The sequence below is a fragment of the Streptomyces sp. NPDC097129 genome (genome assembly GCF_055668065.1).
Genome location: NZ_JBVOQE010000002.1, coordinates 510,441 through 568,111 on the forward strand (window position 1 = coordinate 510,441; position 57,671 = coordinate 568,111).

General features: G+C 71.1%; 44 protein-coding genes and 1 pseudogene (2 of these 45 cut by a window edge). 13 read left to right on the top strand and 32 right to left on the bottom strand.

The window, feature by feature from the left end; translation table 11 throughout:
• From AC0B9F_RS08205 to AC0B9F_RS08215, 3 genes are all read left to right on the top strand, one after another.
• A protein-coding gene (locus AC0B9F_RS08205) for a SpoIIE family protein phosphatase (protein ID WP_471999847.1) crosses the window boundary here: on the top strand, positions 1-57 show its 3' portion. The gene continues 1,536 nt to the left of window position 1, outside the view; the window shows 57 of its 1,593 coding nt (coding positions 1,537-1,593); its start codon lies off the left edge, out of view; the stop codon is at positions 55-57.
• A gap of 91 nt (positions 58-148) precedes the next feature.
• Positions 149-1,213, top strand: a complete 1,065-nt coding sequence (locus tag AC0B9F_RS08210; RefSeq protein WP_471999849.1) for a lipoate--protein ligase family protein — start codon at positions 149-151, stop codon at positions 1,211-1,213.
• Between the two features lie 173 nt (positions 1,214-1,386).
• Complete coding sequence (locus AC0B9F_RS08215) at positions 1,387-2,058, top strand: hypothetical protein (protein ID WP_471999851.1); 672 nt, start codon at positions 1,387-1,389, stop codon at positions 2,056-2,058.
• A gap of 47 nt (positions 2,059-2,105) precedes the next feature.
• Here AC0B9F_RS08215 and AC0B9F_RS08220 read toward each other — a convergent pair whose 3' ends face one another.
• From AC0B9F_RS08220 to AC0B9F_RS08260, 9 genes are all read right to left on the bottom strand, one after another.
• Positions 2,106-3,635 carry an NCS1 family nucleobase:cation symporter-1 gene (locus AC0B9F_RS08220; RefSeq protein ID WP_471999853.1) on the bottom strand — a complete coding sequence of 510 codons (1,530 nt, stop codon included), beginning with the start codon at positions 3,633-3,635 and terminating at the stop codon, positions 2,106-2,108.
• Positions 3,636-3,734: 99 nt separating this feature from the next.
• Entirely contained in the window at positions 3,735-4,757 is a 1,023-nt protein-coding gene (locus tag AC0B9F_RS08225; RefSeq protein WP_471999855.1) for a TIGR03842 family LLM class F420-dependent oxidoreductase, read from the bottom strand.
• A 21-nt stretch (positions 4,758-4,778) separates the two neighbouring features.
• Positions 4,779-6,182, bottom strand: coding sequence for a dihydropyrimidinase (hydA, locus tag AC0B9F_RS08230; protein WP_471999857.1), 1,404 nt, complete (start codon positions 6,180-6,182; stop codon positions 4,779-4,781).
• A gap of 94 nt (positions 6,183-6,276) precedes the next feature.
• The gene (locus tag AC0B9F_RS08235) at positions 6,277-7,119 is read right to left on the bottom strand and encodes a nitrilase-related carbon-nitrogen hydrolase (RefSeq protein ID WP_471999860.1); all 843 of its coding nucleotides are present in this window, start codon (positions 7,117-7,119) and stop codon (positions 6,277-6,279) included.
• 166 nt (positions 7,120-7,285) lie between these two features.
• A complete protein-coding gene (locus AC0B9F_RS08240) occupies positions 7,286-8,869 on the bottom strand; it encodes a PucR family transcriptional regulator (protein WP_471999862.1) in 1,584 nt (527 codons plus the stop codon).
• A 25-nt stretch (positions 8,870-8,894) separates the two neighbouring features.
• Complete coding sequence (locus AC0B9F_RS08245) at positions 8,895-10,145, bottom strand: aspartate aminotransferase family protein (protein WP_472000881.1); 1,251 nt, start codon at positions 10,143-10,145, stop codon at positions 8,895-8,897.
• 29 nt (positions 10,146-10,174) lie between these two features.
• Complete coding sequence (locus AC0B9F_RS08250; RefSeq protein ID WP_471999864.1) at positions 10,175-11,017, bottom strand: nitrilase-related carbon-nitrogen hydrolase; 843 nt, start codon at positions 11,015-11,017, stop codon at positions 10,175-10,177.
• Between the two features lie 198 nt (positions 11,018-11,215).
• Complete coding sequence (locus AC0B9F_RS08255) at positions 11,216-13,810, bottom strand: hypothetical protein (protein ID WP_471999867.1); 2,595 nt, start codon at positions 13,808-13,810, stop codon at positions 11,216-11,218.
• A gap of 129 nt (positions 13,811-13,939) precedes the next feature.
• Entirely contained in the window at positions 13,940-14,206 is a 267-nt protein-coding gene (locus AC0B9F_RS08260) for a helix-turn-helix domain-containing protein (RefSeq protein ID WP_471999869.1), read from the bottom strand.
• Between the two features lie 33 nt (positions 14,207-14,239).
• On the opposite strand from AC0B9F_RS08260, the gene map reads away from it, so the two are divergent.
• Both map and AC0B9F_RS08270 read left to right on the top strand, forming a co-directional pair.
• Positions 14,240-15,007, top strand: coding sequence for a type I methionyl aminopeptidase (map, locus tag AC0B9F_RS08265; protein ID WP_471999872.1), 768 nt, complete (start codon positions 14,240-14,242; stop codon positions 15,005-15,007).
• 185 nt (positions 15,008-15,192) lie between these two features.
• Positions 15,193-17,727, top strand: a complete 2,535-nt coding sequence (locus AC0B9F_RS08270) for an ATP-dependent Clp protease ATP-binding subunit (protein WP_471999875.1) — start codon at positions 15,193-15,195, stop codon at positions 17,725-17,727.
• 150 nt (positions 17,728-17,877) lie between these two features.
• Here AC0B9F_RS08270 and ggt read toward each other — a convergent pair whose 3' ends face one another.
• Positions 17,878-19,677: a gamma-glutamyltransferase gene (ggt, locus tag AC0B9F_RS08275; protein ID WP_471999877.1), complete on the bottom strand. Its 1,800-nt coding sequence runs from the start codon at positions 19,675-19,677 to the stop codon at positions 17,878-17,880.
• Positions 19,678-19,755: 78 nt separating this feature from the next.
• On the opposite strand from ggt, the gene AC0B9F_RS08280 reads away from it, so the two are divergent.
• Complete coding sequence (locus AC0B9F_RS08280; RefSeq protein ID WP_471999879.1) at positions 19,756-20,511, top strand: hypothetical protein; 756 nt, start codon at positions 19,756-19,758, stop codon at positions 20,509-20,511.
• Between the two features lie 379 nt (positions 20,512-20,890).
• Here the strand turns inward: AC0B9F_RS08280 and AC0B9F_RS08285 are convergent, their stop codons facing one another.
• Together AC0B9F_RS08285 and AC0B9F_RS08290 are read right to left on the bottom strand one after the other, a co-directional pair.
• Positions 20,891-21,634: an amino acid ABC transporter ATP-binding protein gene (locus tag AC0B9F_RS08285; protein ID WP_471999880.1), complete on the bottom strand. Its 744-nt coding sequence runs from the start codon at positions 21,632-21,634 to the stop codon at positions 20,891-20,893.
• A 147-nt stretch (positions 21,635-21,781) separates the two neighbouring features.
• Positions 21,782-22,201 carry a DUF6278 family protein gene (locus AC0B9F_RS08290; RefSeq protein WP_471999884.1) on the bottom strand — a complete coding sequence of 140 codons (420 nt, stop codon included), beginning with the start codon at positions 22,199-22,201 and terminating at the stop codon, positions 21,782-21,784.
• A gap of 427 nt (positions 22,202-22,628) precedes the next feature.
• On the opposite strand from AC0B9F_RS08290, the gene AC0B9F_RS08295 reads away from it, so the two are divergent.
• Positions 22,629-24,359 carry an SGNH/GDSL hydrolase family protein gene (locus AC0B9F_RS08295; protein WP_471999886.1) on the top strand — a complete coding sequence of 577 codons (1,731 nt, stop codon included), beginning with the start codon at positions 22,629-22,631 and terminating at the stop codon, positions 24,357-24,359.
• A 61-nt stretch (positions 24,360-24,420) separates the two neighbouring features.
• Here the strand turns inward: AC0B9F_RS08295 and AC0B9F_RS08300 are convergent, their stop codons facing one another.
• The 6 genes from AC0B9F_RS08300 to AC0B9F_RS08325 form a co-directional block, all read right to left on the bottom strand.
• Positions 24,421-25,200, bottom strand: coding sequence for an exodeoxyribonuclease III (locus tag AC0B9F_RS08300; protein WP_471999889.1), 780 nt, complete (start codon positions 25,198-25,200; stop codon positions 24,421-24,423).
• A 42-nt stretch (positions 25,201-25,242) separates the two neighbouring features.
• On the bottom strand, positions 25,243-25,878 hold the full coding sequence (locus AC0B9F_RS08305; RefSeq protein WP_471999891.1) for an MBL fold metallo-hydrolase: 636 nt from the start codon (positions 25,876-25,878) through the stop codon (positions 25,243-25,245).
• Positions 25,879-25,983: 105 nt separating this feature from the next.
• Positions 25,984-27,285 (bottom strand): bifunctional 3-oxoadipate enol-lactonase/4-carboxymuconolactone decarboxylase PcaDC, encoded by a 1,302-nt coding sequence (gene pcaDC / locus AC0B9F_RS08310; RefSeq protein WP_471999892.1) that lies wholly within the window; start codon positions 27,283-27,285, stop codon positions 25,984-25,986.
• A 44-nt stretch (positions 27,286-27,329) separates the two neighbouring features.
• Positions 27,330-27,458: a hypothetical protein gene (locus AC0B9F_RS08315; protein WP_471999894.1), complete on the bottom strand. Its 129-nt coding sequence runs from the start codon at positions 27,456-27,458 to the stop codon at positions 27,330-27,332.
• Complete coding sequence (locus tag AC0B9F_RS08320; protein ID WP_472000883.1) at positions 27,455-27,670, bottom strand: transposase; 216 nt, start codon at positions 27,668-27,670, stop codon at positions 27,455-27,457. Before AC0B9F_RS08320 ends, AC0B9F_RS08315 begins: the two co-directional genes overlap by 4 nt.
• A 389-nt stretch (positions 27,671-28,059) precedes the next feature.
• Positions 28,060-32,418 carry an RICIN domain-containing protein gene (locus AC0B9F_RS08325; RefSeq protein WP_471999896.1) on the bottom strand — a complete coding sequence of 1,453 codons (4,359 nt, stop codon included), beginning with the start codon at positions 32,416-32,418 and terminating at the stop codon, positions 28,060-28,062.
• Between the two features lie 459 nt (positions 32,419-32,877).
• On the opposite strand from AC0B9F_RS08325, the gene AC0B9F_RS08330 reads away from it, so the two are divergent.
• Complete coding sequence (locus AC0B9F_RS08330) at positions 32,878-41,379, top strand: ricin-type beta-trefoil lectin domain protein (protein WP_471999899.1); 8,502 nt, start codon at positions 32,878-32,880, stop codon at positions 41,377-41,379.
• Between the two features lie 16 nt (positions 41,380-41,395).
• Entirely contained in the window at positions 41,396-41,761 is a 366-nt protein-coding gene (locus AC0B9F_RS08335; protein WP_471999902.1) for a hypothetical protein, read from the top strand.
• Between the two features lie 396 nt (positions 41,762-42,157).
• Here AC0B9F_RS08335 and AC0B9F_RS08340 read toward each other — a convergent pair.
• The 6 genes and pseudogenes from AC0B9F_RS08340 to AC0B9F_RS08365 all read right to left on the bottom strand — a co-directional run bounded on the left by AC0B9F_RS08340 (position 42,158) and on the right by AC0B9F_RS08365 (position 47,953).
• Positions 42,158-42,494 (bottom strand): annotated as a pseudogene (locus AC0B9F_RS08340) (transposase).
• The gene (locus tag AC0B9F_RS08345; RefSeq protein ID WP_471999904.1) at positions 42,491-42,856 is read right to left on the bottom strand and encodes an alpha-hydroxy-acid oxidizing protein; all 366 of its coding nucleotides are present in this window, start codon (positions 42,854-42,856) and stop codon (positions 42,491-42,493) included. The pseudogene AC0B9F_RS08340 and the gene AC0B9F_RS08345 overlap by 4 nt, the downstream one beginning before the upstream one ends.
• A gap of 26 nt (positions 42,857-42,882) precedes the next feature.
• Positions 42,883-44,535: an amidohydrolase gene (locus AC0B9F_RS08350; RefSeq protein WP_471999905.1), complete on the bottom strand. Its 1,653-nt coding sequence runs from the start codon at positions 44,533-44,535 to the stop codon at positions 42,883-42,885.
• An 8-nt stretch (positions 44,536-44,543) separates the two neighbouring features.
• Positions 44,544-45,815, bottom strand: coding sequence for an amidohydrolase (locus tag AC0B9F_RS08355; protein ID WP_471999907.1), 1,272 nt, complete (start codon positions 45,813-45,815; stop codon positions 44,544-44,546).
• Positions 45,812-47,044, bottom strand: a complete 1,233-nt coding sequence (locus tag AC0B9F_RS08360; RefSeq protein ID WP_471999908.1) for an MFS transporter — start codon at positions 47,042-47,044, stop codon at positions 45,812-45,814. The genes AC0B9F_RS08355 and AC0B9F_RS08360 overlap by 4 nt, the downstream gene beginning before the upstream one ends.
• 102 nt (positions 47,045-47,146) lie before the next feature.
• Positions 47,147-47,953: a class II aldolase/adducin family protein gene (locus tag AC0B9F_RS08365; RefSeq protein ID WP_471999909.1), complete on the bottom strand. Its 807-nt coding sequence runs from the start codon at positions 47,951-47,953 to the stop codon at positions 47,147-47,149.
• A 166-nt stretch (positions 47,954-48,119) separates the two neighbouring features.
• Here AC0B9F_RS08365 and AC0B9F_RS08370 point away from each other — a divergent pair, with 166 nt between their 5' ends.
• Positions 48,120-48,740: a TetR/AcrR family transcriptional regulator gene (locus AC0B9F_RS08370; RefSeq protein WP_471999912.1), complete on the top strand. Its 621-nt coding sequence runs from the start codon at positions 48,120-48,122 to the stop codon at positions 48,738-48,740.
• A 106-nt stretch (positions 48,741-48,846) separates the two neighbouring features.
• Here AC0B9F_RS08370 and AC0B9F_RS08375 read toward each other — a convergent pair whose 3' ends face one another.
• Positions 48,847-49,137, bottom strand: coding sequence for a TetR family transcriptional regulator C-terminal domain-containing protein (locus AC0B9F_RS08375; protein ID WP_472000885.1), 291 nt, complete (start codon positions 49,135-49,137; stop codon positions 48,847-48,849).
• A gap of 730 nt (positions 49,138-49,867) precedes the next feature.
• Between AC0B9F_RS08375 and AC0B9F_RS08380 the strand changes: the two genes are divergently transcribed.
• Both AC0B9F_RS08380 and AC0B9F_RS08385 read left to right on the top strand, forming a co-directional pair.
• Entirely contained in the window at positions 49,868-50,485 is a 618-nt protein-coding gene (locus AC0B9F_RS08380) for a pyridoxine/pyridoxamine 5'-phosphate oxidase (RefSeq protein ID WP_471999914.1), read from the top strand.
• Positions 50,486-50,677: 192 nt separating this feature from the next.
• Positions 50,678-51,376 (top strand): M24 family metallopeptidase, encoded by a 699-nt coding sequence (locus AC0B9F_RS08385; RefSeq protein WP_471999916.1) that lies wholly within the window; start codon positions 50,678-50,680, stop codon positions 51,374-51,376.
• A gap of 181 nt (positions 51,377-51,557) precedes the next feature.
• Here AC0B9F_RS08385 and AC0B9F_RS08390 read toward each other — a convergent pair whose 3' ends face one another.
• The 3 genes from AC0B9F_RS08390 to AC0B9F_RS08400 all read right to left on the bottom strand — a co-directional run bounded on the left by AC0B9F_RS08390 (position 51,558) and on the right by AC0B9F_RS08400 (position 54,200).
• Positions 51,558-52,673 carry an FAD-dependent oxidoreductase gene (locus AC0B9F_RS08390; RefSeq protein WP_471999917.1) on the bottom strand — a complete coding sequence of 372 codons (1,116 nt, stop codon included), beginning with the start codon at positions 52,671-52,673 and terminating at the stop codon, positions 51,558-51,560.
• Positions 52,674-53,012: 339 nt separating this feature from the next.
• Positions 53,013-53,216, bottom strand: coding sequence for a cold-shock protein (locus tag AC0B9F_RS08395; protein WP_014670069.1), 204 nt, complete (start codon positions 53,214-53,216; stop codon positions 53,013-53,015).
• A gap of 231 nt (positions 53,217-53,447) precedes the next feature.
• Complete coding sequence (locus tag AC0B9F_RS08400; RefSeq protein WP_471999918.1) at positions 53,448-54,200, bottom strand: helix-turn-helix transcriptional regulator; 753 nt, start codon at positions 54,198-54,200, stop codon at positions 53,448-53,450.
• Positions 54,201-54,414: 214 nt separating this feature from the next.
• Here AC0B9F_RS08400 and AC0B9F_RS08405 point away from each other — a divergent pair, with 214 nt between their 5' ends.
• Positions 54,415-54,537: a hypothetical protein gene (locus AC0B9F_RS08405; protein WP_471999921.1), complete on the top strand. Its 123-nt coding sequence runs from the start codon at positions 54,415-54,417 to the stop codon at positions 54,535-54,537.
• A 62-nt stretch (positions 54,538-54,599) separates the two neighbouring features.
• On the opposite strand, the gene AC0B9F_RS08410 is transcribed toward AC0B9F_RS08405, so the two are convergent.
• From AC0B9F_RS08410 to AC0B9F_RS08425, 4 genes are all read right to left on the bottom strand, one after another.
• Positions 54,600-55,184, bottom strand: a complete 585-nt coding sequence (locus AC0B9F_RS08410) for a DUF6529 family protein (RefSeq protein WP_471999923.1) — start codon at positions 55,182-55,184, stop codon at positions 54,600-54,602.
• Positions 55,185-55,213: 29 nt separating this feature from the next.
• On the bottom strand, positions 55,214-55,768 hold the full coding sequence (locus AC0B9F_RS08415) for a COG4315 family predicted lipoprotein (RefSeq protein WP_471999926.1): 555 nt from the start codon (positions 55,766-55,768) through the stop codon (positions 55,214-55,216).
• Positions 55,769-55,969: 201 nt separating this feature from the next.
• Complete coding sequence (locus AC0B9F_RS08420) at positions 55,970-57,304, bottom strand: enolase C-terminal domain-like protein (protein ID WP_471999928.1); 1,335 nt, start codon at positions 57,302-57,304, stop codon at positions 55,970-55,972.
• An 81-nt stretch (positions 57,305-57,385) separates the two neighbouring features.
• Positions 57,386-57,671, bottom strand: the final stretch of a protein-coding gene (locus tag AC0B9F_RS08425) for a gluconate:H+ symporter (RefSeq protein WP_471999929.1). The gene runs 1,052 nt beyond the window's last position; 286 of the gene's 1,338 nt are visible here — the last part of the coding sequence; its start codon lies off the right edge, out of view — the gene reads right to left on this strand; its stop codon occupies positions 57,386-57,388.

Consider the following 57,671-nt stretch of genomic DNA (forward strand, 5'->3'; position numbering starts at 1 on the left):
GACGACCGGGCCCTGCTCGCCGTCCGTTTCCCCTCCTCACCCTCCTCACCGGCCTGACCGGCTCCTCCTCGGCAGGCGCCGGAGAGTTTCGGAACACAGCGGCCACCTGCGACGTTGATCCGGTACAGCAGGATGGGAGGCCCAGGCAGTGCACGGTGAGTACAAGGTGCCCGGCGGCAAGCTCGTCGTCGTGGACGTCGGCGTCCAGGACGGCGTGCTGCGGCACGTGCGCGTGGCGGGCGACTTCTTCCTGGAGCCGGACGAGGCGCTCGACGCGGTGAACGGCGCCCTGGAGGGCGCCCCCGCGGACACCGACGCGGCGGGGCTCGCGGCCCGCGTCGACGCGGCGCTGCCCGAGGGCACGGTGATGTACGGGCTGACGTCGGAAGGCGTCGGGATCGCCGTGCGCCGCGCCCTCGCGCACGCCACGGACTGGACGGACTACGACTGGCAGCTGATCCACGAGGGCCCGCAGTCGCCGGCGCTGCACATGGCGCTGGACGAGGTGCTGACCGCCGAGGTGGCCGCCGGGCGGCGCCCTCCGACGCTGCGGGTGTGGGAGTGGGGCGCGCCCGCGGTGATCATCGGCAGCTTCCAGTCCCTGCGCAACGAGGTCGACGCGGAGGGCGCCGCGCGGCACGGTGTGCAGGTCGTACGCCGGATCTCGGGCGGCGGCGCGATGTTCGTGGAGCCGGGCAACACCATCACCTACTCCCTGTCGGTGCCGGAGGCGCTGGTGCAGGGCCTGTCGTTCCAGGACAGCTACGCGTATCTCGACGACTGGGTGCTCGGCGCGCTCGGCGACATGGGCATCCGGGCCTGGTACCAGCCGCTGAACGACATCGCCACCGACCAGGGCAAGATCGCGGGCGCCGCGCAGAAGCGGCTCGTGGCCCCGCACGGCGGGCCCGGGGCCGTACTGCACCACGTGACCATGTCGTACGACATCGACGCCGACAAGATGGTGCAGGTGCTGCGCATCGGGCGGGAGAAGCTGTCCGACAAGGGGACCAGGAGCGCGAAGAAGCGGGTGGACCCGCTGCGCCGGCAGACGGGGCTGCCCCGCGAGGCCGTCATCGAGCGGATGATCGACTCCTTCGGCACGCGGTACGGCCTGACCGAGGGCAAGGTCACGGACCAGGAGCTGGCCCGCGCCGAGGAGCTGGCCGGCACCAAGTTCTCCTCGCCGGAGTGGACCGCCCGGGTGCCGTGAGCATCCGGTGCGGAGGGGCTTTTCGCCCAAGTCCGGCGCCGGTCGGCACGTCAGCGTCACCGCACCGGCACGGAGCGAGTTCACCCTTCCCGCCCCACAGCCAGTCGTGTGACACTGTCGTCCCGTCCGTACCGCGGACACCCCTCGCAGCCTCCCCCCATGAGAAGTGCGCCGTGCGTTTGCTTCCTCTGCCGCTCGCCCTGACCGCGCGCCTGTCCCCGGTGGCCGTGCTCGCCACGGCCGGCTGGGCGCTGTCGTCCGGCCCGCTCGCCCCGGCCCCCGCCGCCGGGCACGAACCCGCGCAGAACAAGACGGCCACCCAGTCGGCCACCGCCCCGTCGACGACGACGGAGTCGAAGACGTACGCCACCGCCCCCGAGCCCTGCGGCAGCATCGGCGCCAAAACCGTCTCCACGCTGGTGCCCGGCGCCAAGGCGGGCGGCAAGGAGATCCCGTCGACGGACGCCAAGCTGCGCCGCACCTGCTCCTGGAACGCCCTCAAGGGCTACGACTACCGCTGGCTCGACGTGTCGTTCGAGGTCATGGGCTCGGGCGAGCAGGCGCAGAAGTCGTACCAGGAGCGCACGACGGAGAAGAGCGGCGGGGGGCCCGTGCCCGGACTCGGGGACGAGGCCTACTCGGTCGTGAACCTGACCACCGAGGACAAGCAGCAGACCCGGGAGGGCGAGGTGATCGCCCGCGCGGACAACGCGCTGGTGGTGGTCACCTACAACGGCAGCGACTTCGAGACGAAGAAGGCGCCGAGCACCGACGAGATCAACAAGGGCGCGATCAAGGCGGCCAAGGAGGCGATGGCGGCGCTGAAGGGCAGCCAGACCGGCTGACCGCCCCCGCGCACGCCCCGGCGTACCCGCGACGCCCCTGCGCCCAGTTACGGCTCGGCGTGCATGCGACGCCGACGCGGCAGCATCAGCGCCAGGTACAGCACCAGGGAGGTGGCGAGGCCCACGGCCCAGCCGTAGTCGGCAAGACCGGCCAGCGCCGGGACGGGGCGGCCGTCGATCAGCGGATGGAAGTCGGCGCCGCCCACGGCCAGCACCCCACCGGCCACGAAGGCGGCCACGGCCCGCCAGTTCCAGCCGCCCGCGTACCAGTAGCGTCCGCCTGCCCGGTACAGGTCGGTGAGGTCGAGCCGGGCGCGGCGCAGGATCCAGTAGTCGGCGACGAGGATCCCGGCGACCGTGCCGAGCAGCCCGCCGACCAGTCCGAGCCAGGTGAAGATGTAGCCCTGCGGGTCGGCGTACAGCTTCCACGGGCAGATCAGCACGGCGAGCACACAGGTGATGAGCGCGCCGGTGCGGAAACTCACCCTGCGCGGCGCGACGTTGGAGAAGTCGAACGCCGGGGAGACGAGGTTCGCGGCGATGTTCACGGACAGGGTCGCCACCAGGACCGTGACGAGGGCGTACAGCAGGCCGACCGTGCTGTCCGTCTTCGCGGCGAGCTGCACCGGGTCCCAGACGGGCTTGCCGTACACGGCCTGGGAGCCGGAGGTGACCAGCACCGACAGGAACGCGAACAGGGTCATCGTGGTGGGCAGGCCGAGCGCCTGGCCCCAGGTCTGCGCCTTCTGGCTGCGGCCGTAGCGGGTGAAGTCGGGGATGTTGAGCGACAGCGTGGACCAGAAGCCGATCATGCCCATGAGCGAGGGCGCGAAGAGCTTCCAGAAGCCGGCGCCCCAGCCGAGCCGGGACGGCTGGTCGAAGAGCGGGCCGAGGCCGCCGGCCTTGTCGCTCATCCACCACAGCATCACGAACGCGCCGACCAGCACGAAGGGCGCCGCCCAGTTCTCGAAGCGGCGGATCGTCTCCATGCCGCGGTGGATGATCGCGACCTGGACCACCCAGAACAGCGCGAACGACAGCCACATGGTCCAGGCGTAGCCGCCGACGGTGGACGCCTGCGACCAGCCGGAGCCGATCAGCTTCCCGGCCAGGAAGAAGATCGCCTCACCGCCGATCCAGGTCTGGATGCCGAACCAGCCGCAGGCCACCAACGCCCGCACCACAGCGGGCAGGTTGGCGCCGCGCAGGCCGAACGAGGCCCGCGCGAACACCGGGAACGGGATGCCGTACTTCGGTCCGGCGTGCCCGGTGAGCAGCATGGGCACGAGCACGATCACATTGGCCAGGGCGATGGTGAACACCGCCTGCTTCCAGTCCATCCCGACGGCGATCAGCCCGGAGGCCAGCGTCCAGGAGGCGGTGTTGTGAGCCATGCCGACCCACAGCGCGCAGAAGTTGTACGTCGTCCAGGTGCGCCGCGCCGCCGGGACCGGCAGCAGATCGTCGTTGGCGTAACGGCCGCTGGGTCGCTCGGTGTCCGGCGCGAACTCCACGCGGCCGTCGGGCAGGGTGACTTGGCTGTTCGGGGATATCGCGGTGGGAGCGGTCTCGGTCATGGCAGCCCCATGAGGTGAGGTGGGTCGGGGTGTGTGCGGGCACCGGCCCCTCCCCCGGGTGGCGGGAAGGGGCGACCAAGGGCGTGAACCGGAGGGGGGTCAGGAGGTCAGGGCGGGAATGACGTGCTGCCCGTAGGCGTCGATGACGGCTTCCTGCGCGTCGTGCATGTCGTAGACGGCGAACTGGTCGACGCCCAGCGCGCGCAGCGCCTTCAGCTTCTCGATGTGCCGCTCGACGGGGCCGATCAGGCAGAACCTGTCGACGATCTCGTCCGGTACGAAGGCGGTGTCGGGGTTGCCGCTGCGTCCGTGGTGGGCGTAGTCGTAGCCCTGGCGGGCCTTGATGTAGTCGGTGAGTTCGTCGGGGACGGCCGCCGAGTGCTCGCCGTACTTGCCGACCAGGTCGGCGACGTGGTTGCCGACCATGCCGCCGAACCAGCGGCACTGCTCGCGGGCGTGGGCGAGGGACTCGGGCGAGTCGTCGGCGGTGACGTAGGCGGGGGCGGCGACGCAGACCGTCACCTCGGACGGGTCGCGTCCGGCGGCTGTGGCGGCGTCGCGGACGGCCTTGACCATGTACTCCGTCAGATACAGGTCGGCGAGCTGGAGGATGAAGCCGTCGGCCTCCTCGCCGGCCATCTTCAGCGCCTTGGGCCCGTAGGCGGCCATCCACACGGGCAGTTCGGCGCCCGGCTTGATCCAGGGGAACCGCACGACCGTGCCGCCGCCGAGGTCGGCCTCCCGGCCGCTGCCGAGGTCCCGGATGACCTTCATCGCCTCGCTGATCCGGGCGAGCGTGTTGGGTTTGCGGCCGGCGACGCGCATGGCGGAGTCGCCGCGGCCGATGCCGCACACCGTGCGGTTGCCGAACATGTCGTTGAGGGTGGCGAAGGTGGAGGCGGTGACCTCCCAGGTGCGGGTCCCCGGGTTCGTCACCATCGGGCCGACGATCAACCGCTCGGTCCGGGCCAGGATCTGACTGTAGATCACGAAGGGTTCCTGCCACAGCACGGCGGAATCGAAGGTCCAGCCGTGGCGGAAGCCGTTGTGTTCCGCCCGTTTCATCAGGTCGATGACCCGGGAGGCGGGCGGGTCTGTCTGCAGGACGAGTCCGAAGTCCATGGGGCGCCACTCCTCGTTCGACTAGTTCAGGTACTGACAGGTGGAGCGGGGAAGGTAGACGCCGTGACCGGCGTGCCCGGTGTACTCCCGCTGGTCGATGACGAGTTCGCCGCGCGACAGGACGGTCTCGACGCGTCCGGTGACCCGGGTGCCCTCGTACGCCGAGTAGTCGACGTTCATGTGGTGCGTCTCGGCGGAGATCACCTGCTCGGCGTGCGGGTCGTAGATCACGACGTCGGCGTCGGCGCCCGGGGCGATGGTGCCCTTCTTCGGGTACAGGCCGAACATCCGGGCCGGGGCGGCGCAGGCGATCTCGATCCAGCGGCGCCGCGAGATGTGCCCGTCGACGACGGCCTGGTGCAGCAGGTCCATACGGTTCTCCACGCCCGGCAGCCCGTTGGGGATCTTGGAGAAGTCGCCGAGGCCGAGTTCCTTCTGGCCCTTGAAGCAGAACGGGCAGTGGTCGGTGGAGACGACCTGGAGGTCGTTGGTGCGCAGGCCCTTCCACAGCTGCGCCTGGTGCTCCCTGGGCCGCAGCGGCGTGGAGCACACGTACTTGGAGCCCTCGAAGCCGGGCTCGGCGAGGTTGTCGGTGGACAGGAAGAGGTACTGCGGACAGGTCTCCCCGAAGACCGGCAGCCCCTCGTCGCGGGCCCGGGCCAGCTCGGCCACCGCTTCCGTCGCCGAGACGTGCACGACGTACAGGGGCGCCCCGGCCACCTGCGCGAGCCGGATCGCGCGATGCGTGGCCTCGGCCTCCAGCAGCGCCTTGCGGACCTCGCCGTGGTAGCGCGGGTCGGTCTCACCGCGGGCCAGGGCCTGCTGCACGAGCACGTCGATGGCGATGCCGTTCTCGGCGTGCATCATGATCAGCCCGCCGTTGTCGGCGGAGCGCTGCATGGCGCGCAGGATCTGGCCGTCGTCGCTGTAGAAGACGCCCGGGTAGGCCATGAACTGCTTGAAGGAGGTCACGCCCTCCTCCACCAGCAGGTCCATCTCCTTGAGCGTCTCGTCGTTGACGTCCGAGACGATCATGTGGAAGCCGTAGTCGATCGCGCAGTTGCCCTCCGCCTTGGCGTGCCAGGCGTCCAGGCCCTCGCGCAGCGTCGACCCGACGCTCTGCACCGCGAAGTCGACGATCGTCGTCGTCCCGCCCCAGGCGGCGGCCCGGGTGCCGGTCTCGAAGGTGTCGGAGGCGGAGGTGCCGCCGAAGGGCAGTTCCATGTGGGTGTGGGCGTCGACGCCGCCCGGGAGGACGTACTTCCCGGTGGCGTCGATCGTCCGCTCGGCCGTCCACGCGCCGGCGGCCGGGGTGCCGGAGGCGGCGAGGGCGGCGATGCGGCCGTCCTCGATCAGGACGTCGGCGTGGATCTCGTCGGACGCGGTGACGACGAGGCCACCGCGGATCACTGTGCGGTTGCTCATGTCTGGGTCGCTCCTCCCGGTGGGGACGTGCCGGTTGTCGGTGGCTGGTCGCGCAGTTCCCCGCGCCCCTTGGGACGTTGCTCTGTGCGGCGTTCTACGGTGCCGTCAGCGGTTCGTACGCCCCCGGTGCCCGGTCCCGGTAGAACTGCCAGCGGTCGCGCACCTCTCGGAGCTTGGCCAGGTCCAGGTCGCGCACGACCAGTTCGCTCTCCTTGTCGCTCGCGACCTCTCCCACGAACTGCGCCTCCGGGTCGACGAAGTAGCTCGTGCCGTAGAAGTCGTTGTCGCCCAGGTCCTCGACACCGACCCGGTTGATCGCGCCGACGAAGTACTCGTTGGCCACGGCCGCGGCCGGCTGCTCCAGCTGCCACAGATAGCGGGACAGGCCGCGTGAGGTGGCCGACGGGTTGAAGACGATCTCGGCGCCCGCGAGGCCGAGGGCCCGCCAGCCCTCCGGGAAGTGCCGGTCGTAGCAGATGTAGACGCCGATGCGGCCGGCGGCGGTGTCGAAGACCGGCCAGCCGCCGTTGCCGGGACGGAAGTAGAACTTCTCCCAGAACCCCTTGACCTGCGGGATGTGCGTCTTGCGGTACTTGCCGAGATAGGAGCCGTCGGCGTCGATCACGGCGGCGGTGTTGTACAGGACGCCCGGCTGCTCCTCCTCGTACATCGGCAGGACCAGGACGATGCCGGCCTCCCGCGCGAGCGCCCGGAAGCGCTGCACGATCGGGCCGTCGGGGATCTGCTCGGCGTACGCGTAGAAGGCGGGGTCCTGGACCTGGCAGAAGTACGGCCCGTAGAACAGCTCCTGGAAGCACAGCACCTGGGCCCCCTGCGCGGCGGCGTCGCGCACGGCCTGCTCGTGGACCTGGATCATGGACTCCTTGTCGCCCGTCCACGCGGTCTGGAAGAGGGCGGCGCGGATCACTCGGCTCATCACGTTCCTCCGCTCGGTCGGTGTGCGGCGAGCGTAGAAAGTCCGCGGGCGCGCGGTGAGGTGCACCGTGTCACGTCCGCGGTGGTGCGGCGTGTCACCGTGTCACCCTTCGCCTGGCCCATGTTTCACCGCCGTTTTCCCAGGTCGTTTCTCTGCGTCAGAGGTGTCAGGGTTGTTGCGCGTCATGCGCGAGGAGGGCTATGTGCACCGAGGCGGCCTGCTCGAAGTCGTCCAGGTCCACGCCGAGGCGGGTCTGTATCGCCTCCAGGCGGCGGTACAGGGCGGGCCGGGAGACGTGGTGGAGCTGGGCGGTGCGGGACTTGTTGCGGCCGGTGGCGAGGTAGGTGCGCAGAACGGCGAGCAGGTCGTCGTCGGCGGCGCGCAGCAGCCCGTCCAGTTCCCGCTCCGCGAAGGACTGCACATGCGGGTCGTCCCGCAGCAGCCGGATCAGGCCGCGCAGATGGACGTCGCCGAGGCGGACCACGGGCGGCGGAGCGAGGACGGCCCCGGAGTCGGCGACGGCGTCGGCGACGTGCCGTGCCTCGCGCAGTCCGGCCGGCACGTCGTCCCAGCAGGCGCGCGGGTCGGCGGCGGCGACCACGGCAGGTGACCGTACGTCCGCCCCGTCCGCGGTGTGGGTGGCGCGCAGCCGGGCCGCGAAGTGCGCGGTGAGGGCCCCGGCGTCCTGGTCGCGGGCGAGGCTGAGCAGGACGGCGGTGGTGTCGCCGGTGAGTTCGGCGACGAGGCCGGGCAGCCCCAGCAGGCGCAGCAGCCGGTCGAGTTGTGCGGGGGCGCGGTCGCGGACGACGAGCGGGACGAAGGTGCGCCGGTTGACCGGCAGCCCCGCGGCGCGCGCCCGCGGCAGCAGTTGGCGGGCCGGTACGACGCCGGAGACCAGGTCGGTGAGCAGGCTCTGCGCGGACTGCTCCTCCCAGGTGCGGGCGGCCGGTCCGGCGAGCATGCGGTGCAGGACGAGGGCCTCGGCGGCCCGCTCGGCGAGGAGGCGGCCGACGGCCGGGTCTCCCCGGTGGCCGCACAGCACGAGGCGGCCCCAGCGTTCGCCGCGGCCGCCGAGTTCGGCGCGGATCCAGCCGTCGGCGTCGCCCGCGCCGGCCTGGCGTGCGATGCGGTCCCAGTCGCGCAGGACGTCGTCCACCGCGGGCCGCTCCCCCGCCGTGGCCAGCACCCGGTGGGCGAGGTTGGTGACGACGACGGGGCAGCCGCTGTGCCGGGCGATCTCGTCGAGGAGGTGTTGCAGCGGGGCGCCGGAGGTGATCAGCGCGGTCAGCGCGGTGCGCACGGACTCCGACAGGCTGACCGCGGCGAACTCGCGCCGCACCAGCCGTGCCTGCACCTCCTCGGTGAGCTGCGCGAAGGGGAACGGCCGGTGCAGCACGACCAGGGGCAGCCCGCACCGTTCGGCCGCCCGGCGCATGACCTCCGGCGCGGCCGGGAACGCCCGCCCGAGGCCCAGGACGACCGCGGCGGCCTCGGCGCGGTGCAGGGAGCGGATGTAGTCGGCCTGCTTGTCCTCGTCGCCGGCGAGCAGCACTCCGGTGGTGAGCACCAGTTCGCCGCCGCTGAGCATCACACCGACGTCGGGCGCCTCGGCGACGTGCACCCAGCGCACGGGACGGTCCAGCCGGCCGGCGCCGGCCACCACCTCGGGCTCCCCGGCGAGCACCCGCTCCAGGGTGAGGATCTGCCGTACCGACAGGGCCGGTTCCACGGGTTCCCAGGTGAGGGTCATGGCGTCTTCCCCGATCGGCGCACTGCTACGGGATGCTTCTCAGGGCGTCCTCGAGGATCGCGGCGCCCTCCTCGGCCTCCGCGACGGTCAGGGACAGCGGCGGGGCGATGCGCAGCGCGGAGGTGTTGTGCCCGCCGCCCTTGCCGATGAGCAGTCCCTGTGTGCGGCAGGCCTCCAGGACGCCCGCGGCGGCCTGCGGGTCGGCCTCGTCGGTGCCGGGTTTCGCCAGCTCGACGCCGATCATCAGCCCGCGTCCGCGCACCTCCCGTACGGCCGGGACGTGCGCGGCGATCGCCCGCAGCCGCTCGAGGAGCAGACCGCCGACGCGCCGGGCGTTGCCCTGCAGGTCGTGCTCCAGCAGGTAACCGAGGTTGGCGAGGCCCGCGGCCATGGTGATCTGGGTGCCGCCGAAGGTGGAGATGCTGTTGGCGTCCAGGCAGTTCATGATCTCGGCGCGGGCGATCACACCGCCGATGGACATGCCGTTGCCGATGCCCTTGGCGAAGGTGACGATGTCGGGCGGGCCGCTGCGGGCGTGGGCCTGCCAGCCCCAGAAGTGGTCGCCGGTGCGGCCCCAGCCGGTCTGCACCTCGTCGGCGATCCACAGCACGCCCCGCTCGGCGAGCACCTCGCGGAAGGCGGCGTACAGGCCGTCCGGCGGGGACGTGAAGCCGCCGACGCCCTGGATCGGCTCGGCGATCAGCGCGGCGGGCGGACGGGTGTGGCCGAGGAGGTCCTTCAGGTCGTCCACGCAGGCCGCGATGAAGTCGTCGTCGCCGAGGGAGGCGTACGGGCCTCGGGTGCGCACCCCGCCGTGCACGTACAGCGTCTGCAGCGGGGACAGCGCGGTCGGCGACCAGCTGCGGTTGCCGGTGATGCCGACGGCGCTGAAGGAGCGGCCGTGGTAGCTGTTGCGCATCGCCAGGACGGTGTTGCTGCGCCGGTGGGCCGTGGCGAGCAGCAGGGCGGTGTCGTTGGCCTCGGTGCCGGAGGTGGTGAAGAAGACGCGGGCGTCGGGGATGCCGCTGAGCTGGGCGATGCGCTCGGCCAGCTCGACCATCGGGCGGTTGAGGTAGAGGGTCGAGGAGTGGACGATCCGCCCGGCCTGCTCGCTGACTGCCTTGGTGACCTCCGGCAGGGCGTGGGCGGTCATCGTCGTCAGGATGCCGCCGAAGAAGTCCAGGTAGCGGCGGCCGTCGGAGTCCCAGACGTGGCGGCCCTCGCCGTGCGTGATCTCGATCGGGTCGTCGTAGTACAGCGCGAGCCAGTCCGGCATCACGCGGCGGTGGCGTGCGTACAGGTCGCTCACGGCTCCACCAGTCCTTCGTAGGCGTCGGGGCGGCGGTCGCGGTAGAAGGCCCACTGCTGCCGCACCTGGTCGATCAGGTCGAAGTCGAGGTCGCGGACGACGAGTTCCTCCTTGGAGTCGGAGGCGGCCCCGCCGACGAACTGTCCTCGCGGGTCCACGAAGTAGCTGGTGCCGTAGAAGTCGTTGTCGCCGTAGGGCTCCTGGCCGACGCGGTTGATCGCGGCGACGAAGTACTCGTTGGCGACCGCTGCGGCGGGCTGCTCCAGGTGCCACAGGTAGGACGACAGCCCGCGGTGGGTGGCCGACGGGTTGTAGACCAGTTGGGCGCCGTTGAGGCCGAGTTGCCGCCAGCCCTCCGGGAAGTGCCGGTCGTAGCAGATGTAGACGCCGACCTTGCCGACGGCCGTGTCGAAGACGGGCCAGCCGAGGTTGCCGGGCTTGAAGTAGTACTTCTCCCAGAAGCCCCGCACCTGCGGGATGTGGTGCTTCCTGTACTTCCCCAGATAGCTGCCGTCGGCGTCGATCACCGCGGCGGTGTTGTAGTAGAAGCCGGACTGCTCGACCTCGAAGACGGGCACGACGATCACCATGCCGGTCTCGCGGGCGAGCTCCTGCATACGGCGCACGGTCGGGCCGTCGGGCACGGGCTCCGCCCAGCGGTAGTGCTCGGGCTCCTGGACCTGGCAGAAGTACGGGGCGTTGAACACCTCCTGGAAGCCGATCACCTTGGCTCCCTGGCGGGCCGCCTCGCGGGCGTGCTCCTCGTGCTTCGCCACCATGGACTCGGTGTCGCCGGTCCAGGTGGCCTGGACCAGGGCGGCACGGACGACGTTCGCCATGAGCTGCTCCTTCGACGCGACGTCAGAGCCTCTACGCCCGTAGAAGCAGGCCGTAGAGGGACGAACGTAAGCCTCTCGGACGGGCTTGCCAAGACCATCGTCGCCAACCCGCTGAGTCGGGCGCGATTGACACTCCTGTGGGTGATGCCCGGGGCTGGTGGGGCTGATGTGGCGACCTTTCCGGCGCTCGGGTGCGGGTCAGTGGGCGAGTCCGGCGACCCGCAGGGCGTGCAGGAGGTCCCAGTGGCGTTCGTCGGAGACGCCGCGGGCGGCCTCCAGCAGCAGCGGCACGAGCAGCCGGGGGTCGGGGGCGGCGCTGCGGGCGGCCTCCTCGGGGGCGCGGACACGGACGTGGGCGCCGAGCAGCGCGCGCACCTCCCGGTGGCGGCCCGCCGTGTGCAGCGCGCGGACGGCGGCCCCGATCTCCTCGGCGGGCCGTACGACGCCCTGCCGCAGCATGTGCTCGCCGTCGGCGTCCCGGCCGGCGGCGACGAGCGCGTCCGCGGCGGCGACGAGCCGCTCGGCGGGCAGCGACGCGGCCTCCCACAGCAGCGTCGTCCAGTCCGCGCCGAGCCCCGCCCGGTGCAGCTCGGCGGCGAGCAGGGGGAAGCGGACGGCGGGCCAGTGGGCAAGCTCGACGAGCAGCACGTGGGCGTCCCCGGTACGGCCGCCGGCGCGCAGCCGGGCCAGCCGGTCCACGGCGAGGAGGACCGCCCGGCGGTCGGCCGCGTCCACCACCGGCTCGGTCGGGGGCGCCGCGTCGACGCCCTCCCCGGCCCCGGCGAACCGGGCCCCCCGCGGGGCACGGCCCACTTCACCGGTACCGAGCACCGGCTCCGCGAGGACGGAACCCTCCCCCTCCTCGACAGCCCCGGCGAACCGCGCACCCCCACGACGGCGCTTACGCGCCTTGGCACCGGGGGGTGCGGGGCTGCGGCTGTCGGGAGCCTGGGTGGGGGTGGGGGTGGGGGCGGTGGAGGGTGCGACGGGGGCGGTGGGGGGTGGTAGGGGCTTGGCAGGGGGTGACATGGGGTTGGTGGGGGGTGCCAGGCGGTCGGGAGGGGGTGACACGGGCCCGGCAGGGGGTGGCACGGGGCCCGGCCGCGCGGAGGCGACGACCTGCGAGTCGGGATGGGAGGGCGGGGCGGTGGAGTGAGCGTCGGCCTCGGCAAGCGGGGCAGCGGGCTGGGAGCGGGCATCGGCGAGCGGGGCACCGGGCTGCCGACGAGGCTCGGCGAGCGGGGCACCCGGCTGCCGGCGGGCCTGGGTGAGCGGGGCACCCGGCTGCCGGCGGGCCTGGGTGAGCGCGGCACCGGGCCGTGCGTGAGCCTCAGCAACCGGCGCACCGGACTGCGAGCGGGCGTAGGGGTGCGGGACCTCGGGCTGTCGGCGGGGCACGGCGACCGGGACGCCGGGCTGCCGGGGAGCCTCAGCAACGGGTGCACGGGGCTGCGGGCGGGCGTCGAGGTGCGGCACATCCGCCTGCCCGCGACCCTCGGCGAGCGGAACACCAGGCTCCCAACGAGCCTCAGCAACCGGCGCACCGGACTGCGAGCCGGCGTCGAGGTGCGGCACATCCGCCTGCCCGCGACCCCCGGCGAGCGAAACACCAGGCTCCCAACGAACCTCAGCAACCGGCGCACCGGACTGCAGGCGGGCGTCGAGGTGCGGCACATCCGCCTGCCCGCGACCCTCGGCGAGCGGAACACCAGGCTCCCAACGAACCTCAGCAACCGGCGCACCGAACTGCGGGCGGGCGTCGGGGTGCGGCACATCCGGCTGCCCGCGACCCTCGGTGAGCGGAACACCAGGCTCCCAACGAACCTCAGCAACCGGCGCACCGAACTGCGAGCCGGCGTCGAGGTGCGGCACATCCAGCTGCCCGCAACCCTCGGCGAGCGAAACACCAGACTCCCAACGAACCTCAGCAACCGGCGCACCGGACTGCGAGGGTTTCTCAGCAACCGGCGCACCGGACTGCGAGCCGGCATCCGGGTGCCGCGAACCGGACTGCCGGTGACCCTCGACAAGCCGGCGACCCTCGACAAGCGGCCCACCCGCTCGCCGGTCGGCCTCGGCGAGTCCGTGTGGGGTGGGGCCGGTGCCGGCAGGCTGGGGCGCCGAGCCCCCGGCCCCGGCGCCGCCGCCGGCGCCCAGCCGCGCGGGCGGGGCGGCCGGGTCGGCGGCCGAGTCGCGGGCGGCTTGGCCGAGCGTGGCCTGGGCGTCACCCCGTCCGCGGGCGCCGCCCCGGCTCCCCGGCGCCTCCTCCGCCCGCGACACGGACAGCCCCCGTTCCAGCCGGGCCGTCCGCGCGCGCAGTTCCGCGCAGCGGGCGCTCGCGCGGTCGTGGTCGTCCTCGGACCAGGCGAGGGCGAGACGCAGGGCGTCGGCGTCCTCGCGGGTCGCGGCGGAGGCGAGCGTCCGGGTCAGCCCCGCGCAGCGTTCCGCGGCGTAGCGCTGTTCGCGGAGCATCACGTCGAGGCGGTCCGCGAGCGCCTCCCGGCCGCCGGGGCGGGCGTCGTACGCGGTGACCGCGGCGGCGTGCAGAGCGCGGGCCCGCGTCGTCTCCCGGGCGGCGGCGTGCGGGCCGTACCGGCCGGCGAGGTCCTGCAGCAGCGCCGCGACCACGTCCCACGGCGGCATCTCGCGGCCCTCGCGGCAGGCGCGCATGCCGTCCGGGTCGCGGTGCCAGAAGACGCCGCACCAGCCGTCGTCCGTGTCGAGACGCCCCAGCAGGGCGTCGAGGTACTCCACGAACTCCCGTACCGCGACCGGAAGTTGCTCCGCCGCCATCGCCCGACTCCCGCCCGAGGGGAACACTCCGGCCCCGTAGCCAACACCAGTCGTGTTACGGCACGGCTACGCGGAGTTTTCGCCCGGGGTGCGGGGAGCTCAGTCCCGCGCTCACGGCGCGGTGACCCCTCAGGCCGCGGCGAGGTCCAGACCCGCCCGCGCACACCGGGCGGCCAGTTCGTCCAGGGAGAGCCCGAGCGCGCCGGCCAGCGCGGCCACGGTGAAGAAGGCCGGCGTCGGGGCCCGCCCGGTCTCGATCTTGCGCAGCGTCTCCGCGGAGATCCCGGCGTCCGCCGCGACCCGCGTCATGCTGCGCTCGCCGCGGGCCTCGCGCAGCAGCGCGCCGAGCCGTTCGCCGCGTGCATGCTCTTCCGGAGTGAGGGGGGTACGTACCATGGCACCCATTCTAATACCGGTATAGTAATTGGCATGGTGGAACTGAAGACGGACACGTCTATCGACGCGATGTACGAGGCGGGCCAGGTCGTCGCCCGCGCCCTCACAGCCGTACGGGAGGCCGCCGGCGTCGGCGTCTCCCTGCTGGAACTGAACGAGGTCGCCCACGACGTACTGCGCGAGGCGGGCGCGACCTCCCCCTTCCTCGGCTACCGGCCCTCCTTCGCCCCGACCGCGTTCCCGGCCGTGCTCTGCGCCTCCGTGAACGACGCGATCGTGCACGGCATCCCCACGACGTACCGCCTGCGCGACGGCGACCTGCTCTCCGCCGACTTCGGCGCCGAGCTGAACGGCTGGGTCGGCGACTCCGCGATCAGCTTCACGGTGGGCCGCCCGCGCCCGGCGGACCTGAAGCTGATCGAGACCGCCGAGCGCGCCCTCGACGCCGGCATCGCCGCGGCCGTCGTCGGCAACCGCATCGGCGACATCGCCCACGCCATCGGCACGGTGTGCCGCGCGGCCGGCTACGGCATCCCGGACGGCTTCGGCGGACACGGCATCGGCCGCCGTATGCACGAGGACCCGGGCGTCCCCAACGAGGGCCGGCCCCGCCGCGGCCTGCCCCTGCGGCACGGCATGGTCCTCGCGATCGAGCCGATGCTGATCGCCGGCGGCACGGACGGCTACCACGCGGCCCCCGACGGCTGGACCCTGCGCACCAACGACGGCACCCGGGCCGCCCACGCGGAACACACGGTGGCCATCACAGAGAACGGACCCCGCATCCTGACCCAGCGGTAAGGCGACCAGCCGAAGGGCCGCGGGGAACTGCGCGACCGACCGACCACGAACCGCCCGCACCCGCCCGACCAGCCACACCACCCGAGTCGGAAGGCGCACCCCCACAGAACATGCCATCGTGGGCATGACCGACCCCACCCCCGGTTACCCGCCTCCGGTACGTCTCAGCGAAGGAACGGAGCGCCATGACCAGCGGCTACCTCGGCCCGGAGGGCGACCCCTTCGGAGAATTCCTCGCCCGCTTCTTCGGCGGCCCCCGCCCGGGGCCCCGCCAGATCGACATCGGCCGTCTGCTCAGTCAGCCCGCCAGGGAACTGGTGCGCGGCGCCGCGCAGTACGCCGCCGAGCACGGCAGCCGGGATCTGGACACCGAGCATCTGCTGCGGGCCGCGCTGTCCAGCGAGCCCACCCGCAGTCTGCTCAGCCGGGCGGGCGCGGACCCGGACTCGCTGGCCTCGGAGATCGACGAACGGTCGGGCCCGGTCCAGCACCCGCCCGGCGAGGCGCCCGCGCCGACCTCGCTCTCGCTCACCCCGGCGGTCAAGCGGGCCCTGCTGGACGCGCACGAGATGGCGCGCGCCGGCGGCGCCGGCTACATCGGTCCCGAGCATGTGCTCAGCGCGCTCGCCGCCAACCCCGACTCCGCCGCCGGGCACATCCTGAACGCGGCCCGGTTCGCCCCCTCGGGCCCGCCGTCGGCGCCGGAGGCCCCGCAGATGCCCCGGTCGGAGCGGGCGCGGCCGACGGGCACGCCGACCCTCGACAAGTACGGCCGCGACCTCACCGACCTGGCGCGTCAGGGCCGTATCGACCCGGTGATCGGGCGCGACACGGAGATCGAGCAGACGATCGAGGTGCTGTCCCGGCGCGGCAAGAACAACCCCGTGCTGATCGGTGACGCGGGCGTCGGCAAGACCGCCATCGTGGAGGGGCTCGCGGAGCGCATCGCCGACGGGGACGTGCCGGACATCCTGACCGGGCGCCGGGTGGTCGCGCTGGACCTGACCGGGGTGGTCGCGGGCACTCGTTACCGCGGTGATTTCGAGGAGCGGCTGAACACCATCGTCGAGGAGATCCGCACCCACTCCGACCAGCTGATCGTCTTCATCGACGAGCTGCACACCGTCGTCGGCGCCGGGGGCGGCGGCGAGGGCGGCTCCATGGACGCGGGCAACATCCTCAAGCCCGCCCTGGCCCGCGGTGAGCTGCACATCGTCGGCGCGACCACGCTGGAGGAGTACCGGCGCATCGAGAAGGACGCGGCGCTCGCCCGCCGCTTCCAGCCGATCCTGGTGCCGGAGCCGTCGGTGCCGGACACCATCGAGATCCTGCGCGGGCTGCGCGACCGCTACGAGGCCCACCATCAGGTCCGCTACACCGACGAGGCGCTGGTGGCGGCCGTGGAGCTGTCCGACCGCTATCTGACCGACCGGCGGCTGCCGGACAAGGCGATCGACCTGATCGACCAGGCCGGCGCCCGCGTGCGGCTCCAGGCGCGCACCAAGGGCACGGACGTGCGGGCCATGGAGCGCGAGGTGGAGCAGCTCAGCCGGGACAAGGACCAGGCGGTCGCCGACGAGCAGTACGAGACGGCCACGCAGCTGCGCGACCGGATCACCGAGCTGAAGCAGCACATCGCCGAGCACGGTGGCGACGGGGAAGCCGACGAGGGGCAGAACCTTCAGGTCACGGCCGAGGCGATCGCCGAGGTGGTGTCCCGGCAGACCGGCATCCCGGTCAGCAGCCTCACCCAGGAGGAGAAGGAGCGCCTGCTGGGCCTGGAGCGGCATCTGCACCAGCGGGTCGTCGGGCAGGAGGAGGCCGTCGCCGTCGTCTCGGAGGCGGTGCTGCGCAACCGCGCCGGGCTGTCCGCCCCGGGCCGGCCGATCGGCTCCTTCCTCTTCCTCGGCCCGACCGGCGTCGGCAAGACGGAGCTGGCGCGGGCGCTGGCGGAGGCGCTGTTCGGCAGCGAGGACCGCATGGTCCGCCTCGACATGAGCGAGTACCAGGAGCGGCACACCGTCTCCCGGCTGGTCGGCGCCCCGCCCGGGTACGTCGGTCACGAGGAGGCCGGGCAGCTCACCGAGGTGGTGCGCCGGCACCCGTACTCGCTGCTGCTGCTCGACGAGGTGGAGAAGGCGCACCCGGACGTCTTCAACATCCTGCTGCAGGTGCTGGACGACGGCAGGCTGACCGACTCGCAGGGCCGCACGGTGGACTTCACCAACACTGTGATCGTGATGACCAGCAACCTCGGTTCGGAGGCCATCACGCGGCGCGGCGCCGGCATCGGCTTCGGGGCGACCGGGAGCGAGGCCGACGAGGCGGCGCGGCGCGAGCAGATCCTGCGGCCGCTGCGGGAGCACTTCCGGCCGGAGTTCCTCAACCGCATCGACGAGATCGTCGTCTTCCGCCAGCTCACCGGCGACGAACTGCGCCGCATCACCCAGCTGCTGCTGACGCAGACCCGCCGGCTGGTGCGGGCGCAGGGCGTTTCGGTGGACTTCACCGACGCGGCCGTGGACTGGCTCGCCGAGCGCGGCTACCAGCCGGAGTACGGCGCCCGGCCGTTGCGCCGCACCATCCAGCGCGAGGTGGACAACCAGCTCTCCCGGCTGCTGCTGAACGGCACGATCAGCGAGGGCGGCCGGGTGACCGTCGACGTCGAGGACGGGCGGCTGGCGTTCCGCCCGCAGGCGCAACCCGCCCCCGAACTGTGACGGCCCGCGAGGACACCGGGCGAGCGGCCGCCTGCCCGTGACACCGGACGGGTAGCCGCCTGCCCGTGACACCGGACGCGTGGCCGCCCCGGCCCTGGCACCGGGCCGGGGTGGCCGCCGGCCCTGACACCGGGCCGGGGCGGCCGTCGGCTAGGACGCGGGGCGGACCACCATCGCCGAGCCGCCGCCGCGCCGTACCTTCTCCGCGGCGGCGAGCCAGCGGCCGTCCGGCAGGCGCTGCACACCGGTCGCGGCGCCGATCTCCGGGTTCAGTTTGAAGGAGTGTCCGAGCTTCTCCAGCTGCGCCCTCAGATCGCTGTTCCACAGGGCCGGTTCCAGCTCGGTCTGCGCGGCGTTGCGCTGGCTTGCGCGGGGCGCGGCGATCGCGTCGACCAGCGGCAGCCCGCGGTCGAGGAACCCGGTCAGGGTCTGCAGCACGGTGGTGATGATGGTCGCGCCGCCGGGCGAACCGAGCGCCACCACGGGCTTGTTCTGCCCGTCCAGCACGATCGTCGGCGAGATCGACGAGCGCGGCCGCTTGCCCGGACCGGGCAGGTTCGGGTCGTGCACCGCCGGGTTGGCCGGGGTGAAGGAGAAGTCGGTCAGCTCGTTGTTGAGCAGGAAGCCGCGGCCGGGCACGGTGATGCCGCTGCCGCCGGTCTGCTCGATGGTGAGCGTGTAGGCGACGACGTTGCCCCACTTGTCGGCGACCGTGAGGTGGGTGGTGTTCTCGCCCTCGTACGTGGTCGGCGCCGCGGTGCCGTGGGCGCCGCAGTCGGCGGGGTGGCGCGGGTCGCCGGGCGGCACGGGGCTGGTGAGCACCGCGTCGTCCTTGATCAGGCAGGCCCGGGAGTCGGCGTACCGCTGCGAGAGCAGCTCCTTCGTCGGTACGTCCTCGAAGGCGGGGTCGCCGACCCAGCGCCCGCGGTCGGCGAACGCGATCCGGCTCGCCTCGATGTAGCGGTGCAGGTACTGCGCCTCGGTGGCCTTCGACAGGTCGGTGTTCTCCAGGATGTTGAGCGCCTCGCCGACGGTGGTGCCGCCGGAGGAGGAGGGCGCGATGGAGTACACGCCGAGTCCGCGGTACGACGTCTTCGTGGGCGCCTGGTACTTGGCGCGGTAGGCGGCCAGGTCCCGCGCGGACAGCGCGCCGGGGCGGGCGTTCCAGCCGGAGGCCGGGTCGACGGGCGGGTGGTTGACGGTGTCGACGATGTCCCGGCCGAGGTCGCCGTGGTAGATCGCGCCGACGCCCTTGCGGGCCAGTTCGGCGTAGGTGGCGGCGAGGTCGGGGTTCTTGAACGTCGAGCCGACGACGGGCAGTTGTCCCCCGGGGAGGAACAGCTTCGCGGTGTCCGGGAAGTAGCGGAACCGGGTCTCGTTGGCGGCCGTCTGCGAGCGGAAGGTGTCGTCGACGGTGAACCCGTCGCGGGCGAGCCGTTCGGCGGGCTTCAGCACGCTCGCCAGCCGCTTGCTCCCCCAGGCGTCCAGCGCCGCCTGCCAGGTGGCGGGGGTGCCCGGGGTGCCGACGCTCAGTCCGCTGCTGACGGCGTCGGAGAAGGCGAGCGGCTTGCCGTTCTCCGTGAACAGGTTCTGATCGGCGCTCAGCGGCGCGGTCTCGCGGCCGTCGATGGTGTGCACGGTGCGCGACCTGGCGTTGTAGTAGACGAAGTAGCCGCCCCCGCCGACGCCGGCGGAGTAGGGCTCGGTGACGCCGAGTGCGGCGGCGGTGGCGACGGCCGCGTCGACCGCGTTGCCGCCCTTCTTCAGCACTTCGATGCCGGCGGCGGAGGCGTCCGCGTCGACGCTGGCGACGGCGCCGCCGTAGCCGACGGCGAGGGGCACCTTCTGGACGGGATCCCGGTGCGCGGTGGGCGGAGCCGCCGCTCCCACCGACACCACGGCGGCCGAGACCGCCAGGACGGACAGTTTCCGGGCAACGGGACGACGCATCCGCACCTCCGGTTGAGGGACCGTTCGCGCAGCCTATTCCACCATCATGGTCACGTCAGTCACGTAGCATGCGCGCCCATGAACGACGACCTGCGCAACATCGTCCTCGGGGTGATGGCGACCGGTGTCAGCGCCGCGCTGGGATGGCTGGCCCGCACTTGGCTGTGGAACCGGAAACTGCGGCGCAAGCAGGCGTTCTTCGGGCTGCCGGACGGCTCCGAGGCGCTGCTGGTGGTCAACCGCAACGCCGCCGGGCCCGAACTGGCGGTGATGCGCCACGACGTGTTCGCCCTGCTCGAACTCGCCGCGCTGGTCAAGGACTGTCACGCCCACGCCCAGGTGCTGGCGCATGACACGGCCCGTCAGGGCTTCGGTGAGCGCACCGAGTTCTGCGTGGGCGGGCCCGTCTCCAACCGCCGTACCGCGGCGCACCTGGTGTCTTTGCTGCCGGGGGTGCGGGTGAACGTGGACGCCGAACCCGGCCCGGACCGCGGCGCCTTCCAGATCGGCTCCGAACGGTACCGGGTGGAGGTCGGCCGCTCGGAATTCGTGCTGCTGGCCCGGCTCACCGTGGACGACAGCCACGGCGAGAAGCCGGTGTTCCTCTTCTGCGGCCAGACCGCTCTCACCAACCAGGCCGCCACCCGCTACCTCGCCCGCAACCACGAGCGGCTCGCCCGCAAGCACGGCAGGAACTCCTTCGTGCTGCTGCTGAAGGTCGTCAACTCGCAGGCGTACGGCCCTGACGTGGTGGAACTGATCGCGGACGTCACCCGGCCCGCGCTGGCCCCGCTGCCTGAGGCATCCAGGAACTCCCACCGGGCCCAGGCCTGACGCCGTATCTCCCGAGGGTGAGGGACGCGCCCTCTGGGACGAGCACAACCCGACCGGCGCGCGGCTGACCTTCTCCGCGCGGCGGGCGGCCCCTGGCGTGGGTCGCTTCCGCCGCGTGCAGTGATCTGCGGCCGCGGCCGGGCGGGTATGGCCCTGTGTTACTGCTGCCCCCTACGGACGAGGGGCCGTGGGGGGACCCACCCCCGGCAGCAGCGTTCGTGGTGCGGCCGCACCGGCGGGTACGGCCTCGGTCGTCACCACAGGGATGAACGGCACATCGTAGTTGAGAACCGCCGTGCGGGCACAAGCGGTACGGACCATGCGGAGCGCTCCTCGTTCGATTTCGCGCATGCGTCGGCGCCCGAGGGCGTGAACTCCCTCAGTGCTTGAGGATCTTGGAGAGGAAATCCTTGGCGCGGTCGCTGCGCGGGCTGGTGAAGAACTCGTCGGGGCTGCGGTCCTCGACGATCCGGCCGTCCGCCATGAACACCACGCGGTTGGCGGCGGAGCGGGCGAAGCCCATCTCGTGGGTGACGACGACCATGGTCATGCCGTCGCGGGCGAGTTGCCGCATCACCTCCAGCACCTCGTTGATCATCTCCGGGTCGAGGGCGGAGGTCGGTTCGTCGAACAGCATCACCTTGGGGTCCATGGCGAGGGCCCGGGCGATGGCGACGCGCTGCTGCTGGCCGCCGGAGAGCTGCGCGGGGTACTTGTCGGCCTGTTCGGACACCCCGACCCGGTCGAGCAGTTCGCGCGCGCGCCGGTCGGCCTCGTCCTTCTTGCGGCCGCGTACCTTGACCTGACCGAGCGAGACGTTCTGCAGCACGGTCTTGTGGGCGAAGAGGTTGAACGACTGGAAGACCATGCCGACCTCGGCACGCAGCCGGGCGAGAGCCTTTCCCTCCTCGGGCAGCGGCTGCCCGTCCAGCAGGATGGTGCCCGAGTGGATGGGCTCCAGCCGGTTCACGGCCCGGCACAGCGTGGACTTGCCCGATCCGGACGGGCCGATGACCACGACCACCTCTCCCCTGCCGACTGCGAGGTCGATGTCTTGCAGGACGTGCAGCTCCCCGAAGTACTTGTTGACGTTCCGCAGCTCGATCAAAGGATCGACGGCCATGCGCAGCCCTACTCACTCTCAGCTGTGTCGTGGTTGCCGCAACCTATCCAGCGGCTCCGCCCCCTGGGACACGACACGCACTTTCCGGGCATAAGCCGTATTTAAGCCGGAGGTTGGGCCATGACCTCACCCTCAGGTCCTTCCGGGTCAGTCCTCGGCGACCTCCGCGTACAGCTGCGACAGCTCGGGGACCCCGCTCTCGGCCCACTCCCGGCCAGCGGCCACCACCTCGATCTCGCGCCCCGAGGCGAGGCGCACCACGGGCGGCCCGCCGGGGCGGATCTCCCACACCGCGCCGGGCACCGTGCGCACGACCACCGTGCCGAGGTACAGCCCCGCGTCGTTGCCGAGCCAGGGCAGCGTCTCCGCGTCGTCCCGCCAGCGCGGCACGAGCTGGTCCAGCGCCTCCAGCGAGGCCGCCGTGTCGTCGAGCCGTACGCCCGCCTCAGCCGCCTGTGAACGCAGCAGCTCGCACTCCGACAGGAGCGCCGCGACCGCCTCCGGAGCCGCCGTGAACCGTGCCTCGCCGATCTTCCTGCGCCCGATGCCCAGAAAAGGGAGATTCATACGGACAGCGTGGCATTCGCACCCGCGTGCGCACCACAGGCGCGCGGGCCTCCTTTCGCGCCCGCCCGCCCCCTCGTACGGCCCATTTCGCGCCCCGCCCGCGCATGGCGCGTTGACGGGTCCCTGACGCGTTCCTAGCTTCGCGGTGCGCGCGGAGGCCCACAGGAGGTCCCGGTGGGCGCGGACGGCGAAGAGAGCGGAGGAGCGGTTGCTGCGGGCGCGGGTGGTGCGGGTGGGTCGGGCGCGGGTGAGTCGGGCGCGGGGAGAGCGGGTGCGGGTGCGGGTGGTGCGCGTGCGGGTGCCGGTGGATCGGGCGCGGGGAGAGCGGGTGCGGGGAGAGCGGGTGCGGGTGCATCGGGTGCGGGGAGAGCGGGCGCCGGGAGAGCGGGCGCGGGTGCGGGTGGCGCGGCGAGGGCTCGGGGGGCTTGTGGCGGTCCTTCTGCTGTCCGTGGCCGGTGCGGTGCCGGTCCATGCCGTATCTCCGGGCGGCAGCGTGCCGCTGCCTCTGGAGCGGGTCTACGACAACACCGCGGTCAGCGACGACGCCCGGCCCGGCGCCGCGGACTTCGACGGCTCGGGGGCGTCCCTGTCGGCGCAGGACCTCGCGGCCGCCGGCTGGACACCGGGCCGCGCGCTGACCGTCCAGGGCGCGCGGCTGACCTGGCCGCGACGGGCACCGGGCGAAGCGGACAACGTCCGGTCAGCCGGACAGTGGGTGCGCCTGACGGGACGCGGTGACGCGCTGGCCTTCCTGGTGACGGGGACGGCCGGGGACGTCACGGGCGGCACGGGCACGGTCCGCTACACGGACGGCACGACCTCTCCGTACGCGCTCGCCGCCCCCGACTGGCGCACCGGCCCGCTCGCCACGAAGGCGGTGGCGCTGCCGCACGTCAACACGCCCGGCGGCCGGCTCACCCACCAGGCCCGGCTGTACGTCGTGACGGTGCCGCTCGCCGCCGGGCGCACGGTGGCGGCGGTACGGCTGCCCGTCGCGCCGGAACTGCACGTGTTCGCGGTGTCGGTGCGCGCGCCCGCGCCGGGCTGGACCGGCAGCTGGGCCGCGCCCACCAGTGGCTTTCCGGCCGTCGGCCCGTGGAAGGACCGCACGCTGCGGCTGGTGGTGCACACCTCGGCGGGCGGCCCCCGGGTGCGCCTGCGCTTCGACAACACCTTCGCGGGGACGCCGGTGCGCATCGGCGCGGCGACGGTGGCGGTGCGCGCGTCCGGAGCGGTTCCCGAGGCCCCGCCGGTGGCGCTGTCCTTCGGCGGGGCGGCCGGCGCGGTGATCCCGGCGGGGGCGCAAGCGGTCAGCGATCCGCTGGAGTTCGCCGTGCCGGCCGGGGCCGACCTGCTGGTCAGCTTCCATCTGCCGGGTCCGGTGACGGCGGCGCCGGTGCACCGGCTCGGGCAGCAGCGTTCGTATCTGAGCGAGCCGGGCGATCACACCGCGGACGTCTCCCCGGCCGCGTACACCGCCACCCTGACCAGCCGGCCGCTGCTGACCGGAGTGGACGTCGGTGGCGGGCCGGGGTCGGTGGCCGTCCTCGGCGACTCGATCACCGACGGGGACCGTTCGACGCCCGACACGAACCGGCGCTGGCCCGATGTGCTGGCCGCACGGCTGCGCGGGCAGAGCGCCGTGCCGCGCTACGGCGTGCTGAACGACGGCATTTCGGGAAATCGGGTGCTGACCGACCGCTACCCCGGCGACGGCGTCTCGGCCGAGCAGTCCGGGGTGAGCGCCCTGCACCGGCTGGACCGGGACGTGTTCGCGCAGACCGGCGTGCGCACGCTCGTCGTCTTCGAGGGCGTCAACGACCTGCTGGACGGTGTCGCCGCCGCGCCGCTGACCGACGGGCTCCGTACGATCGCCGACCGGGCGCACGCCCGCGGACTGCGCGTCCTCGCGGCGACGATCCTGCCGTGCGGGGGCCACGCCCGGTGCCCGGCCGCCGTGGACACCGAACGGACGGCGCTCAACGCCTGGATCCGCTCCACCGGTGTCCTCGACGGCGTACTGGACTTCGACGCCGTGCTGCGCGACCCCGCGCACCCGGCGCGGATGCGGGCGGCCTACGACAGCGGCGACCATCTGCACCCCGGGGACGCGGGGCTGGCCGCGCTGGGCGAGTCCGTGGACCTGCGGCTGCTGTGAGCTACAGGTACGTGAGCTACAGATCCTGTGAGCTACAGGTCCTTGCTGTGAGTCACAGGTGCTACACGTCCAGGTCGACGACGACCGGCGCGTGGTCGGAGGCGCCCTTGCCCTTGCGCTCCTCCCGGTCGACGTAGGCGTCCTTGACGGCCTTGGCGAACGGCTCGTTGCCGTACACCAGGTCGATGCGCATGCCGCGGTTCTTGGGGAAGCACAGCTGGCGGTAGTCCCAGTAGGTGAAGGGGTGCTCGTACTTCAGCGGACGCGGCACCACGTCGTTCAGCCCGGCCTCGCGCAGCGAGGTGAGCGCGGCGCGCTCGGCCGGGGTGACGTGGGTGGAGCCGACGAAGGCGGCCGGGTCGAAGACGTCGTCGTCGGTCGGCGCGATGTTGTAGTCGCCCAGCACCGCGAAGGGGCGGCTGCCCTGGGCGTCACCGGCGACGGCGGCCCTGAGGACCTCCAGCCACTGGAGCTTGTACGCGTAGTGGGGGTGCTCCACCTCGCGGCCGTTGGGCACGTACACCGACCAGACGCGGACCGGGCCGCAGGTGGCGGAGATCGCCCGCGGCTCGACCGCGCCGTCGAAGCCGGGGTCGCCGGGCAGGCCCTTGACCACGCCCTCGATGCCGACACGGGAGAGCACCGCCACGCCGTTCCACCGCCCGGTGGCGTGCACCGCCGCCTCGTAGCCCAGCTCGCGCAGCTGCTCGACGGGGAACTGGTCCTCGGCGACCTTGGCCTCCTGCAGGCACAGCACGTCGGTGCCGCTGCTCTCCAGCCAGGCCAGCAGCCTCGGGAGGCGGGCGGTGATCGAGTTCACGTTCCAGGTCGCGATGCGCATGCCTCACAACCTACCCGGAGGCACTGACAACGCGGTCCGGCCCTAGACGTCGGTGCTGTCCCCCGGTGTCAGCCGCCGGTGGTCCGTGCCGCCCAGCTGCCCGATCTGGCGGTCGTAGATCGGGCGGGCGAGGTCGGTGAGGTAGGCGTCGTGGACGTCGTACGCCCGCCGCGGCTTGACCTCGCGGACGTAGTCGATGACCTCGGAGATCTTGTTCCAGGGGGCCATGACCGGCAGCATCAGCGTCTCCACGGGGTGGTCCGGAACGGTGAGCGCGTCGCCGGGGTGGAAGACCGCGCCGCCGTCGACGAGGAAGCCGACGTTGGTGACGCGCGGGATGTCCGGGTGGATCACGGCGTGCAGCTCGCCGTGGACCTGCACGTCGAAGCCGGCGGCGGTGAACGTGTCGCCGTGGCCGACGGTGTGCACGCGGCCGGGGAAGGCGGCGGAGATCCGCTCGGCGACCGCGCGCAGGGTCCAGATCTCGGCGGCGGGGTTGTGCTCCAGCGCGGCCCGCAGCCGCCCCTCGTCGAAGTGGTCCGGGTGCTCGTGCGTGACCAGGACGGCGTCCGCGCCGAGCGCGGCGTCCTCCTCGCTGAAACCGCCGGGGTCCAGGACGAGCGTGCGGCCGTCCTTCTCGAGGCGGACGCAGGCGTGCGACATCTTCGTAAGCTTCATGGCTCCTATCCTGCCTGCGCGGGGCGGGAGCGGCGGCGGGAGCGGGGTGCGGGTGGGGCACCCCGCCAGGGGGTCGATCCGCCCGGGTGTCATTCCGCCCGGGTGTCACTCCGCCAGCGTGGTCTCCTCGAGGATGACCTGCTGGACCACGCGGAAGGCGCTGTTCGCCGCGGGGATGCCGCAGTAGACGGCCGCCTGGAGCAGGACCTCCTTGATCTCGTCCGGGGTGAGGCCGTTGCGCAGGGCCGCGCGGGTGTGGAAGGCGAGCTCCTCCAGGTGGCCGCCGGCGACGAGCGCGGTCAGGGTGACGCAGCTGCGGGAGCGCCGGTCGAGTCCGGGCCGGTTCCACACCTCGCCCCAGGCGTAGCGGGTGAGCAGTTCCTGGAACTCGCCGGAGAAGTCACCGGCCTGCGCCAGCGCCCGGTCGACGTGCGCGTCGCCGAGCACCTCCCGGCGTACCTTGAGCCCCGCGTCGTACGGGTCGGGCCGCCCGGCGGGCTGGGGCTGCGCCACGGGCGGCGCGATCTCGGCGACCGGCGCCACCGGCTGCGGCGGCGGCGCGGCCAGCACCGGCTTGACGGGCGCGGCCGCGATCGCGATCTGGCCGGTGCCGGGGTCGATGACGGGCTGCCAGGCGGTCGAGAAGTGTGTGACCAGCAGGTCGGTGACGGCGGCCGGCTGCTCCACCGGGACCAGGTGGGAGGCGCCGGGTACGACCGCGAGGCGGGCGTCCGGAATGCCCGCGACCAGCGTGCGGGCCTCGGCGGGCCCGGTGACCTGGTCCTCGGAGCCGACCAGCACCAGGGTCGGCACGCCGACCCGGCCCAGTTCGGGCCGCACGTCGAACGCGGCGAGCGCCTCGCAGGCGGCGATGTAGCAGCCGGGGTCGGTGGTGCGGACCATCTGCACGGCCCACTCGGTGATCGCGGGCTGCGCGGCCGCGAAGCCGTGCGTGAACCAGCGGTCGGGGGACGTACGGGCGATCGGGTCGAGACCGTTGGTCCGGACGATCACCCCGCGCTGACGGAACTCGTCGGCGGTGCCGAAACGGGGGGAGGCGGCGATCAGCACGAGGGAGGCGAGCCGCTCGGGGTGGCGCAGCGCCAGCTCGACGCCGACGGCACCGCCGAGCGCGCAGCCCGCGTAGCCGAACCGCTGCACGCCGAGCGCGTCGAGGGTGGCGAGCAGGCGGGCGGTGAGCTCGGCGACGGACCCCGCCGGGTGGGCGGGCGCGCCGCCGTGCCCCGGCAGGTCGAACCGCAGGACACGCCACTGCTTGGCGAGCTCGGGAACCTGCCGGTCCCACATGTGCCATGTGGTACCCAGTGAGGGACCCAGGATCAGGACGGGGGCCTCTTCCGGCCCGTCAAAGCGGTATTGCAGGGTGTTCGACGGTGTCTCACTCACGCGTCAGACCCTCTCACGTCTCACGACTGCCCCTATGACGGGGGTTACGACTGCACAGGGCTGAACAGATGGAAGACCTCCCGGGCCGCGTAGTGCTTGGGGGTTCGGATCTCGCGCCGGGTCTTGCCCTCCTTGCTGCGGCGTTCGTAGTAGTCCTGGGTGCGCGGGGTCAACGCGCAGGTGGGTCTGTCACGATCCGGTGCAGGGCCGCGTTCGCTCGCCGGTCGCCGCCGCGGTTGAGACGACGGTATTGCCGACTGCCCGAGGAACGCTCGACGGGGCTGACCCCGCACAGCGCCGCGAAGGACGCCTCACTGCCCAGGCGTTCCGGGTTGTCCCCGATCGTGATCAGCAAAGTGAACACACCGCCACGGCTGCCCGACATTCCCAACCCACGGGCCGACGACATGAAGCCCTTCCTCGGGCACTGGAGCCCCTACGGCCCCACCTACTGAACGCCCGCTCCACAAAGGCGTCCAACCCGCCGAAGTACGTGGCGGCGCGGCAGCCGCCGCCATCAGCAGCGCCGGAACCCGACCGCCTCACCTTCAGCTCCCGCAAGGACAACCTGGGGGGTGCACCCCTGAAGGCATTGATGTGCTTGGTGTGACCCGCATAGGCGGCTGACGTGAGGGACCGGACAGTGCAGTTGGGACACTGACGTACCGCGTGTGCGGCGGAACGGCTCGTCAAGGATGCGATCCTCTGCCGTCCCGTCGACACACGCGGTTGTGTTGGAGGGGCTGGCCACTCGGCGGCCCGCCCCTCCAACGGTCAGTCCAGTTGCGTGATCCCCGGCAGTGACCCCGTTGCTGCCGCGTTCGCGGCGGGCAGGGCGGTCGGGTAGACGCGTACGTCGCTGACCGAGCCGTTGGCGTACTCGCCGTAAGCGCTCTGGTAGAGACGGCGGCCTATCTGCACCCCTCCGTCGCCGTTCCACGTGGTGCCGGCGTACGCCTTGCTGGCCGAGAGCCTGCCGTCGACGTACAGCAGCAGCTGGTCGGTGTCCGCGTCGAACACGCCGACGAGGTGTGTCCACTTGCCGACTACGGCCGAGGCGCCGTACGCCGCGGTGAAGGCGGTGCTGGCCGTGTCGTCGTCGTGCCGGCCGAAGGCCCAGGCATTGGCGCCGGAAGAGTAGTACAGCTGGAATCCGTTGGCGTTGCCCGACCCGTCCGACTGGGAGACGAAGGTCGAGTTGCCGGTCGCCGAGGCCAGCTTGACCCAGGCCGAGACGGTGAAGCTGCCCGAGGTGTCCACGGCCGGACCTGTTGTGGCAGCGTATCCGGTGGTCCCGGAGAGGGTCAGCACCTTCCCGCGGGTGGCATCCGTGCTCCAGGCGTACGCGCCGGTCAGCGAGGCGTCGAGGGACCCGGGACCGTCGGCAGCCGAACCGCCCGCGCCCTCGTCGAGGAGCCACTCGTGGGTGGCGGTGTTTCCGACCGCGCCCAGTGAGGCGGGGGCAGCGAACGCAGCCGTGTTGCCGGTCGGCGTGGTACCCGGGTACTCGATGAGCTGACCGGCGGTGTCGACCGCGTACAGCTCGGGATAGCCGTCGGGGCCGCCTGCCGGGCTGTTGAGATCACCCGGGGACATCACCGATGGGTACTTTGCCGACGACAGGACCAGGGAGAGCGCGTCGGGAGGGTTGGTCCCCCAGCCGGCGGCCGTGCCGGTGGTCCAGTTCTGGGCGGCGGTGCCGTTGCAGGTGTAGATCTGCAGCTGTGCGCCAGCGGTGGTGCTGCCGTTCGGGATGTCCATGCACTTGCCGGAGTTCGGGTTGACCAGACTGCCCGAGGCGCCGAGGGTCCACTTCTGTGCGGCGCTGCCATTGCAGGTCCACAGCCGTACCAGGGTTCCGTTGGTTGTCCCGCCCCCGGTGACGTCGAGGCAACTGCCCAGCGCCCGGAGCGAGCCGTCCGACGTCATCGTCCAGCTCTGGGCGCGGGACTGGTTGCAGGTCCATGTCTGGACCTTGGTGCCGTTGGCGGTCAGCTGCTGGTAGACGTCCAGGCACAGTTTGCCGCCGCCGGCCGCCGCCACCGCGGAGGTGAGGGCCGACCGCACCGGGGCATGTAGCAGCGTCGGCACCAAGGTGTCGCGGGTGTAAGCGATCGGGAAGCTGAACACCGAGCCGCTGGAGTCGTCCCGGGCCCAGAGGACCGGCCCGGTGACGTTGCCCTTGTCGTCGGTGCCCGTGGCGGGCGTACCGGGCGCGATCAGGGTGTAGCCGGACCAGTCTCCGTCACCGAGCAGCAGCGGGTGCTTGAAGTGGCCGCCGCCGTCGGACTGGTAGATCCAGAGCTTCTTGTTCTCGAGGGTGACCACCGCTGGATAGCCGGCGCTGTTGCCGTACAGGTTGCCGGCCGTGACGATCTGGTCGACGTTCCAGGCACTGGCGTTGTAGCCGGCGGTGCGGCAGCGGGTGTCGTCCGCGATCCGCTCGACGGGCTCGCAGGGGTCCTTGGGTACGACGTCGAAGCGCTTGCCCATGAAACCTGGGTAGGTGGAGTAAGGCGAACGCGGGAAAGTGTCGTCGGCGGCCGGGTCGAGGTCGTTCTTGACGATGTACAGCTGGTGGGTCTGCTTGTTGTAGGCGAACAGGTCGTCGACGTCGGAGCCGTGCAGGTTGCCGCGGTGGGCGATGAGGTAGTTGTTCCAGCCCGTCCCGTCCGGGGACTGCGCCGCGGTCGAGACCGTCACCGGGCCCGTGGCCGGGGTGGCGGGGCCGGTCTGCGGGGCGGCCTGCGCCGGGGCCACCGGCTGCGCGGCGTCGGTGTTGCCCGGCAGCAGGACCAGGTCACCAGTGCGGGTGGTGGCCAGTAGGTCGGCGATCCCGTCGCCGCTGACGTCCCCGGGTGTGATCTTGGTGGTCGGGTTCCACGGGACTGTGTACGTGTAGCCGACTGGGGACTGCGAGAGGTTACCGGCCTTGTCCACGGCGGCGACGTAGAGCGTGTGGACACCCCAGGCCGTCACAGGGACGGTCAGCTTCGCTGTGGCGTCGCCGGAGCCGTTCGTACCGCTCGCGGGAACGGAGGTCCCGGCCTGCGCGGTGGGCTGGGCATCGAGCCGCCACACGAAATGGTCCACGCCGCTCATCAGGCACGGGCCCGGGGTACAGGTGGCGACCGGAGCGCGGTCGCCCGCGGAGACGTCGAACTGCGTGGTGTTGCCGGGGCCCGCGTACACGACCGGGTCACCCGCACCGCCGCCGACCTGCGGGAAGGACGGGTTGGCGGCGACGTCCGGGGTCTCGGGCGGGCTGAAGTCCGTACGGAACCAGCAATGCGCCGAGACCGGCGAGGTCAGGTGGGGGGCGGCGTTGTCCTTTGCGTAGACGTCCCAGCCGTACTCGTGGCCGTCCTGGAGCGTTACACCCACGGGGACGTCGGCGTCCGTGCCGGAGGCGACGTACGGGCTGGCAGGTGTGGCGATGATGGTGCCATTGCCGTTGGTGAGCACCGTGCGGTCCCACACCTCGTAGTTGGCGCTGGCCAGTTCACCCGTTACGTTCGTGGTGACCGTCGCGTGCAGTTGGAGGTTGCTGCCGGCCGCGCTGTACGTCGTGGCACCGATCCAGCCGACCCCGCTGGTCACACAGGGGCCCGAGGCGCCGGCGGCGGCCGGGGTGGTGTGCAGGGCGCTCGGGGTGCTGGGAGGGATGTCGAAGGTCGTGGTCAGGGTGAGGACCGTGGACATCCGCAGGTAGTTGTCGTTGTCGCTGGATATCGACTCGTCGCCGAAGAGTCCGACGGTCCACCAGTCGGTGCCCGCATCGGCGATCTTCTGTGCCTGGCCGGTCACGGTGAAGCTGGCGGTGTGGTTGCTGCAGTTGCTGCCGGGGTTCGCCGCGCTCGGGATGGTGGTCTTCACCGGCGCGTACGCGCTGTCGTTGGTGGCCGGTTTGCTGTTCCAGTCGGTGCCGGAGTTGATCGACGCGGTGGTGTGCAGGGTGATGGGCTGGTCCTTGGAACAGTCCCAGCTGGAGGCGTACGTGGATGCCACGGTGACGATCGCCTTGGAGACCACCATCGCGGGATTCAGGCCGCTGGTGTTGATGGCGTAGTACGAGCGCTCCAGGCCCGTACCACAGGCCCCGCCCCAGCGCTGGTAGCCCACGCCCTCACCGTCGGACTGCGGCTTGTCGTACTGCGGGCTGTCCGAGCAAGTGGAGCTGGAATACACCTCCGTGAAGTGGCCGGACTTACTCGAGACCGGGTTGGTGTACGGGTCGATGTAGACCGGGTAGACGGTGTTGGGGTCGGTGAGCACGGACGAGTCCGGGTGCAGAGTGACCGCGCTCTGGGTGGTGGTCATCGGGACTTGGTCGACCGATGCGCCCGGGCCCGGGCCGTCGACCGAGGAGGCGGGGGTTTCGGCGGGCGCGTCGACGGTCGTCGTCCGGGCTGCGAACGACGCCGGCTGTACGCCGGTTGTCGGGGTCCGCGCCGGGTCCGCAGAGGCGTCGGAGGTGGCGGAGTCCCACATCACCGGGCGCGGGGAGACATAGTCGAGGGTGCCGTCGGCAGTCTTGGCCTCCATGCCCCCGGAGGGCGTCGCGTGGAGAGTCAGGCCGTTGGTGGTGGCAGTGAGCATCAGCTCCTTGACGCGCGGGTCGGCCGCCGCGGCCGCGTCGTGGATGATCAGGATGTCGCTGAAACCGCCCTGGTCGGTGACGGAGACGGACAGGTCGACGCCGGGCAGGACCGCCGGGTAGAGGGCGGTGTCGCCGGAGACCTGTGGGGCCGGCAGCGGGAAGGGCATGGCCAGCGCGAGCTCGCTGCCGTCCTGGTGGGTGAGCCTGACCATGGGGCCGCTGCCACCGCCGGAGAGGGCCACTGAGTGCGGGCTGGCCTTGGGGGACCAACTGCCGTCCGCGTTGCGCTCGAGCGTGGCGTCCACCGGCACCCAGGCGCCGTCCTTATGAACCCGTACGGGCATGAGACTGGCGACGCTCGTGAACGTGCCGTCCGGATTAGCCGTCGTCTGGGTGGTCTCCGTGGTGAGCGCGTCCACGGGCACGGGCTTGCCTTCGGCGACCGCTTCCTGCTGCGCTGCGAACAGGGGGCCTGGGGTGGCGGATTCGCCGTCCTGCGCGAATGCCGGGAGGGCGGGTGCGGCCAGCGCCATGGTGGACAGGCCCAGCAGGACTCTCTGAGTCAGTGCCAGGCGTCTGAGTCGTCGCGGATGTCGATCAAGATGGAAAAGCACGCGTCAAGTTCCTCACAAATCGAGTGGTGCGGAATCATCGATTCCCCCATGCGTCAGGCAGCGATCGTGTGACGGCATGGACCAGCAGGTCCTGCAGTTTGTCTGGTTGACTGATTCTTTATCCCGCACAAATCGGGCAGTTCGCGTGGTCGGAATTGCCAATTCCGATCGAACTGGAGTTCCGGACCACGGTATTGATCAAACCTCGCGAACATCAATAGCCTCCCGCAGGTCGCACGCGCCGTGTGATCGATGGATGCGGTGGCCCTCAGCGGCCGCCGTCGGGTGGGGGGATGGCACGTGGCCGATCGGCGTCGCTGGTTCGTGGGCAGGAGATTCCGAAGATGGGGTGGCAAGGGCCTGTTGACCATGGGCCTCTTGGCCACGCTGTCGCTGCTGCTCCCGCTGGCGTTCTCCCAGGGCCTCGACCTGAACCTGCTCAATGCGGCTTCGAACGACGATTGGGAGGGCCGGGGAGGACAGGCCGGCCACTACCACTTCCGCGGTGAGGTCTGGCACCCGAAGGAGGTGTCCGACGTCGCTGGGGTCGGCGGCCATCCGCTCACGCCCATCCCGCCCCCCACGGCGGGTCACCCCCGTGGCTACCGGCCGCTCAAGCCTCACCAGGCAGTGCGCCCCTCTTGGCCGGCCTCCGGCAGCGCGACCGTGCGTCTGGGCGCGGCCGGGACACGTGCCAAGGGCGCCCCGGCGCCCGTGAAGGCGGGCCGCCTGCCCGTGTACGTGGCCCCGGCGAAGCCGGCTGCCGACGCCGCCCCGGGCAGCACCGGCAGCAGCGCGGGCACCGGCACGGCGGCCGCCCCCGGCGCTGTCCGCGTCAAGGTCGCCTCGCACGCGCAGGCCCTGCGGGCCGGTGCCAACGGCATGTTGATCTCCGTCGCGCCCGCAGATCCGGCGACCGCCCCCGGCAAGGTCCAGGTCGTCATCGACTACGGGGCGCTGGCCAAGGCGTACGGCGGCGGATACGGCTCTCGCCTGCAGCTCGTGCGCATGCCGGCCTGCGCACTGACCACCCCTCAGCTCGCCGCATGCAGCACCCGCACTCCGATCCCCTTCACCAACCGGGCCACCTCCGACCAGCTCACTGCCACCATCCCGGTCGGCAGTCCCGCCCCTGCCAAGTCGGCCAAGTCAGCCATGGCCGCCACCACCGCCCAGACGGCCGAGAGCACCACCACCCTCGGTGTCACCTCCGGCAGCGGCGGCTCCCAGGGCGACTATGGAGTCACTTCACTCAATCCCTCGGGCAACTGGCAGGCCAGCGGCACCGGCTCGTTCACCTACTCGTACCCCATCGACGTCCCGGCCGGCCTCGGCGGCAACGCGCCGTCGGTGGCCCTGGGTTACGACTCCCAGTCCGTAGACGGAGAGACCTCGGCCCGCAACTCCCAGTCCTCCTGGATCGGCGACGGCTGGAGCTACGACCCGGGCTTCGTCGAGCGCACCTACCGCGCCTGCGGCAGCCTCCGCGACACCGACGGCAACCGGATCCTCAAAGGCTCCGGCGACGAGTGCTGGGGCGGCGCCAACGCACAGATCTCCTTCGGCTCGCACTCCGGCGTCCTGGTGCCGGACACCAAGGACCCAAACGTCCCCGGCCTGCTCCGCCAGTGGACGCTGCGCGGCGACGACGGCACGATCGTCCAGGAGTTGTCCGGGGCGGCCAACGGCCTCCAGGACGGTACGTACTTCCGCGTCCTGACCACCGACGGCTCCGCCGCGTACTTCGGCTCGGACCACGCCCCCGCCGGGATCGGCACGGCCGCCGTCCCGCAGTCCGGAACCCCCACCGACACCAGCACCAACTCCGCCTGGGGTGTGCCGGTCTTCCACCCGCAGACCGGCGACCCGTGCTACGACACGGCCAAGGGCAAGGCGTCCCGCTGCGACAAGCCCGAGGGCTGGCGCTGGAACCTGGACTTCGTCGTCTCACCCAACGGCCTGGTTCAGCGGTACGACTACACCACCGAGACCAACTACTACAGCCTCGGCGGCGGCCAGGCACCCGATGGCGACTTCGGCACACTCACCCCCTACGTCCGCGGCGGCACCCTCGCCGGGATCAGTTACGGCTACACGCTTGCCGACGCGCTCGCCCAACGCACCCCCTCGGCACAGGTGCTCTTCAACTCCAAGCAGCGCTGCCAGCAGACCGCGGACTTCACGGACTGCTCCGCCGGCAACCTCAAGGACGAGACCTCCCCCCACTGGCCGGACGTGCCGTGGGACCTGCACTGCGACTCCACGGACAGCACCACGATCCCCGACGGCTCCACCACCGTCCCGAAGGACGTCTGTGTCATCGCCGGCCCAACTTTCTGGTCGACCACGCGCCTGGACTCCATCACCACCCTTGTACACGTCAAGGACGCCGCCAACAGCACCGACAAGCTGATACCCGTCGACTCCTACCAGCTCGGGCACGTCTTCTCCGACGCCGGCGGCAGCGTCGACCCGGTCACCGGCACCTCGGTGGACCCGCAGAATTCGGGCTTCCTCCAAGCCGTGATGTGGCTCCAGACGATCCAGCACACCGGCAAGGACACGTACCAAAACGGGAACACCGACATCACCTTGAACAAGGTGGCGTTCACGGGCACCGAGATCGACAACCGCGTCAACGACGTCTCGCCCTCAGCCCCTCCGCTCTATCACCCTCGGATCTCGACGATCCAAACGGAGACAGGTGAGTCGATCGCAGTCGACTACAACCTCGATCCCTGCGCGGGCAAGAGCCTGTCGTTCGCCACCGCGGACACCAACACCAATTCCTGCTACCCCGTGTACTGGAACGTGCCCGGGGCCTCCAAACCGATCCAGGACTGGTTCAACAAGATCACCGTCCACACGGTGACCACCTCCGACCTCACCATCGCCTCCGCCTACAAGCCCGACGGAACGGCCGCCCCGGCCGGCTCGGCCATACGCGTGGCGACCTACGACTACGCAGGCGCCGCCTGGCACCGCGACGACTCGCCCTTCACCGACGACCAGTACCGAACCTGGGGCCAGTTCCGCGGGTTCCGCACGGTGACCGTCCGGACCGGACGCGCCCCCGAGCCGGTCACCCAGACCGTCTCCACATACCTCCAAGGGATGGACGGCGACTACAAGGCCGACGGCACGCAGCGCTCAGTGAGCGTGGACGCCAAGGTCGGCGGCTCGGTCGTGCAGACCGTCACCGACGCCGACCAGCTGGCGGGCACGGAGCTCCAGAAGGACGTCTACACCCAGGCCGGTGGCACAATCACGGCCACCTCCGTCAACGCGCCCTTCACCTACACCAGCACCGCCAGCAGCCCCCAGGCCGCCTGGACCGGCTGGGACGCGGCCGACCACCCCGGCGAGACCAAGCCCGCCCTGTCGACACTGCAGCCGCTGACCGCGTACCGGATGAAGAGCACACAGAGCCACGGGTACGCGAAACTCGCCGACGGCACCTGGCGGCACACCCGCACCGACACGGCGTACGACACCGAGGGCCGCGTCTCCACCGTCGACGCGCACGGCGACGTGAGCGACGCAAGCCAGGAGAAGTGCACGACCACGGCGTACGCCACCGCGCCGGCGAGCAACCCGGCAATGCTGTCGTACCCCAACCAGGTCACCACCGTGCACGGCCCGTGCGGCACCGCGGCCGACGCCTCGGCCCTGCTCGCCGACCGGAAGATCTACTACAAGGGCGACGGCACCCTCACCGGCCTCGGCGCCTTCGGCGAGGTCTCACCCGGCGCCACCGCCACCGGCGTGCAGATCGCCACCGGATTCACCGGAACCACCGAGAACTGGCTGACCTCGGCCGCCATGAAGTACGACGGCGTCGGCCGGGTCACCGACGCCCTCGACGCCACAGGACAGAACACCCACACCGACTACGACCCGGCCTGGAGCGCCGCCGGCGACAACACCACTCCCACCACGGTCACCACCACCAACAGCAAGGGCTGGAAGGTCACTTCCACCCATTCGCCGCTGCGCGGTCTGGAAACCCTGCACACCGACGCCAACGGCCGCAAGACCGAGATCACGTACGACGCCCTCGGCCGCCGTACCGCGGTGTGGCTGCCCGGCCGTGACAAGGGCGCGGGCCAGAGCGCCGACCGGATCTTCTCTTACTCGGTCAACCCGGGCGCCGTCGCGGCCCCCGGCGGCACCGTCACGCAGCCCGGCGCGCCCACCTCCGTCACCACCAAGACGCTGCGCGAGGACGGCACGTACAACGTCAGTGTCGCCATCTACGACGGCATGCTCCAGCCGCGCCAGACGCAGAGCACGCCGCAGGGCGACAGCGACACCGGCCGGATCGTCGCCGACACCTTCTACGACTCGCACGGCTGGCCCGTCACCTCCTACGCCCCGTACTACGAGCCGACCACCGGGCCCTCGGGCACACTCTTCGCGGCGAACGAGAACCAGATCCCCTCGGAGAGCACCACCGCCTACGACGGCCAGGGCCGCGCCATCACCTCCACTCTGTGGCACCAGGCCGTCGAACAGTGGCACAGCTCCACCGCGTACCCGGGCGCCGACCAGACCGACAGCACTCCCCCGGCGGGCGGCCGCACAACGTCCACCATCACCAACGCGCTCGGGCAGACCGTGCGCACCGTGGTCAAGAACACCGACGCCACCGTGATCCTGCGCGGCGGCGACGTGATCCCCTCCGGCACCTCCCTCGCCTCCAACAGCGTGCGGCTGACCATGCAGGCGGACGGCAACCTGGTGCTGAGCGCCCTGGCCACCGGTAAGGCCGTGTGGTCCAGCGGCACTGCCGGAAACCCTGGTGCCTACGCCACGTTCGGGACCGACGGCAACCTCGCCGTCTACACCACGACCGGCACCGTGAAGTGGACCACGGGTCTCGCCGCCTCGACGGGATCCACCCTCCGGGTGCGCACCGACTCCACTGTCGCGGTGGTAGCGAGCGACACCAGCACGGTCCTGTGGAAGCAGGGCACCGCGAACGCGGTTCCGCCGGCCAACGCCACCACTGATTACACGTACACGCCGGGCGGCCAGATCAAGTCCGTCAAGGACAACGCTGGCAACACCTGGTCGTACAGCTACAACCTGCTCGGCCAGCCTCTCACCCAGACCGACCCCAACACCGGCAGCGTCAGCTTCGACAAGTACGACGTGGCGGGCAACCTGCTCCAGACCACGGACGCCCGAGGCCAGATCCTGTCGTTCACCTACGACTGGAACAACCGCCGCACCGGCGAGTACACCGGCGCCTGGCAGGCCACGCCGGATCCGACCAAGCTGCAGTCCAGCTGGCTGTACGACACACTCGCCAAGGGATACCCGACCTCCTCGACGCGCTACGTCGGCGGCTCGACGGGCAAGGCGTACACAAAGGAAGTCACCGGCTACAACACCGCCTACCAGCCGCTGGGCAGCACCCTGACCATCCCGGCCACCGATGGCTTCGCCGCAGCCGGCCAGTCCGCCGCCCCGACGAGTGGGACGGTCACGTACAAGACGGCCGCGGACTACACGCCCACGGTCGGCCTGCTGTCCACCACCCACTACCAGGCCGACGGCAACCTGCCCATGGAGGACGTGGACTACGGCTACACCCAGCAGGGGAACCTGGACGTCTTCGGCGGGTACATCAACGCCGCCAACACCCCGGCGTACCTCTCGAACACAGTCCACGACGCTTTCGGCCGCGTCCAACAGACCAACTACGGTCTGAGCGGCAAGCAGATGGCCACCTTCGCCCAGTACGACAACACCACCGGGCGAGTCCTCCAGACCAGCAGCATGGTGCAGACTTCGGCCACCGCGCTGGACGTCGTCAACTACCGCTACAACCAGGTCGGCGAGATCACCGCCACCGACGACCTGCAGAGCAACACCACGCACGACACCCAGTGCTTCACCTACGACTCCTTCCAGCGCCTGACCCAGGCATGGACGGATACCGCCGGGATCACTTCCCCGTCGGCGGCGCCCGTCGGCGCGGTCGGCGGCTGCACCACCGGCCGCGTGCAGACCACCAACAGCAGCGGGCAGATCAAGACCACCACGGTCGGCGGCCCCGCGCCGTATTGGCAGACGTACGCCTTCGACCAGCTCGGCGACCGCACCGGCATGGTCAGCCATGACCCGAACGGCAACGCGCTCGCCGACACCACGCAGTCCATCGCCTACCCGGGCACGGACGGCACGGTCGCGGCCACCCTGCCCAACCAGGCGGGCACCACGGTCAGCGCCAACCCCGGTGAGGGATCGGCGACGTGGACGAACACCTACACGGACCCCGCCTACAGCAACAAGAACGCCGGCAACACCATCACCCGCAAGGTCACCACCACCGGCCCCCTGAGTACCGGATTCACGCTCTCGGGCGGCGGCAAACTATGCGTCGAGACCGCCGGTGGCGCCGCCACCGCGGGCACCAAGGTCCAGATCAACACCTGCTCGAGCACCAGCAAGGCACAGCAGTGGACCATCGGCACGGACGGCACCGTCAAGGTGCTCGGCATGTGCCTGGACACCACATCCAACGGCACCGCGGCCGGCACCCTGGTGGTCATCGACACCTGCAGCGCTGACGTCACCCAGAAGTGGAAGGCCACCGCCACCGGCTCTCTGGTCAACAACGCCAACAGTGCCGTGTGTTTGACGGATCCGGCCGCCAACGCCACCAAGGGCACCCAACTTACCCTGGCGGCCTGCGGTGCCGCGGGTCAGCTGTGGAAGACGGCACAGACCGGAGCGGTCCCGGCCGGCCAGACCCAGACTCTGTCCTACGACACCGAGGGCCACACCGCCTCGGTCACCACACCCACCGGCACCACCACCAACACCAGCAAGTATCTGTACGACGCCGACGGCCAACTGCTTCTGCAGACCAGCGCCGTGGGCGGGACCGACAAGACCCGGATCCTGTACCTGTTCGGCGGCGCCGAGCAGATCACCCTGAACGTCACGGCCAAGACCTGGACGGGCCTGCGCCACTACGAGGGTCCCGACGGCACCGCCATCACCCGCACCAGCGGGGGCTCCGTCAGCTACCAGATCGCCAACGCACAGGGCACATCCACGACTTCGGTGGACGCGAGCAGCCTGCTCGCCACCCGCCGGTACTACGACCCGTACGGCAACGCGCGCGGGCCGAAGCCCACATCATGGGTATCCCCGGACGAGAATCGCGGCTTCCTGAACCAGCCGCTGGACCTGACCACCGGCCTGAACCTGCTGGGCGCACGCCACTACGACGCCACCACCGGCCGCTTCCTGAGCCCGGACCCGGTGTTCCAGGCAGGCGACCCGAACCAGATGGGCGGGTACACCTACTCGGCCGACAACCCGGCCAGCAGCAGCGATCCCAGCGGCGCCTGCCCCAAGGACGCCTGCGACGGCTACGGCCAGAACCCCACCCATCCCTCCTCTCCACCTGCGCCTACCAACACCACGACCACGACGGTCACGACGACCACCACGACCTCATCCGGCGGTGGTGGCAGCGACGATGACGACTGCGACGGGTTCTGGGGTTGCGCCGGTCACTTCCTGAAGAAGGCAGCGCCGATCATCGAGGCGGTCGTCGAGGTCGTGGTGGTCGTGGTGGTCGTCGCCACGGTCGCCAGCGCCTGTGTCGGCACGGTGGTTCTCGCGCCGGCCTGCCTCCTCGGCCTCGGCGAGGCCGCGGGCATTGCGGGCGGTGCGGCAGGAGCGGACTGCGCGGCCATGGGCTGCGCCGGTGCCGGCGGCTTCCATCCTTCCGTTGAAGGCGAAGGAGCGGCGGCCGAAGGCGCCGCCGGCGCCGGGGCCAAGGCGTCCGGAGAGGCAGCCGGCGCGGGGACGAAGGCGTCCGGAGAGGCGGCCGACTCCGCCCCTAAGGGCGCGGCCACCGCGAGCGGTGCCGCCAAGGAGGCGGCCCACGATGCGGCCGGCAGCAACGCGGCGGCCCCGAAGAAGGCAACCACGCAGGACGCGGCGGAAGCCAGCTCAAGTACGGCAACACACGCGGACGAGCCGAGCACTGGCACCCCCGGCACGACCTGCAGCTTCTCGCCCGAGACGCCAGTCCTCATGGAGGACGGCACGGCGAAGCCGATCGTGGAGATAACCGCGGGCGACAAGGTCGAAGCGGCCGATCCGGACAACGGCAAGGACAAGGGCTCCCGCACGGTCGTGGCCACCTGGGCTCACGCCGACAGCGACCTGATCGACCTCACCGTCGAGGTCTCCCCCGGTGACGCTGAAACGCTCCACACCACGTCGGAACACCCCTTCTGGGACGCGACAACCCACGCCTGGGTCCCGGCCGCGGGCCTGATCCCCGGCCACACGCTCACCACCCCCGACGGGCGCGCAATCCACGTGCTCAAGGTCCAGCCGACGCCGGGGACCGCCACCCGTTACAACCTGACGGTCGACCAACTGCACACCTACTATGTGGTGACGGGCAATGTCCCGATCTTGGTGCACAACACCTGCCCAACGGCGTACGCATTGTCGCTGAAGACGGGAGCTCCGAAGGGCAATGGCGCGAACCAGGCATACCAGATCCGGGTGGTGGGTTCGACTGAATACCACGCTACGGGCGGAGGGACGCAAGTCTGGGCAGACAGTCTCGACATCAATACGTCTGAGCTCCTGGATGCGAAGTATGTAAGCAATCCTGGACGCAGCCCCTTCGTGCCAGGCGGAAAGGTTCCACCCTTTATTCAGGCGAAAATCGACACCAAGATAAATGATGAGTTCTCGCGATACGCAGCGGTGATCAACGATCCTGGGAACCCACTTGTGGGGCTGCGCGTTATCACCAACGAGCCGGGCGCCGTGCCATACTTCACGAACCTCATGCGGCAGCATGGTATCCCTGGTTCCGTCGTTGTGGACCCATAGGAGAGGGGACAGTGCAGTGACGTATCTAGCCGTATTTGAAGACCAGAGCAGCAGGGTACGGCGGGCAGACCTGATCGCGGCATTGGAGCGAGACTGGCCTTCCGCTGTGATTCGCGAGCGGCAAGGTTCACAGAAGTCCAGAGATGTCGTCTGGACTTATGTGGAGGGCGACCAAGAACTCGAGGGCTATTCTCACATGGATGGAACGTGCATCTATCTCGATTCGCGTCTTGAGTTGGCAGCCAAGTTTGCTCTCTGGTTCAGGACGCTCGTACCATCAGGGGTTGAACTGTTCTTTTGCGACGACACTTACAGCTTCAACGGAAACATCGATCCAGGCATGAGCCTGGAAGACGTAATGGGAATCGCCGATGACGCCTGATATTGCTGGCGGAGATGCGCTCGCGCCATAAGGCTCGTCGGTGCTGGATGAGGACCAGCGGCCCTCGCCGGATATGCCCTGTTAGGGGGCCGCTGTGGTTTAGAACGGCAGGAGCTCACGACGACGCCAGTAGACGGATGCCCTGCACAAACTGATGACTCCTCCTCGGCGTCGGTGTCGGCAGCGATGTCGGGGAGGCGCCAGAGCCTGTGGGGGTGGACCCGCCTGGCACAGCAGGCGGAGGCGGGGGTACACATACACAGTGCCCGCTTTCGCCCAAGCAGGGCCGTCCTCTCGGCACGGCTCGCGCCGCGTCCTGAGCATCGAGCGGATCCAATTTGCCGGGCTGACGACGATCTGCCCGGTCGGAGAACCGCCGTCCCCTTACAGACGCTCCTATAACGGGGGGACTCTGGGTACTGTTCTGACCAGGTTGAAGACCTCTCGGGCGGCATATCTCTTGAGGCATCGGATGATCTCACGTCGGGGTCTTGCCCTCCTGCATGCGGCGTTCGTAGTACGCCTGGGTGCGCGGGACGCGGCGCAGCCGGGTGAACACGATTCGGTACAGGGCGGCGTTGGCCTGGCCGTCGCCGCCACGGTTGAGCCGACGCGAGCTCCGCCGGCCCGAGGAGTACTCGACGGGGCTGACTCCGCACAGGGCGACGAAGGACGCCGCGGGGCGTGGCGTTCGAGTTGGATCGCGTGTCCGGATACGCGGGGTGTGGACTATCGGGGTTGCGGGGCCCTGCCCAGGGCCGGTTTGTCGATCTTGCCGACGGGGGCCATGAACAGCGGCGAGGGCAGCTTCAGGCCGAAGAGGTCGACGGACAAGTCACTCTGGTCCACGCCGACTGGCATGCGCGGGATGAGGCCCTGGTGCGCGAAGGCCGCGCGGATGGCGTTCCGTGTGTGCTCGTCGCCGGCTCCCCCGGCGACGTACGACCACACCGTCGATGGCATGGAGTGCCCGGCTCGCTCCTCCAGTTCGGCGAAGGCCATGGGGTGTTCCGGGACGACGCCGGACAGCCCCTTGAGATAGATCTCGTTCTGGTAGGCGGTGTACCGCTGTTGTGGCACGCGGGGGTGGGTCATGGGGCGAGGGCCATCCTTTGCGACGGTCAGGGCCAGGTCTGTCGTCCGCCGAGGTACGTGGCGGTCACGGCGACCTCCTCCTGGAAGCGGTCCGGGTTCACGAGGCGTGGGTCCGTGGTCAGGACGGCGAGGTCGGCGCGCATGCCGGAGCGGAGCATGCCGATCTCGTCTTCCAGGTGCAGTTGCCAGGCGGGGTTGGTGGTGACGGCGCGCAGGGCCTCCTCGACGGTGAGGCGTTCGTCGGGCCCGTGGACCCGGCCGCTGGGACGACAGCGGCGGGTGATCGCGGTGGCGACGCTGGAGAGCGGGTCGGTGGGAGAGCAGATGCCGTCGTTGTGGAGCGATATGCGGTGGCCGGCGTCCACGGCGGCCCGTGCGGCCATCCAGCGGGCGGCGACGTCCGGGCCGAACAGGTCGTCCGCCAGCACGTCTCCCCACCAGCGCACATGGTCCATGAACAGGCTGACGGTCGCGCCGAGCCGTGCGGCGCGGCGGTACTGGGCGGCGGTCACGGCGCCGCAGTGTTCCAGGCGCGGCCGGTGTGCGCGCATGCGTCCGGGGTCGTCGGCGGCCGCCTTCTCGTAGGCGTGCAGGACGGCCTCGACGGTGACATCCCCGTGAACATGGCATGCCAGGGGAAAGCCCTGGGCGGTGAAGGCCATGGCGAGATCGGTGAGTTCATCGGTCCCGTAGTTCATGCTGCCGTGGGAGCAGGGGGCGAGGCCGATGCGGGCCGTGGCGTCGCCCGCCCGGAAGGGGAAGCTGGTGGCGATGCTCCCCTGCCAGGGAGTGCCGTCGGCCCACAGCTTCATGCCGGAGACGCCGAACATCTCCCGCGCGGGAGGATGGCCGGCGAACCGCCGGTCGGGGTCGGCGGCCAGTTCGGGTGTGCCCATGACGTAGGCGCGCACCCGCACCTCCGCGTCCGCGTGTTCGGCGGCGGCACGCAGGGCGGCCAGCAGCCGGGGTTCGGCGGCCATCTCGGTGACGGTGGTGATGCCGACCCGCGCGTGCCGGCCGAAGGACCATCGCAGGGCGGCCTGGACATGGTGGTCGTCCAGGCGGTCGTCGGCGACGGTGTTCATCAGCGCGATGACGGCCGCGCTCTCGTGGGCCTCACCGGTGGGTTCGCCGTGGGCGTCGCGGACGAAGCGGGCGCCGGGCGGGTCGGGGGTGGTCGCCGTGAGACCGGCGGCGCGCAGGGCAGGGGTGTTTGCGTAGGCCGCGTGACCGCTGTTGGAGACCACCACGAGCGGGGCATGCGGGCTGAACTCGTCGAGCAGTTCGCGGGTGGGCGGGTCGAGATCGCGCTGGAGCAGCAGGTCGATCCCGTACGCGCCGACCGGCCGGCCGGGTGCCGCGGCCACGGCCGCGCGGATCGTGTCGTAGACCTCCCGCCCGGTGGGCACGGTGAAGGGACGAACGTCCACGGCGGGGGGCGCGATGGCCAGGCCCATGATGGTGGGGTGGCCGTGGGCCTCGATGAACCCGGGCATCAGTGCCTGCCCTTCGAGGTCCACAATGTCGGTGCCGGGACCGCGCAGGGCGAGTACGTCGTGGGCGGCGCCCACGGCGGTGATGACACCGTCGCGCATCGCGAGGGCCTCGGCGTCGGGGGCGGCGGGGTCCATGGTGAGGACCGGGCCGCCGGTGAAGATGCGTTCCGGCGTGTCGGACATCGGTGCTCTCACTTCCGGTCGGGGGCCAGCCAGGGCGCGGCGGCCAGCAGCAGGTAACGCACGCCCAGTTCGACGGTCGGCTCGGGGACCGGCGCGAACAGCGGTGAGTGGTTGTGGGGGATCTCTGGTGGGATGCCTTCCGCCAGGAGGTCGACGCCCTGGAAGGCGGCCGGGTCGAGTCCCCCGAACGTCCAGTACACCGACGGTGCACCGAGCCCGGCCCCGAAGGCACCGAAGTCCTCGCTGCCAGTGAGAGGCTGGGGCAGGTCGATCACGCAGTCTCGTCCGAGGACGGTGCGGAAGGCGGCCTGGACGGTGGCGGTGGCCTCGGCGTCGTTCACGGTCACCGGGAAGCCGTTGATGACGGTGACCTCCGGTTCCTTCGGCGCCGCCGAGGCAGCCGCTTCGGCACGGACGATCCGCTCGACCGCGTCCAGCAGGTGCTCGCGCATCGCGGAGGTAGTGGAGCGGATGTTGACCGTGAGGTCGGCGGTGTCGGGGATGACGTTCTCCCTCGTTCCGGCGTGCAGCGAGCCGACGGTGACCACAGCCGACCGGTCCGCCGCGACCTCGCGAGCGACCACCGTCTGAAGACGCAACACGGTAGCTGCGGCCATCACCACCGGGTCCACGGTGGCCTCCGGGGTCGACCCGTGGCCGCCCCGGCCGTGCAGGCGTACCGCGAGACTGTCGGAGGCGGCCATGAACGTCCCGTGGCGAGTGGCGACCAGGCCCGCCGGCGCGGGGGCCACGTGCTGGGCCAGGCAGACATCGGGGCGGGGGAAGCGCTCGGCGAACCTGTCCGCGACCATCGCCGGAGCCCCACCGACCTCCTCCGCCGGCTGGAACACCGCGACGACCGTGCCGCGCCAGGCGTGCCGGTTCGCAGCAAGCAGCGCGGTCGCGCCGAGGAGACAGGTGACGTGCACGTCGTGGCCGCAGGCGTGCATCACGGGCACCTCCCGGCCGGCGGCGTCCGTCGCGGTCCGGGTCGACGCGTACGGCAGACCGGTCGCCTCCCGTACCGGCAGGGCGTCCATGTCGGCCCGTAGCAGGACGACCGGCCCCGGCCCGGAGTCGAGGACCGCGACCACGCCCGTGCCGCCGACGCCCTCAGTGACCGTCCAGCCCTGTTCCCGCAGCCGGGCAGCGACGATCCCGGCGGTGCGGAACTCCTGGTGCGACAGTTCGGGGTGGGCGTGCAGGTCACGGTAGAGGTCGAGCAGATCGGGCAGGTGACGGTCCAGGCCGGCGAGGAGAGCGGTGGGCACGGGTGTCATGTGGGCTCCTTCTCGGTGGGGACAAGGCTGCTGCGGCGCGGCAGGGCGGCGTTGAAGGACTCCGTGTCCTGCGGGGTCAGCAGAGCCAGTACGGCCGCGATGAGCGGACCGAGCGCCAGCACGGCGAAGGCCACCTCGAAGGACACCGCGTCCGCGAGCACGCCCAGCACCGGGGGCACGACCATGCCGGCGACCTGCCCGCCGAACACGATGACGGCACTGCCGACACCGACCAGCTCGGGGGCGAGACTGCGCATCGGCACGGCGAAGATCGGCATGTAGCACAGGGAGGCGGCGAAGACGGCGATCGTGCCGCAGGCGACGGAGCCGGCGAGGCTCGGCGAGAGCGCCATGAGGCACAGGGCCGGTGCGGCGACCGACATGGCGGGCACGATCACCTTGCGGTGGTGGCCCTCGAACCGGTCGGAAAGACGCCCGCCCAGCAGCGTGCCCAGCGCGGCGGCGAGGGAGGGCACCGCCACGAAGACACCGGCGGAGGTGAGGGAGAGCCCGCGTTCCGTGGCGAGGTAGGACGGGATCCACGTGCTCAGCCCCCACATGAGGGCGGCGTAGCCGAACAGCATCAGGGAGAAGCGCCACAGCACGCCGATGCGCAGAACCTCCCGCAGCGGGACGCCGTTCGCGGCGGGCGTGTCGTCCTCGACCCGCTCGATGGGGGCGGGCAGCCACAGCCGTACCGCGACGTAGACGAGGACGCCGAGACCGGCGGCCAGGACGAAGGCCCAGCGCCAGCCGACGACCGCCGCGAGTGGCGGAACAGCCAGGGGCGCGGCGACCGAGGCGAGGGCGTTGGAGCTCATGATCAGCCCCTGCGCGCCCATCCGCTCCGCGACCGAAGTCCGCTCGACCACGGCCTTCATGGAGGCGGAGGGGAAGACGCCCTCGGCCGCCCCGAACGCGAAGCGCACCAGCAACAGCGCGGTGAAGGACCAGGCAAGGCCGGTGAGCGCGGTGAAGAGCGACCAGGCCAGCAGCGCCCAGCAGGTGACCCGTTTGGCCCCGAACCGGTCGGCCAGCATGCCACCGGGTATCTGGCAGGCGGCGTAGGCGACGAAGAATACGGAGACGACCAAGCCCTGCTGCCCGCGATCGAGGCCGAACTCGTCACCGATCGTCGGGAGGATCACGGCGATGGCGATCCTGTCCGCGTAGTCGACGAACCATGCCGCGAACAGCAGGACGACGGTGGTCCTGACCGGCGCGCTCATCGCCGGTTTCGCCGTGGCGGAAGGGGAACGGAGGAAGGGCACGGTGATCCTCTCTGAGATGAACGCGGCTGTGCGCGGTCACTGCGGTCCCTGGTCCGTCGGTCAGTCGAAGAGGTCCGGCTCGTCCTCGGTGATCTGCTCCCACAGGGGCCGCAGCTGGAACCATCCCGACAGCGGGCTGCCGATCTGTTCACGCACCTGGAGCGCGGTCTCCCGGTCGATGAGGAACGGGGTGCCGGCCGCCATGGCCAGCAGCTGCGCCTGGCAGGAGCGCTCCATGGTGATGAACCACCAGGCGGCCTCGGCGACACTCTGGCCGACCGTCAGCAGACCGTGGTTGGCGAGGATCACGGCCTTGTGCGGGCCCAGCGCCTCGCCGATCCGCCGGCCCTCCTCGGTGTCGTTGACGACGCCGCGGAAGTCCTCGTAGAGCCCGTGGTCCTCGAAGAACGCGCAGGCGTCCTGCGTGAGCGGGTCCAGGCGGCGGCGCAGTGTCGAGAACGCCTTCCCGTGCACGGAGTGCGCGTGCGCCGCGGCGATCGCGTCGGGGCGGGCCTTGTGCACCTCGGAGTGGATGCAGAAGGCGGCGCGGTTGACGGGGTGGCGGCCTTCGACGACGTTGCCGGCGTGGTCGACCAGGACGAGGTCGGAGACCTTGATCCGGCTGAAGCTCATCCCGAAGGGGTTGACCCAGAACCACTCGGGGTTCTCCGGGTCGCGCGCCGTGATGTGGCCGGCCACCCCCTCGGAGAACCCGAACCTGCCGAACAGCCGGAAAGCTGCCGCCAGTTCCTGCTTGCGGTGCAGCCGCTCCTGCTCCACCGAGTCGAGCTCGGGCGGGAGCATCGCCCGGAATCCAGGCGGCACGGGCCCGACGCCGATGTGCGGCGCGGCAGTGGACGTTTCCATCGTTGGCCTCCTCGTTTGAACGCCATGGACCGTATGAGATACGGACCCGTATCCCATACGGACCCGTATGAGATACGGACCCGTATGGGATACAACCCTGTATCCCATACGGTGCTGTATCGTGAGGCGGGTCACGCCGAGGTGTCAATGGCCAGGGAGAAATTTCGTGCCGAAGGGACCCACCAAGCGCCGCCCGCAGACGACCGCGCGCCTGCTGCATGCGGCTCAGGAGACGTTCGCCGAGCGCGGCTTCTACGGCTCCTCGATCGAGGTGATCTGCGAGCGGGCGGGCCTGACCCGCGGGGCCTTCTACTCCAACTACGGCACCAAGGAAGACCTGTTCTTCGCCCTGTTCGACCTGCATGCCCAGCGTGTGATCGACCGCCTGACGCTGGCGGTCGACGAACTCGACACCGCCGAGGACCCCTTGCGCGCGGTCCTCACGCGCATGAGCACCGTCGACGAGACCGAGCGTCGCTGGTATCTGCTGTCGACCGAGTTCACCCTGCACGCCATCCGGCACCCCGACACGGCCCGCGTCCTGGCCGACCACGACCGCCGCCTGCGCGAGGAGATCACCCGCCTCCTCGCCCATCTCTTCGACCGGCTCGGCCGCAGACCCGCAGTCGACCTGGACCTGCTGGCCCGCCTCACCGCGGCCGTCCACGAAGGCTCCCTGGCCCAGAGCCTCGTCGAACCGGACCAGCTGGCCCCCGAACAGCTGGCTGTCACGTTCCTGCCGGCGCTGCTGGACACGGTCTCGCAGCCGGTGACCACGGAAAGCTGAAGGGGGCATGCGGCGACCGACGTATGGCCGCCCCGCGGACTGAAGGCGCTGCGACCCGCGCTCCCGCCGACGTCACACCGGAGAACAGTCCCCGGCAGCCCCCGCCTCAGTCATCGGCTTGCAGGATCGCCGGCAGGTACCGACGCTGCAGCTCCCCCGGCGGCAGTTGCTCCGGCCCGATGAGGCTCTGCATCATCGCGCCTTCGTGGAGGGCGATGATCAGCCGGGCGAGCATGTCGATGTCACGGCCCACCCGCCGTCCGACGCGCGCGAAGAACGCAGCCAGGAGTCCGGCGAGCCGGACGCGCAGCCTGCGGTCATGCTCGGCGAGCCGCCGAGCGGTCTCGGGATGCCGGATGGCGTGAACGGTGAACTCCGTGGACGCGAGGAACCACAGACGTTCCTGGTCGCCGCCCCGCTCCCGTCGCCCGCCAGCCCGTCAAGGACCTCCTCAACCGTGGTCGCCCGGGAGATCGCCGCCTCCAGACGGGCCACCTCGCGGTCGGCGTGTTCCTCGAACAGGGCGAAGAACAACGCCTCCTTGTCCGCGAAGTTGGAATAGAACGCCCCTCGCATCGAGCGGGTCCGATGTCCCGAGCAGACGGCGGGCCGTGCGGTCGGGCCGGTTCACCTCGTATACCTCGACGTGCTGGGTCAGCAGGTAGCGAGACAAGCCCGCTCCGAAAGTACCGGTGCTCTCCACACCGGCCCGGCGCACCCTCCCCAGCTCGCGGGCCCAGACGAGCAGCCGACGGTAGCCGGCCACCGTCGCCGGACTCGGCGCCCAGGACCTTCCCCAGCGGGGACACCACGGCGGCAACATGAACCTCGCCGTGCGTGTCCACGCCCAGGACGACCTCGCCCCGAACGGGAGGATCCGCGCTGGAGGAGGTGCTGCGTGTCTGGTCGTCATGATGGTTCGCCCGCGAATCCGTATGGTCGTTACCACCAACCTCAAGTACGCACAAGCGAATCCCGTAGTGCTATCCGCCAAGCATTTGCGAGGTGATTGTCGAATATCAGCCGCACATGCAGGATTGAGGAAGAAGGTTTCCCGTGAAGGAGGCGCCCCAGTGAGGGACGGAGATGACGGCAGTACCGTTCGCGGGTGACTGCGGCGCATAGAGGTGTTCAGGGGACCCCTGGCGGATTTCGAGCCCGAACAGGCTCCGGACGATCCCGAGCACCTGTTCCTTTCCTGGCTGTCCGAGGCCGTGGCGGACGATCTGAGCGATCCGCATGCGATGACCTTGTCGACGGTCGACGAGGACGGTGACCCGGATGCGCGCGTGCTGATCCTCAAGGAGGTGGACACCTCGGGTTGGCACTTCGCCGGACACCGCTTCAGCCCCAAGGGACGCCAGTTGACCGTCCATGCACGGGCCGCGCTCACCTTCTACTGGCCCGAGCACGGCCGGCAGGTGCGGTTGCGCGGGCCCGTGGCCTCGGCCTCCGCCCAGGACAGCGCGGCCGACTTCCTCGACCGTTCCAGTACCGCCCGCGCCGAGTCGCTGCTGGGCCGTCAGAGCCAGTATCTGACGGACACCGCGGAGCACGACAGGGCCCTGGTGAAGTCCCTGGCGCTGATCGACAAGGAGCCCTCACTCGTCGACCCTGCTTGGACCCTCTACCGCCTCGCACCCATCGAGGTGGAGTTCTGGCAGGCGGCCAAGAGCCGTGCGCACACCCGGTTGCGCTACGAGCGCGCCGGTGACTGCTGGCACCGGTACCGGCTCTGGTCGTAACGCCCCCTTGCCCGCTACGCCGACCGGCACAGCCGATGGGCCCGCGGGCCCCTTCCGGTCCCCGCTCAGGAAACGAGGTACGCCCCAGGACCGCGCGCCCAGTACAGCGGCGCCGAGGACGTCGACTGCGGCGCCATGAACCCCGGGTGTGCTCAACGCTGCGAACAGAAAAGGAAGAAGAGGAACGGCACGATGACGGCACCCGACCGGATGGACGAACGGCTGCGAACCCTGGGGCTGGTCGAAGCTGAGCGGATGGCTCAAGCCCTGTTCGCCGACGTCATGGCCCGCGACGTGATCATGCCAGGCCGCGGTGCACACGAGACCGGCCAGTGGATAGGGGTCCTGGCAAGGCAGGTGTTCGGTCCAGCTGCGAGGAGGACCGACCCGGTCATCAGGTCCGGCCCCCACACCGTGGTCCCATACGAACCGGAGGCTCCGGATCGCGTCGTCGGCGAGGACGATATCGTCGTCGCCGACCTCGGTCCCATCCTCCGCGGGTACGAAACGGAGTTTGCCCGTACCGTCGTGTTCGGCAACGACCCGCACAAGCACTCTCTCGTCGATGATCTGCCGAGGGTGTTCGCCGCCGCCCGCAAGGCGTTCTACACGGATTACGGCATTACGGGCAGGCAACTGTACGCCGAGGTGCAGGCCGTCGCCGCCGAGGCAGGCTGGACGCTGGGTGGATGGCATGTCGGCCGCTTGGTCGAAGCGGATCCGGCCGCGGATTTCCACCGTGGTCACGCGTTCCTCTGTCCCGACAACGACCGGCCTCTGCGCCGTACCGTGCCGGGAGGGTGGCAGGCCCATTGGATCCTGGAGATCCACCTGGTCGACGAACACCAGGGCTTCGGCGGTACGCACAAGGGTCTCCTGAACCTCGTGTAACGCCGAGGATGGTCTCGCCTTCTTCCGGCGTCAGGCCGCCGCGCCCCCCGCCGCCTGGCGCGCCGCGTCCGGCGCTGTCGGCGCTGCCGGCGCCCACGGGGCCTGATCACCGCAGATGACGGAGCGGGTGCCGCACTTGAGCAGGGGGCGAACGGGCGCCGTAGTGACGTCGGTCGGAGCGTCATGGGGTCTGCTCGCCCAGGGTGAAGAGGTTGGTCAGGTCGTCGAGTGTGGGGTGGTCAGGGACTTCGGCTTCGCCGACAGCGGCACTGCGGGGGAACAGGGCTTGCTCGTATGCGGCCAGCGCGGCCTCGATGTCGTCGGGGTGCGCGGCGAGGGCCTTGCCCAGTTCGGCGCCGTCGAGCATGGCCAGGTTGGCGCCTTCGCCGTTCGGAGCCGAGAGATGGGCGGCGTCACCGAGCAGCGTCACCCCCGGCACTCGGTCCCACCGGTGCCCGGCCGGCAGAGCGTAGAGGGGGCGCAGGACCGGCACGGTGTCGCCGTCGGTGATCAGAGCGGTGAGTTCCGGCGCCCAGCCGTCGAATTCCTGCGCGATCCGAGCGGTGGCCGCGGCGGGGTCGGTGAAGTCGAGGGCGGCGAACCAGTCCTGCGGCTCGGCGATCCCCACGTAGGCGTGCAGGGTGTCGTCCTTTTCCCGGTGGGCGAAGATCTCCCTGCCCGGGGTGAGCGCGATCATCGACCCGCCTCCGACTGCTTTCGCGACGGCGGGGTGCCGGGTGTCGGCGTCGAACAGGTAGGTCTCCACGACCGACTTGCCGGTGTACTCGGGCAGGGCGGTGGAAAGCAGCGGCCGGACGCGTGACCACGCACCGTCCGCGCCGACCAGCAGCCGGGTGACGACGGTGCTGCCGTCGGCGAACGTCACCTCGTGGCGCCCTTCGCCGAGGGCACGGGTCCTGCCGGCCTTCCTCCCCCACTGGACGGTGCCATCCGGCAGCGAGTCGAGCAGGATCCGTCGCAGCTCGCCGCGCATCACCTCGGGGCGTCCGCCCGTACCGTCGTCGCCCTGCTCGAGCCGGACGTTCCCGTCCCGGTCGAGGATCCGCATGGTCTGGCGGCCTTCCAGGACGATGCCGCGGAACTCGTTCATCAGGCCGGCCGTTTGCAGAGCCGGTTGGCCGTTGTAGTCGTGGATGTCGAGCATGCCGCCCTGCGAACGCTCCGTCGGTGAGCTCTCCGCCTCGTAGACCGTGGCCGGGATGCCGTGGACGTGCAGGACACGCGCGAGCGTCAGTCCGCCGAGTCCGGCGCCGACGATGGTGACGTGAGGGGTCATGGTGATTCCTTGCCTGTCGAAGCCTGCCGGACGGGCGTCCGGCACGTACTCCGGCAAGACTCCAGACCCCCGGCGACAAGCCGCCGACATCGCACCGACAGCCCCGACAAGCAGCCGACATCGCACCCACCGCCCAGGCATGCCACGGTCGGCTCCCGTCCCCCGCCCGCGGTGGCCGGATCCGACGCTTTCTTCCTGCGCAATCCGCCCGCGGCAAGGCTCGCCGACGCGCGCGCCGGCCACTCCGGGACACGGCGCCGAAGACTCCGGGAACACTCCGGGAAACGGCAAGGCCCGGCATCCCGAGGACGGGATGCCGGGCCTTGCCTCGCTCAAGCGTCAGGCCGGGCGGATGTTCTCCGCCTGCGGGCCCTTCTGGCCCTGAGTGACGTCGAACTCGACCTTCTGGCCTTCCTGGAGCTCACGGTAGCCCTGGCTGGCGATGTTGGAGTAGTGGGCGAAGACGTCGGGGCCGCCGCCCTCCTGCTCGATGAAGCCGAAGCCCTTTTCGCTGTTGAACCACTTGACTGTGCCCTTGGCCATAACCGTCTCCTTCGAGGGAAACCGGGCGCGCACCCTGCGCGTCCGGGAGGTGATCGCCCTGGTCCGGAGAGGCGCTGCAAAGCGAGAACGCCCGCGATGGCGATCACGGGCGAACGGGACTTCGGAACCACGACTGCTGATCACAGGCTATAAGGACGCGGGGGCAACCGCCAGCGAGAACGCGCCAGTATCGGCGTTCGATGTGTCGGTGTGTCGGCTGACGGCCCGGTGTCAGCGGTCTCCGTCGGTCACCCGAACGGGCTCCGGGTCGGCGGGGGTGAGCTGAACGCAGCATTCCCCGGGCTGGGGGGCCAGGACGGCCTGGACTCCGCTGATCCGCAGGCCGTCGAGATAGCCCATGAGGAAGGCGTGGTTCATGCCGCACACCAGTTCGGGGGCCTTCGCGGCCAGGGGATGGAAGGGGCAGTTGCGCAACCGGATGCCGGTGGGGGCTTCACGGACCGGTTCGTAGCCGTGCTCATCGAGCATGCGCTCGCACGCGGTGAGCCCGCGTTCGGCGCCGAGGCGGCCGGGGCGGGTCTGGGCGCGTTCCGTCTCGCCCATCTGCCGTCCGCGCTCCGCGGCGGTGCGCGTCGCTGCTTGCGTGGCGTTCTCGCCGGGGCCCTCGGTCAGGACGGCGTCCAGCAGGAGGTCTGCCAGGAGTCCGTGGCGCCGGTCGGGGATGTTGACGGTGAGCTGGGTGTCGGTGGGCTCGTAGACCTTGGGCTGCCGGCCGACCTTGCGGATACCGCCCGGCGATTCGTAGCGGGCGCGCAGCAGGCCGGCGTCGACGAGCTTGTCGAGGTGGAAGGCGGCGAGCTTGCGGGAGATGCCGACGCTGGCGGCCGCCTCCTCGCGCGTGACGGCCCGGCGGGCGCGCCGGACGAAGGCGAACATGCGCCGCCGCGAGTCCTCGCCCAGGACGCTCACGGAGTCGATGGCGGCGTCGGTCGCGGGGGTGGGCTGAGTCGGATCGGAAGCCACAGGTCCACGGTAACTCCTGTCCGCATGGGTCGAACGTTCTGCGGACAGCCGTGACCTGCGGCACTTGGCTCTCCTCCCCCATAAGACCAAGGTTCATTGGTGATACCAAGGAGGGCTGCGATGGCCGGTGAACCTGGCCCCTTCGCCTGAAGCTGAGGCAGCAGCGGTCCGGCACCAGTCGCCTGGCGGCACCGGTGATCTTCGGGCACTTCGCATGACGCTGCGCGGCGTCCGGGCCACCGGCTCCAGCACCATGACCTCCCCGCTGCTCGGCCCGCTGCGCACCGGCGGCCGCTCCCGCAGCGAATTCCTCGCCCTGACCGGCGCGGCCTCCTGACCCGGCCCGCACCCCAGGCGCGGCGGCAGCCCGGCCTGTAGCCACGGACGTCCTGGCCGTGGCTACAGGCCGGGCGCGGTGAATCCGTTGAGGGCCCACAGCGCGGCCGAGTACCACAGCAGTCCGACGGCGGCGAACAGGATGCTTCCGGCGGCCGGGAGCGTCCAGCCGGGCAGGCGCCGGCTGCGCACCACCAGGATCTTGGCGACGAAGGCCCCGTACAGCGCGCAGCCCGCGACCGAGTGCAGGAAGACCCGGGTCGTCGTGGTCTCCACGCCGTAGGTGCGGACGCAGTGGTAGGCGATGGGCACCGACAGCAGGAAGGCGACCCACCCCACCACGCGGTGCCAGACGCGGACACGTCGGGGCGCCGCCGCCAGGGCGGGAAGCCGTCCGTACATCCACAGGGCGAGCAGCACCTGGACGATCGCCAGGCCGAACAGGGCGCTGCCGAGGCGGGCCTTGAGGGTGACCGCCGCGGCGCCCTGCGCGCCGAACAGGCCCGTCGTGTACTGCGGGCTGTGGTGCCGGCCGGTCACCCACACGGCCAGCGCCACGAGCACCGGCACGGCGGCGCCCAGCGCGATGACGGCGACCCGCGCGGGAGAGTGCCGCCGGGAGGGTCGGTGACCGGTCCCCGACGTCACACCGGCCGGCCCGTCGCGGTCGTCGCCGGTCAGCTCAGGTCCACCTTGTTGCCAGTGACGCCCAGTACGTACCACTCGGCGCCGAACTGGTTGAGCGCCTGGCCGTTCGTGTCGCCCGGCTTGGAGTCTCCGGCGTATTGGTACAGCGGGTGTCCGTGGTAGGTGACCTGTGTCGTGCCGTCGGACCGCTTCGACGTGCCCAGCAGGCCGGACTTCGCCGAGCCGCCGACCGAGGGCGCCCCGGAGGTCAGCAGCGGCGGCCACGCCGTGGCGCACGGCCCCTTGCAGGTCGAGGTCGTCGACTTGTCCGCCTCGAACAGGTAGAGGGTGCGGCCCTTCCCGTCGACCAGGATCGTGCCGAGCTTGCCGGCCGAGGCGGTCTTCACCATGGCCTTCGCACCAGCCGCCGCGCCGCTCGCCGACGCGGACGGGCTCGTGCCCTGGGCCGGAGCGCTGCTCATGACCGTCTTCGACGGCGTCGCCGATGAGGACGAGGAACCGCCGCTGCTGCTGGAGCAGCCACTCGCGCCGGCGACCGTCACAAGCGCGGCCGTCCAGACGACGGCCAGGCTGATACGTCTCATCACAGCTCCACCACTGGTAAGGGCCCGACGTTCGAGGGGCCGGCGAACGCATACGTTCCACGGCCCTGGGCTCTTCTCCCCCACAGCGCCCAGAACGCCTCGGGATTCACTGAGATGGACCGGTGAGGGGCGGCAGGCCCTTGTGGCCCGGGGCGTGCCCGCCCTCACCGGGTGACAGTCCGGTGGAGTGCGTGCCTCCCGCTAGCGGACCAGGCAGGGCCGCTTCGCGTCGAACTCCCAGCCTTCGACCAGGTACTGCATGGCGACGGAGTCGTCCCGGGCGCCCAGTGCCTTCTCCTTGTACAGCTCATGGGCGGCGAGCAGCCGTTCCCTGTCGAGCCGGACCCCGAGACCGGGGGCGTCGGGGACGGCGATCTCTCCGTCGACGATGCGCGGCGGGGCCACGGTGAGCCGCTCCAGGCCCTCTTGCCAGATCCAGTGCGTGTCCAGGGCGTTGTACGCGCCGGGCGCGGCGGCTCCGCAGTGCGTGACCATCGCCAGCGAGATGTCGAAGTGGTTGTTGGAGTGGCAACCCCAGGTCAGGCCCATGGCGTTGCAGAGCTGGGCCACGCGTACGGAGCCCCGCATCGTCCAGAAGTGCGGGTCGGCCAGGGGGATGGAGACCGACTGGAGGGCGATGGCGTGGGTCAGCTGCCGCCAGTCGGTGGCGATCATGTTCGTTGCGGTGGGCAGGCCGGTCGCCCTGCGGAACTCGGCGAGGACCTCACGGCCGGAGTACCCGTCTTCGGCCCCGCAGGGGTCTTCGGCGTAGGCGAGGGTGCCGGCCAGGGGCTTGCAGAGTTCGATGGCCTCGCGCAGCGACCACGCGCCGTTGGGGTCGAGGGTGATCCGCGCCTGCGGGAAGCGCTCCTTGAGCGCGCACACCGCCTTGACCTCCTCCGCGCCGTCGAGGACGCCGCCCTTCAGTTTGAAGTCGCGGAAGCCGTAGAGGTCGTAGGCGGCCTCGGCCTGGCGGACGATCGCCTCGGGGGTGAGGGCCTCCTCGTGGCGGATGCGGTACCAGTCGACGTCGGCGTCGGGTGCGCGGACGTAGTCGAGGTCGGTGCGGCCGGGGTCGCCGACGTAGAAGAGGTAGCCCAGGACGCGTACGGCGTCGCGCTGCTGACCGTCTCCGAGGAGGGCCGCGACCGGCACGTCGAGGTGCTGGCCCAGGAGGTCGAGGAGTGCCGACTCGACCGCGGTGACGGCGTGCACGGTGGTGCGCAGGTCGAAGGTCTGGGCGCCGCGCCCGCCGGAGTCACGGTCGGCGAACCGGTGCTGGATCTCGCGCAGGACGCGCTGGTAGTCGCCGACCTTCGCCCCGATCACGAGTGATGCGGAGTCGCGCAGAGTCTGGGTGATCTTCGCTCCGCCGGGCACCTCGCCGAGGCCGGTGCGGCCTTCGGAGTCCGTCAGGACGACGACGTTACGGGTGAAGTAGGGGCCGTGGGCCCCGGAGAGGTTCAGCTCCATGCAGTCGCGGCCCGCTACGGGGTAGACGGCGAAAGCGGTGATGGTCGGCTGGCTCGTGCTCATGCTCTCTTCGGTTTCTCGTGAAGGGGGTCGGTGAAGGGCAGGACCCGCGGGGCGCGGAGGGGTGCGGCCTGGGGCCGGGTGTCACAGGCCGAGGGCGCCGATGGTCCACTCGGCGGCGAGGACTCCGCCGAGGCCGAGGACGGACAGCACCGTGGTGTACGTCGTACGGACCTTGATCGCTTGGATGACCGAGAGGTTGAAGTACTCCTTGAACAGCCAGAATCCGGGGTCGTTGACGTGCGAGAAGGCGATCGAGCCGCAGGAGACGGCGAGCACCATCATCTCCGGGCTGGTGCCGCTTCCGGCGAGCAGGGGCAGGACCACGCCGGAGGCGGTGACGACGGCGACGGTCGCCGAGCCGAGCGCC

What these genes read in the sequence shown, in the direction of transcription:
- AC0B9F_RS08220 (WP_471999853.1), bottom strand. Translation starts at nt 3,635, where the DNA reads ATGACCGAGACCGCTCCCACCGCGATATCCCCGAACAGCCAAGTCACC.
- AC0B9F_RS08225 (WP_471999855.1), bottom strand. Translation starts at nt 4,757, where the DNA reads ATGGACTTCGGACTCGTCCTGCAGACAGACCCGCCCGCCTCCCGGGTC.
- hydA (WP_471999857.1), bottom strand. Translation starts at nt 6,182, where the DNA reads ATGAGCAACCGCACAGTGATCCGCGGTGGCCTCGTCGTCACCGCGTCC.
- AC0B9F_RS08235 (WP_471999860.1), bottom strand. Translation starts at nt 7,119, where the DNA reads ATGAGCCGAGTGATCCGCGCCGCCCTCTTCCAGACCGCGTGGACGGGC.
- AC0B9F_RS08240 (WP_471999862.1), bottom strand. Translation starts at nt 8,869, where the DNA reads ATGACCCTCACCTGGGAACCCGTGGAACCGGCCCTGTCGGTACGGCAG.
- AC0B9F_RS08245 (WP_472000881.1), bottom strand. Translation starts at nt 10,145, where the DNA reads ATGCCGGACTGGCTCGCGCTGTACTACGACGACCCGATCGAGATCACG.
- AC0B9F_RS08250 (WP_471999864.1), bottom strand. Translation starts at nt 11,017, where the DNA reads ATGGCGAACGTCGTCCGTGCCGCCCTGGTCCAGGCCACCTGGACCGGC.
- AC0B9F_RS08255 (WP_471999867.1), bottom strand. Translation starts at nt 13,810, where the DNA reads ATGGCGGCGGAGCAACTTCCGGTCGCGGTACGGGAGTTCGTGGAGTAC.
- AC0B9F_RS08260 (WP_471999869.1), bottom strand. Translation starts at nt 14,206, where the DNA reads ATGGTACGTACCCCCCTCACTCCGGAAGAGCATGCACGCGGCGAACGG.
- map (WP_471999872.1), top strand. Translation starts at nt 14,240, where the DNA reads ATGGTGGAACTGAAGACGGACACGTCTATCGACGCGATGTACGAGGCG.
- AC0B9F_RS08270 (WP_471999875.1), top strand. Translation starts at nt 15,193, where the DNA reads ATGACCAGCGGCTACCTCGGCCCGGAGGGCGACCCCTTCGGAGAATTC.
- ggt (WP_471999877.1), bottom strand. Translation starts at nt 19,677, where the DNA reads ATGCGTCGTCCCGTTGCCCGGAAACTGTCCGTCCTGGCGGTCTCGGCC.
- AC0B9F_RS08280 (WP_471999879.1), top strand. Translation starts at nt 19,756, where the DNA reads ATGAACGACGACCTGCGCAACATCGTCCTCGGGGTGATGGCGACCGGT.
- AC0B9F_RS08285 (WP_471999880.1), bottom strand. Translation starts at nt 21,634, where the DNA reads ATGGCCGTCGATCCTTTGATCGAGCTGCGGAACGTCAACAAGTACTTC.
- AC0B9F_RS08290 (WP_471999884.1), bottom strand. Translation starts at nt 22,201, where the DNA reads ATGAATCTCCCTTTTCTGGGCATCGGGCGCAGGAAGATCGGCGAGGCA.
- AC0B9F_RS08300 (WP_471999889.1), bottom strand. Translation starts at nt 25,200, where the DNA reads ATGCGCATCGCGACCTGGAACGTGAACTCGATCACCGCCCGCCTCCCG.
- AC0B9F_RS08305 (WP_471999891.1), bottom strand. Translation starts at nt 25,878, where the DNA reads ATGAAGCTTACGAAGATGTCGCACGCCTGCGTCCGCCTCGAGAAGGAC.
- AC0B9F_RS08320 (WP_472000883.1), bottom strand. Translation starts at nt 27,670, where the DNA reads ATGTCGGGCAGCCGTGGCGGTGTGTTCACTTTGCTGATCACGATCGGG.
- AC0B9F_RS08325 (WP_471999896.1), bottom strand. Translation starts at nt 32,418, where the DNA reads ATGGCGCTGGCCGCACCCGCCCTCCCGGCATTCGCGCAGGACGGCGAA.
- AC0B9F_RS08345 (WP_471999904.1), bottom strand. Translation starts at nt 42,856, where the DNA reads ATGACCCACCCCCGCGTGCCACAACAGCGGTACACCGCCTACCAGAAC.
- AC0B9F_RS08350 (WP_471999905.1), bottom strand. Translation starts at nt 44,535, where the DNA reads ATGTCCGACACGCCGGAACGCATCTTCACCGGCGGCCCGGTCCTCACC.
- AC0B9F_RS08355 (WP_471999907.1), bottom strand. Translation starts at nt 45,815, where the DNA reads ATGACACCCGTGCCCACCGCTCTCCTCGCCGGCCTGGACCGTCACCTG.
- AC0B9F_RS08360 (WP_471999908.1), bottom strand. Translation starts at nt 47,044, where the DNA reads ATGAGCGCGCCGGTCAGGACCACCGTCGTCCTGCTGTTCGCGGCATGG.
- AC0B9F_RS08365 (WP_471999909.1), bottom strand. Translation starts at nt 47,953, where the DNA reads ATGGAAACGTCCACTGCCGCGCCGCACATCGGCGTCGGGCCCGTGCCG.
- AC0B9F_RS08385 (WP_471999916.1), top strand. Translation starts at nt 50,678, where the DNA reads ATGACGGCACCCGACCGGATGGACGAACGGCTGCGAACCCTGGGGCTG.
- AC0B9F_RS08390 (WP_471999917.1), bottom strand. Translation starts at nt 52,673, where the DNA reads ATGACCCCTCACGTCACCATCGTCGGCGCCGGACTCGGCGGACTGACG.
- AC0B9F_RS08395 (WP_014670069.1), bottom strand. Translation starts at nt 53,216, where the DNA reads ATGGCCAAGGGCACAGTCAAGTGGTTCAACAGCGAAAAGGGCTTCGGC.
- AC0B9F_RS08405 (WP_471999921.1), top strand. Translation starts at nt 54,415, where the DNA reads ATGACGCTGCGCGGCGTCCGGGCCACCGGCTCCAGCACCATGACCTCC.
- AC0B9F_RS08415 (WP_471999926.1), bottom strand. Translation starts at nt 55,768, where the DNA reads ATGAGACGTATCAGCCTGGCCGTCGTCTGGACGGCCGCGCTTGTGACG.
- AC0B9F_RS08420 (WP_471999928.1), bottom strand. Translation starts at nt 57,304, where the DNA reads ATGAGCACGAGCCAGCCGACCATCACCGCTTTCGCCGTCTACCCCGTA.